52 protein-coding genes and 1 pseudogene (1 of these 53 running past the window's edge) are annotated in these 57,671 nt (G+C 44.8%); 30 read left to right on the top strand and 23 right to left on the bottom strand.

From position 1 onward, the window contains the following. Positions 1-199: 199 nt before the first annotated feature. Positions 200-1,846 carry a sensor domain-containing diguanylate cyclase gene (locus IY568_RS07310; protein ID WP_194867193.1) on the bottom strand — a complete coding sequence of 549 codons (1,647 nt, stop codon included), beginning with the start codon at positions 1,844-1,846 and terminating at the stop codon, positions 200-202. Between the two features lie 245 nt (positions 1,847-2,091). Between IY568_RS07310 and IY568_RS07305 the strand changes: the two genes are divergently transcribed. Next, positions 2,092-2,307, top strand: coding sequence for a hypothetical protein (locus IY568_RS07305; protein ID WP_125556956.1), 216 nt, complete (start codon positions 2,092-2,094; stop codon positions 2,305-2,307). Positions 2,308-2,385: 78 nt separating this feature from the next. Then, a complete protein-coding gene (locus tag IY568_RS07300; RefSeq protein WP_125556958.1) occupies positions 2,386-2,844 on the top strand; it encodes a nuclear transport factor 2 family protein in 459 nt (152 codons plus the stop codon). Between the two features lie 6 nt (positions 2,845-2,850). Here the strand turns inward: IY568_RS07300 and IY568_RS07295 are convergent, their stop codons facing one another. Then, entirely contained in the window at positions 2,851-3,432 is a 582-nt protein-coding gene (locus IY568_RS07295) for a MarR family winged helix-turn-helix transcriptional regulator (RefSeq protein ID WP_228553174.1), read from the bottom strand. 81 nt (positions 3,433-3,513) lie between these two features. Between IY568_RS07295 and IY568_RS07290 the strand changes: the two genes are divergently transcribed. The 4 genes from IY568_RS07290 to cydB all read left to right on the top strand — a co-directional run bounded on the left by IY568_RS07290 (position 3,514) and on the right by cydB (position 7,281). Further along, entirely contained in the window at positions 3,514-4,104 is a 591-nt protein-coding gene (locus tag IY568_RS07290; RefSeq protein ID WP_125556962.1) for a carboxymuconolactone decarboxylase family protein, read from the top strand. 170 nt (positions 4,105-4,274) lie between these two features. Further along, entirely contained in the window at positions 4,275-4,820 is a 546-nt protein-coding gene (locus tag IY568_RS07285; protein WP_046005214.1) for a GbsR/MarR family transcriptional regulator, read from the top strand. A gap of 126 nt (positions 4,821-4,946) precedes the next feature. Further along, complete coding sequence (locus tag IY568_RS07280; RefSeq protein ID WP_194867192.1) at positions 4,947-6,290, top strand: cytochrome ubiquinol oxidase subunit I; 1,344 nt, start codon at positions 4,947-4,949, stop codon at positions 6,288-6,290. After that, positions 6,283-7,281: a cytochrome d ubiquinol oxidase subunit II gene (gene cydB / locus IY568_RS07275; protein WP_125556966.1), complete on the top strand. Its 999-nt coding sequence runs from the start codon at positions 6,283-6,285 to the stop codon at positions 7,279-7,281. The genes IY568_RS07280 and cydB overlap by 8 nt, the downstream gene beginning before the upstream one ends. A 74-nt stretch (positions 7,282-7,355) precedes the next feature. On the opposite strand, the gene IY568_RS07270 is transcribed toward cydB, so the two are convergent. Both IY568_RS07270 and IY568_RS07265 read right to left on the bottom strand, forming a co-directional pair. After that, complete coding sequence (locus IY568_RS07270; protein ID WP_194867191.1) at positions 7,356-8,375, bottom strand: lytic murein transglycosylase; 1,020 nt, start codon at positions 8,373-8,375, stop codon at positions 7,356-7,358. Then, positions 8,368-8,649: a YcgL domain-containing protein gene (locus tag IY568_RS07265; RefSeq protein WP_125556970.1), complete on the bottom strand. Its 282-nt coding sequence runs from the start codon at positions 8,647-8,649 to the stop codon at positions 8,368-8,370. The genes IY568_RS07270 and IY568_RS07265 overlap by 8 nt, the downstream gene beginning before the upstream one ends. A gap of 143 nt (positions 8,650-8,792) precedes the next feature. Between IY568_RS07265 and minC the strand changes: the two genes are divergently transcribed. From minC to minE, 3 genes are read left to right on the top strand one after another with little or no spacing between them, the layout of a single operon-like run. Beyond that, positions 8,793-9,494: a septum site-determining protein MinC gene (minC, locus tag IY568_RS07260; RefSeq protein WP_010381220.1), complete on the top strand. Its 702-nt coding sequence runs from the start codon at positions 8,793-8,795 to the stop codon at positions 9,492-9,494. Between the two features lie 5 nt (positions 9,495-9,499). Beyond that, positions 9,500-10,309, top strand: coding sequence for a septum site-determining protein MinD (gene minD, locus IY568_RS07255; protein WP_125556972.1), 810 nt, complete (start codon positions 9,500-9,502; stop codon positions 10,307-10,309). A gap of 1 nt (position 10,310) precedes the next feature. After that, a complete protein-coding gene (minE, locus tag IY568_RS07250) occupies positions 10,311-10,574 on the top strand; it encodes a cell division topological specificity factor MinE (RefSeq protein WP_010381216.1) in 264 nt (87 codons plus the stop codon). Positions 10,575-10,621: 47 nt separating this feature from the next. Here the strand turns inward: minE and rnd are convergent, their stop codons facing one another. From rnd to IY568_RS07235, 3 genes are all read right to left on the bottom strand, one after another. Continuing rightward, the gene (rnd, locus tag IY568_RS07245) at positions 10,622-11,755 is read right to left on the bottom strand and encodes a ribonuclease D (RefSeq protein ID WP_194867190.1); all 1,134 of its coding nucleotides are present in this window, start codon (positions 11,753-11,755) and stop codon (positions 10,622-10,624) included. 40 nt (positions 11,756-11,795) lie between these two features. Next, positions 11,796-13,445: a long-chain-fatty-acid--CoA ligase FadD gene (gene fadD / locus IY568_RS07240; protein ID WP_125556976.1), complete on the bottom strand. Its 1,650-nt coding sequence runs from the start codon at positions 13,443-13,445 to the stop codon at positions 11,796-11,798. 122 nt (positions 13,446-13,567) lie between these two features. Then, a complete protein-coding gene (locus IY568_RS07235) occupies positions 13,568-14,452 on the bottom strand; it encodes an alpha/beta hydrolase (RefSeq protein WP_194867189.1) in 885 nt (294 codons plus the stop codon). A gap of 137 nt (positions 14,453-14,589) precedes the next feature. Between IY568_RS07235 and IY568_RS07230 the strand changes: the two genes are divergently transcribed. After that, positions 14,590-15,891: an alkaline phosphatase gene (locus IY568_RS07230; protein WP_194867188.1), complete on the top strand. Its 1,302-nt coding sequence runs from the start codon at positions 14,590-14,592 to the stop codon at positions 15,889-15,891. 42 nt (positions 15,892-15,933) lie between these two features. On the opposite strand, the gene IY568_RS07225 is transcribed toward IY568_RS07230, so the two are convergent. From IY568_RS07225 to IY568_RS07190, 8 genes are all read right to left on the bottom strand, one after another. Further along, on the bottom strand, positions 15,934-17,979 hold the full coding sequence (locus tag IY568_RS07225) for an EAL domain-containing protein (protein ID WP_228553172.1): 2,046 nt from the start codon (positions 17,977-17,979) through the stop codon (positions 15,934-15,936). A gap of 161 nt (positions 17,980-18,140) precedes the next feature. Beyond that, positions 18,141-18,428 (bottom strand): hypothetical protein, encoded by a 288-nt coding sequence (locus IY568_RS07220; protein ID WP_125556984.1) that lies wholly within the window; start codon positions 18,426-18,428, stop codon positions 18,141-18,143. A 47-nt stretch (positions 18,429-18,475) separates the two neighbouring features. Further along, positions 18,476-19,162, bottom strand: coding sequence for a tRNA (adenosine(37)-N6)-threonylcarbamoyltransferase complex dimerization subunit type 1 TsaB (gene tsaB, locus IY568_RS07215; RefSeq protein ID WP_125556986.1), 687 nt, complete (start codon positions 19,160-19,162; stop codon positions 18,476-18,478). Then, a complete protein-coding gene (locus IY568_RS07210) occupies positions 19,152-21,074 on the bottom strand; it encodes an ATP-dependent DNA helicase (protein WP_125556988.1) in 1,923 nt (640 codons plus the stop codon). Before IY568_RS07210 ends, tsaB begins: the two co-directional genes overlap by 11 nt. A gap of 461 nt (positions 21,075-21,535) precedes the next feature. Further along, positions 21,536-21,961: a hypothetical protein gene (locus IY568_RS07205; protein WP_194867186.1), complete on the bottom strand. Its 426-nt coding sequence runs from the start codon at positions 21,959-21,961 to the stop codon at positions 21,536-21,538. 865 nt (positions 21,962-22,826) lie between these two features. Beyond that, positions 22,827-27,107, bottom strand: a complete 4,281-nt coding sequence (locus tag IY568_RS07200; RefSeq protein WP_194867185.1) for an RHS repeat-associated core domain-containing protein — start codon at positions 27,105-27,107, stop codon at positions 22,827-22,829. Beyond that, complete coding sequence (locus IY568_RS07195; RefSeq protein WP_194867184.1) at positions 27,097-28,080, bottom strand: Fic family protein; 984 nt, start codon at positions 28,078-28,080, stop codon at positions 27,097-27,099. The genes IY568_RS07200 and IY568_RS07195 overlap by 11 nt, the downstream gene beginning before the upstream one ends. Positions 28,081-28,299: 219 nt before the next feature. Then, positions 28,300-28,506 (bottom strand): DUF1289 domain-containing protein, encoded by a 207-nt coding sequence (locus IY568_RS07190; protein ID WP_138539513.1) that lies wholly within the window; start codon positions 28,504-28,506, stop codon positions 28,300-28,302. A gap of 265 nt (positions 28,507-28,771) precedes the next feature. Here IY568_RS07190 and IY568_RS07185 point away from each other — a divergent pair. Next, positions 28,772-29,388, top strand: a pseudogene (locus IY568_RS07185) (2OG-Fe(II) oxygenase). 49 nt (positions 29,389-29,437) lie between these two features. On the opposite strand, the gene IY568_RS07180 reads toward IY568_RS07185, so the two are convergent. Next, on the bottom strand, positions 29,438-29,665 hold the full coding sequence (locus tag IY568_RS07180) for a hypothetical protein (RefSeq protein ID WP_194867183.1): 228 nt from the start codon (positions 29,663-29,665) through the stop codon (positions 29,438-29,440). 348 nt (positions 29,666-30,013) lie between these two features. Between IY568_RS07180 and hisG the strand changes: the two genes are divergently transcribed. From hisG to IY568_RS07130, 10 genes are all read left to right on the top strand, one after another. Then, the gene (hisG, locus tag IY568_RS07175) at positions 30,014-30,913 is read left to right on the top strand and encodes an ATP phosphoribosyltransferase (RefSeq protein ID WP_125557002.1); all 900 of its coding nucleotides are present in this window, start codon (positions 30,014-30,016) and stop codon (positions 30,911-30,913) included. 6 nt (positions 30,914-30,919) lie between these two features. After that, positions 30,920-32,212 carry a histidinol dehydrogenase gene (gene hisD, locus IY568_RS07170; RefSeq protein ID WP_194867182.1) on the top strand — a complete coding sequence of 431 codons (1,293 nt, stop codon included), beginning with the start codon at positions 30,920-30,922 and terminating at the stop codon, positions 32,210-32,212. Further along, a complete protein-coding gene (hisC, locus tag IY568_RS07165; protein ID WP_194867181.1) occupies positions 32,209-33,267 on the top strand; it encodes a histidinol-phosphate transaminase in 1,059 nt (352 codons plus the stop codon). Before hisD ends, hisC begins: the two co-directional genes overlap by 4 nt. Positions 33,268-33,269: 2 nt before the next feature. Next, entirely contained in the window at positions 33,270-34,331 is a 1,062-nt protein-coding gene (hisB, locus tag IY568_RS07160; protein WP_125557008.1) for a bifunctional histidinol-phosphatase/imidazoleglycerol-phosphate dehydratase HisB, read from the top strand. Then, complete coding sequence (gene hisH, locus IY568_RS07155) at positions 34,328-34,918, top strand: imidazole glycerol phosphate synthase subunit HisH (RefSeq protein ID WP_125557010.1); 591 nt, start codon at positions 34,328-34,330, stop codon at positions 34,916-34,918. Before hisB ends, hisH begins: the two co-directional genes overlap by 4 nt. Before the next feature lie 10 nt (positions 34,919-34,928). Next, positions 34,929-35,663, top strand: a complete 735-nt coding sequence (gene hisA, locus IY568_RS07150; RefSeq protein WP_125557012.1) for a 1-(5-phosphoribosyl)-5-[(5-phosphoribosylamino)methylideneamino]imidazole-4-carboxamide isomerase — start codon at positions 34,929-34,931, stop codon at positions 35,661-35,663. Continuing rightward, positions 35,645-36,418 (top strand): imidazole glycerol phosphate synthase subunit HisF, encoded by a 774-nt coding sequence (gene hisF / locus IY568_RS07145; protein ID WP_138539492.1) that lies wholly within the window; start codon positions 35,645-35,647, stop codon positions 36,416-36,418. Before hisA ends, hisF begins: the two co-directional genes overlap by 19 nt. After that, positions 36,415-37,026, top strand: a complete 612-nt coding sequence (hisIE, locus tag IY568_RS07140) for a bifunctional phosphoribosyl-AMP cyclohydrolase/phosphoribosyl-ATP diphosphatase HisIE (RefSeq protein WP_125557016.1) — start codon at positions 36,415-36,417, stop codon at positions 37,024-37,026. The genes hisF and hisIE overlap by 4 nt, the downstream gene beginning before the upstream one ends. Positions 37,027-37,128: 102 nt before the next feature. After that, positions 37,129-37,617 (top strand): hypothetical protein, encoded by a 489-nt coding sequence (locus tag IY568_RS07135; protein ID WP_194867180.1) that lies wholly within the window; start codon positions 37,129-37,131, stop codon positions 37,615-37,617. 212 nt (positions 37,618-37,829) lie between these two features. Continuing rightward, positions 37,830-38,381, top strand: a complete 552-nt coding sequence (locus IY568_RS07130) for a YkvA family protein (RefSeq protein ID WP_010381172.1) — start codon at positions 37,830-37,832, stop codon at positions 38,379-38,381. A gap of 62 nt (positions 38,382-38,443) precedes the next feature. Here the strand turns inward: IY568_RS07130 and IY568_RS07125 are convergent, their stop codons facing one another. Beyond that, on the bottom strand, positions 38,444-40,219 hold the full coding sequence (locus IY568_RS07125; protein ID WP_194867179.1) for a M61 family metallopeptidase: 1,776 nt from the start codon (positions 40,217-40,219) through the stop codon (positions 38,444-38,446). 182 nt (positions 40,220-40,401) lie between these two features. Between IY568_RS07125 and IY568_RS07120 the strand changes: the two genes are divergently transcribed. The 6 genes from IY568_RS07120 (at position 40,402) to IY568_RS07095 (ending at position 47,474) form a co-directional block, all read left to right on the top strand. Further along, positions 40,402-41,934 carry a GGDEF domain-containing protein gene (locus IY568_RS07120; protein WP_125557023.1) on the top strand — a complete coding sequence of 511 codons (1,533 nt, stop codon included), beginning with the start codon at positions 40,402-40,404 and terminating at the stop codon, positions 41,932-41,934. A gap of 14 nt (positions 41,935-41,948) precedes the next feature. After that, positions 41,949-43,292: a nucleotide 5'-monophosphate nucleosidase PpnN gene (ppnN, locus tag IY568_RS07115; RefSeq protein WP_194867178.1), complete on the top strand. Its 1,344-nt coding sequence runs from the start codon at positions 41,949-41,951 to the stop codon at positions 43,290-43,292. Positions 43,293-43,361: 69 nt separating this feature from the next. Beyond that, a complete protein-coding gene (gene xni, locus IY568_RS07110; RefSeq protein ID WP_194867177.1) occupies positions 43,362-44,141 on the top strand; it encodes a flap endonuclease Xni in 780 nt (259 codons plus the stop codon). Positions 44,142-44,198: 57 nt separating this feature from the next. After that, complete coding sequence (locus IY568_RS07105) at positions 44,199-44,585, top strand: DUF3192 domain-containing protein (RefSeq protein ID WP_021032825.1); 387 nt, start codon at positions 44,199-44,201, stop codon at positions 44,583-44,585. After that, positions 44,582-46,267 (top strand): hypothetical protein, encoded by a 1,686-nt coding sequence (locus IY568_RS07100; protein ID WP_194867176.1) that lies wholly within the window; start codon positions 44,582-44,584, stop codon positions 46,265-46,267. Before IY568_RS07105 ends, IY568_RS07100 begins: the two co-directional genes overlap by 4 nt. Before the next feature lie 199 nt (positions 46,268-46,466). Then, positions 46,467-47,474, top strand: a complete 1,008-nt coding sequence (locus IY568_RS07095; protein WP_125557031.1) for an isocitrate dehydrogenase — start codon at positions 46,467-46,469, stop codon at positions 47,472-47,474. Between the two features lie 31 nt (positions 47,475-47,505). On the opposite strand, the gene IY568_RS07090 is transcribed toward IY568_RS07095, so the two are convergent. Further along, the gene (locus IY568_RS07090) at positions 47,506-50,454 is read right to left on the bottom strand and encodes an immune inhibitor A domain-containing protein (protein ID WP_194867175.1); all 2,949 of its coding nucleotides are present in this window, start codon (positions 50,452-50,454) and stop codon (positions 47,506-47,508) included. A 402-nt stretch (positions 50,455-50,856) separates the two neighbouring features. Here IY568_RS07090 and IY568_RS07085 point away from each other — a divergent pair, with 402 nt between their 5' ends. After that, positions 50,857-52,578: an acetolactate synthase 3 large subunit gene (locus IY568_RS07085; RefSeq protein ID WP_138537892.1), complete on the top strand. Its 1,722-nt coding sequence runs from the start codon at positions 50,857-50,859 to the stop codon at positions 52,576-52,578. Continuing rightward, a complete protein-coding gene (gene ilvN / locus IY568_RS07080) occupies positions 52,578-53,075 on the top strand; it encodes an acetolactate synthase small subunit (protein ID WP_125557037.1) in 498 nt (165 codons plus the stop codon). The genes IY568_RS07085 and ilvN overlap by 1 nt, the downstream gene beginning before the upstream one ends. Before the next feature lie 45 nt (positions 53,076-53,120). Here the strand turns inward: ilvN and IY568_RS07075 are convergent, their stop codons facing one another. From IY568_RS07075 to IY568_RS07055, 5 genes are all read right to left on the bottom strand, one after another. Further along, entirely contained in the window at positions 53,121-53,396 is a 276-nt protein-coding gene (locus tag IY568_RS07075; RefSeq protein ID WP_010381157.1) for an HU family DNA-binding protein, read from the bottom strand. 231 nt (positions 53,397-53,627) lie between these two features. After that, entirely contained in the window at positions 53,628-55,007 is a 1,380-nt protein-coding gene (phrB, locus tag IY568_RS07070) for a deoxyribodipyrimidine photo-lyase (protein ID WP_125557039.1), read from the bottom strand. Next, entirely contained in the window at positions 55,007-55,978 is a 972-nt protein-coding gene (locus IY568_RS07065; RefSeq protein ID WP_125557041.1) for a YbgA family protein, read from the bottom strand. The genes phrB and IY568_RS07065 overlap by 1 nt, the downstream gene beginning before the upstream one ends. Before the next feature lie 34 nt (positions 55,979-56,012). Next, positions 56,013-56,330 carry an MGMT family protein gene (locus tag IY568_RS07060; RefSeq protein WP_125557043.1) on the bottom strand — a complete coding sequence of 106 codons (318 nt, stop codon included), beginning with the start codon at positions 56,328-56,330 and terminating at the stop codon, positions 56,013-56,015. Continuing rightward, positions 56,314-57,210 (bottom strand): LysR family transcriptional regulator, encoded by an 897-nt coding sequence (locus IY568_RS07055; protein ID WP_125557045.1) that lies wholly within the window; start codon positions 57,208-57,210, stop codon positions 56,314-56,316. The genes IY568_RS07060 and IY568_RS07055 overlap by 17 nt, the downstream gene beginning before the upstream one ends. Before the next feature lie 90 nt (positions 57,211-57,300). Here IY568_RS07055 and IY568_RS07050 point away from each other — a divergent pair, with 90 nt between their 5' ends. Then, on the top strand, positions 57,301-57,671 hold the start of the coding sequence (locus IY568_RS07050; protein WP_416365159.1) for an efflux RND transporter periplasmic adaptor subunit. 715 nt of this gene lie beyond the right edge of the window; only the first 371 of its 1,086 coding nucleotides appear in the window; its start codon is at positions 57,301-57,303; its stop codon lies beyond the right edge, outside the window.

The raw sequence follows: 57,671 nt of genomic DNA, 5'->3' as shown, positions 1-57,671 counted from the left end.
AAAGCAAGACTTGTTCTCGATACAGATCAATAAATCGAACTTATTTCTTAGCATCGTCAATCCCTGTGCTCTACAAAGTCAAATAAGGATAAGTAGTAAACCTAGTCTGACCAGCTGTATGATATTATTCATACCACAACGCGGGATCAGGTTCAAACACTCCTTAGTAAAACCGAATAATGTTTACAAAAATTAAGCGCTAAACAGCGTGACGCGCCACATCATGATTCGCGGCATGTGTAGAGAGCTTAGCCTGACAAGTTTGATTTCGGCCTTTGTTTTTCGCCTGATAAAGTGCCTTGTCTGCCATTTTAAGTGTTTCATCTATGCTTTTACTGTGCGCTGGCCAGCAGGCAATGCCAATCGACACCGTCACAGGCCTGGACAAAGGCATGGCGTGTTCGCTTATCGCAATACGTAACCGCTCTGCTATGCTAAATGCGCGGTTTGCATCCACAAATGGCATAAAAATCAGAAACTCTTCCCCCCCACTACGACACACAAAATCATGACTGTGCGCGTTCTTTTTCATCACACTCGCCAAAGCACACAACACCTCGTCTCCAACAGCATGACCAAACTCATCATTGATAGACTTAAAATGATCCACATCCAGTGCCATAACTGAGAACTGATAATGCATGTTTTTGACATTATCCAACCATAATTGCATTGCCAGCCGGTTATTGAGTTTAGTGAGCGGGTCCATTTTTCTGTCTTCTTCCAATTCCCTGATCTCCTGACCCAGTAGCTCAGAGCTGTTCAGGATCGCTGACTTTAGGTTTTCTGCCTCAAAATACCAGGCCGGCGTTTCATCGATACAACGTAGATTTCCGGGACTCAGTGAACTAACATTTTGAGCTAGCTGCGCCAAAGGCCTGGCAATAAGAAACCCGGCGCACAAAGTCGCTACAAATATAGCCAGTGCAAACGGCAACGTGGAATACAATACGTTAGTATGTGTCAAATCTAACTCAGCGATGATACTAGTTAGGGCACGTTGGCTAATTATGCCCCACCCCGTGGTGGATACTGGTGCAAACCCCGCGAGCATGTCCACACCTTGACTATTGAGTACCTCAACAGCTCCAGATTGACCACTCAATACAGCGTTAATCGCGTCATTACCCGGAATATGTTCGCCCACTCGAGTATTATCTTTGTGATAGATCAGCCGTTTACTTTTATCTACAACATAAACATAGGAATGCTCAGAAGCATGATGAGTACCCAATAATTGATTTAAAATGGTATCGCCTTGCAGATAGATCCCACCGGCAATAAAACCGAGATAAGTACCGTCTGGTGTAAAAATCGGAAATGTCGGACTCACCAACAAGTTACCGGCAGGCGAGACAAATGGATCAAGAATGTGGGGTTGCTGTAGCTCTATCGGCAAGGATAATGATGGATCTAATGTTAGGCCTTTGAGCGCGAGGCTGGATGGCTGAGCCGAGATGATCTTGCGCTGCGCATTAATGACAACCAGAGAATCAAAACTGTTCGTTTGGGTAAGCAAGCGCGCCAATTCGACATCGATAGCATGACTATCGTCAAAATGATTAGCAATGTGACCGGCACTGACACGTAACTGGCTATTAAGCGATTGCAAAAATAGCTCAGTAACAGTGGCAAGCTTTTTTGCGTATGCCTGATTCGCAGCAAGCGTGTCTTTAATAAATGCTCGTTCGTGTACACGATAGCTAGCCATTAATGCACTATACACAGCTAACACGATACCGGCACTGACCAGTATTAATATGAGCTGCTTAAGATCCAACTTCCAGCGACGGATGATTTTCACTATTCCCTCCAACATCAGCACGAACATGGCTACTGATGTCATTGTAAAATACTGTGGGAGAAAGAACTTATTCTGGGTCAAACTCTCTGTGCCTAAACCGCTTACACATGCTTTAAATCGCAACGGACACACGGGGGACATAAGCATAGTTCACTCAAAGGATGAGAAATGCACAACCAATAAGCACTTTTTAACTACACAGAAAAATAAATTACGTAAATTACTATCATGTTTAAACGCTGTGCCTTATAATATGTTCGATATTTGACCAACTCAGTTTTACCGTAATGAAAAAGAAAACCCGAATGAACCCACTCGTCACACACTTTACTTTCGCAAGTATTGCGTTAGCTATGCTGTGGATGTTTGTTCAGGATAAAGACACCCTGCTTACCGGCAGTGCCTTGGTGCTTGCCTACATAGCTTGCGCACTTGGGTATCGCATGATTGCAGCACGCGAAGCATTAAAAAATACAGGCAAAACTGCTCACAAAAAGCCTTAACCCTCTTTTCCCCAACGCTTGGCGTCTGAATAAAACTGTGTAATCATCCAGAAACAATTTTATAACAGGACCTTGCACATGTATCGTCGCTCACTACTACTACTTTTTTTACTGGGTGGATGTACCTCTTACGAGCAACCCACCCACGTAAAAACCTGCCAGGATCTCGTTTATAGCTACCCGGAAGTACGCGATAAAGGAAACGAGGATCAATATGCTGCACTATTCACAGATAATGCACGCTTTAACGTCGAGAAACTCAATATTTCACTCCATAACAAGACCGAGATTGTCGACCGTTTCAATAAAGCGCGCAGTAACACACAAACCGTTCATATGATGACTTCCTCTCGTCAGTTCCGCCAAAACGACGTTCTTGCCGGCGAATCTCACTTTATTTTACTGCTGAAAAATAATGCGCAGCCGACGACGACAAAGATCATCAGCGGCCGTTACTTAGATATCTTTGATTACGACACAAACCAATGTCGCTTTAGCAGTCGAAGAGTCGAAATCGATCGTATGGATGCCTTATAGTAAAAACTAGCTCTGCCTGCTGCGTTTATACCAGCGCTGCATTTCCTTATGATCACGTGTCACTGCTTGTCCCTGAGCTTCCATTTCGGTGACTTCATTGGCAAGTATTTCTTCCGCGGTTAATTCTAACTTCATCAATAAGGCACTTAATTGTGCCTTTTCATCATCGGACATATGCTCGGTAAGCATTGCTTCTCTTTTTTGCACATGAACGGTGACTTCTCGATAGATTTTTTCACCCGCCTCTGTCAATACTACAGGTTTACTCTTGCCAGTTAATTCCATTGCATGCACCAATTCAAGTTTTAGCAAGGCATTAACAGCACGCGTTACTGAGTAGGGGTCCAGTCGGGACTGATAGCTCACTTCCGCAGCTGTAATGGGTCCATAGGACCCAACGTTCAACAATACTCGCAATTCGCGGGTATTGAGCTCAGTCAAAGAGCGGATCACCGGGTCCCTATCGAGTGATAACAGGTTACTGACTACCGCGACCTGAAATGGCACATGCTCAGCCAAATCAAGTGCTTCCTTATGTGGATTTGTTACTGCCAACGCGCGCTTTCTGTTAGCAATGGCATTTTTCATATCATTGTCACTGGACAATTTGTACCTCTACACATATAGTTGTTGCATATGCAACACAATGAACATTTACAGGAAACCAGTATGCCTTTAGTTAAGCCTTTGTCTCAAGAGCATGATCAGGAAGTGGCAGAATTAGCCAAGTTTTTCAACGAAACGCTTGGCTTTTGTCCTAACAGCGTGTTAACCATGCAAATCCGCCCGGCAATTGCGCGTGCATTCATTAATCTGAATAAAGCAGTCATGGAAAACCATGGTCGGGTTACTTCGGAGTTAAAAAGATTGGTTGGCTATATCACCAGTGCCAATACTGGATGCCGCTACTGCGAAGCCCATACTATCTTAGCGGCGCAACGCTACGGCGGCAGCGATGAAAGACTGGCTCAGATTTGGCAGTTCAGGGAGAGTGACGCGTTTAATGACGCTGAAAAGGCCGCTTTTGAGTTTGCACTAGCAGCCTCCAGTGTACCAAATGCCGTCGATGACGAAATAGAAGCCGCAATGCAGGCACATTGGGATGATGGTGAAATCGTCGAAATATTGGGTGTTATCGCTTTATTTGGTTACCTCAATCGTTGGAATGACTCTATGGCGACTACACTGGAAGCAGGCGCCATTGATGCAGGGGAAACACTGCTTAATGAGCGCTGGGAAACAGGCAAACACACCAAATAACCATCCAGTCTCGGATTAAAACGAACATCCTTCAACCGATGGGAAAGCAGTGCTTGTCTGCTTCCCATTTTTGCCTGCCTGAACCGCAATTAAATTAGTTGAATATTTGGGTTGATCCAAATCAAAACGCACTATATATTAAAGTTTCAATAATTACTGAAACTTTAAAAATGCAGCTATCACCTAAAATCGAAAACTTCGTTCTCCACTGCGGAGAGATGGGAAGCCGCTGGGGCTTCAACCGTACCATAGGCCAGATGGTTGGCTTATTGGTTATCAACGAAAAGCCCCTGACTGCTAATGAAATTGCAGAAGCGCTTAAGATTTCCCGTGGTAATGTCAGTATGGGTATCAAGGAGCTGCAATCATGGCAACTGGTTAAAGTCCATCATATCCCTGGAGACAGAAAAGAGTATTACTCCCCTAATGGCAGCATTTGGGACCTGGCTAACCGGGTGTTTGAAGAACGCCGCAAACGCGAAATTGACCCGACCCTGACCCTGTTACGTGACCAGATTCTGGACAGCGCAAATTCACCAGAAGAAAAATACGCGCAAGAGCAAATGCAGTCTATCCATGATCTACTAGAGACAGTGACAAAATGGTCGGCGGAATTACAAAGGCTTACGCCTGAACAACTGCAATCCTTAATGAAATTGGGTTCATCTGTTAGCAAAGTAATTGATTTGAAGGATAAGCTGCTCAGAAAATCCTGACTGAGTGGCTTTGAAAAGGATTTCTTTACAATGCGCGGCTCGTGCCCGCGCATCACAGTCGTGTCAGCCAGATTGCTTTACCCAACCCAGGCAAAGCTTGTGCTGATATAATATGCGAGGTGCGTCATGCTTGATACCCTACTGTTGTCGCGTATTCAATTTGCGGCAAATATTAGCTTTCATATTCTATTTCCAACCATAACCATTGCTTTGGCCTGGTTCCTGGTTTTCTTTAAATTCCGTTTCGACCAAACTGGCGAGCAGGTATGGCTGAGAGCATATCGATTTTGGGTTAAAATTTTTGCACTCACTTTCGCGCTGGGTGTGGTGAGCGGCATTACTATGTCTTTTCAGTTTGGCACTAATTGGCCCGGATTTATGGAACGCATAGGTAACATAGCCGGTCCGTTGCTCGGCTATGAAGTGCTCACAGCCTTTTTTATGGAAGCAACTTTTCTCGGCATTATGCTATTTGGTATGAAACGTGTTAGCCCGCGTCTGCATACCTTTTCTACTCTCATTGTAGCGGTAGGCACTACCCTGTCGGCATTCTGGATACTCTCTTTAAACAGCTGGTTACAAACCCCCACCGGTTACACACTAGTCGATGGCGTGTTCTATCCTGACAACTGGTTTGAGATAATCTTCAACCCCTCATTTGGTTATCGCTTTGCTCATATGCTCCTGGCCAGCGGACTCACAGCATCCTTTCTGGTAGCAGGAATTAGCGCCTATCGGCTATTAAAAAACGACCACAAGCATGCCCCCAAATTGACATTGAAGGTAGCGCTAAGTGTTGCTGCACTGCTGGCACCGCTACAGATGTTTGTCGGAGACCTGCACGGCCTGAACACATTTGAGCATCAGCCGCAAAAAGTAGCCGCAATGGAGGGGGTCTGGGAGACTGAGCAAGGTGCCCCCCTGTTGCTATTCGCAATTCCTGATGAAAGTACCCGAACGAATCATTTTGAGGTCGCTATTCCTAACTTGGCCAGTTTGATCCTGACTCATAAGCTGGACGGTGAGATCAAAGGTCTGAACGAGTTTAAAGGTGAGCACCCTCCGGTTAAACCTGTCTTTTTTGGGTTCCGAATAATGGTGGGGATGGGTTTACTCATGATCCTGGCGGCGGCAGTGACACGCTACACATTGTGGCGGCATTCAACGCTGCCAGATTGGCAACTTAAAATACTAGTAGCCATGACCTTCTCTGGCTGGATTGCTACTTTGGCAGGCTGGTATGTCACAGAAATTGGACGCCAACCTTTTATGGTCAATGGGCTAATAAAAATTGAAGAACTAGTCACCAGTGTCCCGGGAGAGCATGTGCTGCTTACATTAGTAGGCTATCTTACTGTCTATGCTGTACTACTCACAGCGTATATTAAAACACTATTTTATACCGCGCGTAATGCCATAGAAGTTGAAGAGTATCAGACAACACCGATTCAGGGAGGTCAATATGTTTAGTGCTGAATACCTGGCTTTGCTTTACAGTTCACTCATGGCACTTGCGATCATAGTGTATGCTGTGCTCGACGGCTATGACTTAGGGGTTGGTATATTGTTGCCGGGCCAAAATAAACCCGCTGCCGATACTATGATTGCTTCTATTGGCCCTTTTTGGGACGCCAACGAAACCTGGCTGGTACTGGCTGTCGGTCTTGCGCTCATTGCCTTCCCCACCGCACATTCAATCATACTGCAGGCACTGTATCTGCCTATCGCTTTTATGTTGCTGGGTTTAATTCTAAGGGGCGTTGCATTCGATTTTCGTGCCAAGGCCAAAACACGCTACCGTGAAACCTGGGATCGCTGCTTCAAACTGGGCAGCCTGATCACCGCTTTTTCACAGGGGTATATGCTGGGCCTGTATGTGATGTCGTTTGAACACAGTCTGGCGAGCCACCTGTTTGCGGCACTCAGCGGGGTTGGTGTCATAGCAGCTTATACCTTAATAGGCGCTGGCTGGTTGATCATGAAATGCGAAGGTGAGATACAAAACTCGGCTATCCGTTGGTGCCGGGTGAGCAATCTCATTGCTTTGTTGGGCGTATTAGCGGTCTCGGTGGTAAACCCACTTATAAACACGTACGTTCAGACGCGCTGGTTTGGCACCGAGATAAGCCTGTTATTGTTGCCACTGCCCCTTATCTGCATGGTACTTTTTGTGCTTCAAGACAGAGTGCTAGTAAAGCTCAAACAGACCCCAGATCAAGGTTGCTGGTTGCCCTTTGCCATCACAGTGGTGATATTTTTACTGTGCTTTTTTGGTCTTATCTATAGCTTTTTCCCTTTTGTCGTCCCTGGCACATTAACCATATATGAGGCACTTGCTGACCCGTCTGCACTCACCTTTATGCTATACGGCGTCGTACTGGTGGTACCAGCAATCATCGGTTACACACTATTCTCTTATCGGGTTTTCTGGGGAAAAACACAGGACCTGAGCTACTACTGATTTTCACTTGCATTAGCCCAACCAAAAAGGCAGCCCGCACGCTGCCTTTTTTATTTGCTTCGTTTAGTTGAAAACTAAATTTTCGGATAGCCAATGCGGTCAGACAAATACCCGACACTGGTGGCAAAATAATAGCTGCGATTCCAGTTCATCAGCGCTTTGTAGTTATTGTAAGCCAGATACATACGGCCGTTCATGTCATCAGGCATCACCAAAGCCGCACTAATATTCACTTTTGGCAAATCTGTGCCATCAGCACGTCTGACGCCCAGGCTTTGCCACTCTTGTAGTGAGCGTTCAGAATCTCGCCAAAACTCAAGCCACTGCTTGTGATTTTTTGAACCGCGCTTCAGGACATACTGGCTGGGGAAATCCTCCGGCAACTTTACCTGACGGCCCCAGGTCAGACTGTCATTCCAACCAACACTCTTCAGATAATTAGCAATAGATGCCAGGGCATCTTCTTTGCTGGTCCAGATATCTTTCTTGCCGTCTTTGTTGTAATCAACAGCATAAGAATTGAAGGAGGTCGGCATAAACTGGGATTGACCCATTGCACCAGCCCAGGAGCCTTTGAAATTGTCGACATTCACATGGCCATCTTTAAGAATGTCCAGTGCAGCCCATAGTTGTCGTTTATAGAGGGCTTCCCGGCGACCATCAAATGCCAATGTCACCAGTGAGCTAATCACCGGATAGCCGCCCTGAACCCGGCCAAAGCTACTTTCAAGTCCCCACAGTGCAACGATAAAGCGTCCCTGCACGCCAAAGTCTTTGCTGATCTGATCGAGCAGCTCTTTATTCTCTTTATACAGCTTACGTGCACGCTGAACCTTCCAGTCCGGTACACGTTTTGGCAGATAAGTTTCCAGCGTCTCAACAATTTCAGGCTGGTTCTTATCTTGTTTGATGACTTTCTTTTTGAATTTGACTGTGCTGAACGCCTTTTCTATAAGAGCGGGTTTATAACCGCGCTCAAGCGCTTCAGCCTTTAAAACTTCTACATAACTGTCGAAACGCGCCTGATCATCCGCTTTAACAGTTTGCGATGCCAGACATAAAGATACTAATAATGCGGATAGTGTTTTAGTCACTTTTTACTCCGTTTTGTCTTTTTAATTCGTCCAGAAGATTCTCTTGTGGAGGCGGCAGCTGCAAATAAAACCCATCATCGATTAATTTCTGCTTAACGTTACTTAAATCAGCAGTACCGAGTTTCTTGCGTTTTGCTAAATCCACAATGATTACAAATATTGGCGTACCAAAAGTAGCCATTAAAGGGTCAGGGACTTTGCTAAAATCGTCTCGTTTTTCAATAAAAAGATAGGTATCGGCTTTTTTACTACTTTTATATACTGCGGCTAGCATTATAACCCTATAAAATCTTGCTAATCTGAGAGCAGCACTATACCATGACCTATATAATATTTGGAAAGTTTTGCGACTCTCAAACGTACAGAGTACGGGGTCAGAACAATATTAATCAGAGATCGCACTGGTATTGAGCGCTTATGTCTACACAGTCTTTTGAATTGAAGGGAAACCTGTTTACTCTCTCAGTTTTACACCTCTTCGATGCCGACCTTGGTAATGTAAAACAACAACTGAGTGATAAAATTTCCCAGGCTCCAAAATTTTTTAAAGGAGCACCTATCGTAATCAATCTTGCTGACGTCCAGGAACAGAGCATTGTACTCAGCGATTTAAAACGTATTCTTGCAGCGTTAGCATTAAACCCGGTTGGTATTTGTAATGGTACAGAACAACACAATGCCGAAGCCAAAGAAATTGGCTTGTCTGTACTAAACTATACTAAAGATGTTAAGCCTGTTACCCAAGATAGCCAAGACACACAAATTGTTGAAAAAGAAGTTTATCTTGGAGCCCAGGTCATTAACGGCACTGTGCGCTCCGGGCAACAAATTTACGCGAAGGACCGGGACCTTATTGTACTAGGCGCAGTCAGCCATGGTGCAGAGGTCATTGCCGATGGCAATATTCACATCTATGGCACGCTCAGAGGCCGTGCTATCGCTGGTGCGCAAGGAAATCATGAGGCGAGTATCTACTGTCAGAAACTTGAAGCAGAGCTTGTTTCGGTGGGCGGCAGTTATTGGATCAGTGACTCTCTTCAGGGTGAGCACTGGGGCAAGGCCTGCCAGATTTCACAAAATAACGAATCATTAGAATTAACAGCATTGGTCAAAGGATAATTCAGATGGCAAAGATTATTGTCGTAACTTCAGGTAAAGGTGGTGTAGGTAAAACCACGTCAAGTGCAGCGATCGGCACCGGTCTTGCTCTTAAAGGATACAAAACAGCCATTATCGACTTTGATATTGGCCTGCGTAACTTAGATCTCATCATGGGCTGCGAACGCCGTGTCGTTTATGATTTTGTCAACGTCATTAATGGTGAAGCAAACCTTAATCAGGCACTGATTAAAGATAAACGCGTTGAAAAACTCTATATTTTACCAGCCTCACAAACGCGCGATAAAGATGCGCTGACAAAAGAAGGCGTTGAACGTGTTTTGAAAGAAATGTCAGAAGACTTTGATTTCATTATCTGCGACTCACCCGCTGGCATCGAAGCTGGTGCAATGATGGCACTCTACTTTGCCGACGAAGCAATCGTAACAACCAACCCGGAAGTTTCTTCCGTTCGTGACTCTGACCGTATTCTGGGAATTTTGCAAAGCAAATCAAAGCGCGCAGAAGATGGTCTGGATCCCGTGAAGGAACATCTGCTGCTTACGCGTTATAATCCCGAGCGTGTAGAAAGCGGCGACATGCTGTCCGTCGAAGATGTTCAGGAAATCCTGGCAATAGACTTACTCGGCGTGATCCCAGAATCCAAAGCTGTGTTAAATGCGTCTAACTCGGGACAACCTGTGATCCTTGATACAGAATCTGATGCAGGCCAGGCATATAGCGATGCGATTAATCGCTTGTTAGGTGAAATCATCGACTTCAGATTTTTGAATGTTGAAAAGAAAGGACTGCTAAAGCGGATTTTTGGAGGTTAATGTGTCTTTACTTGATTATTTTCGATCCGAGAAAAAGTCCAGCGCTTCGCTGGCTAAAGAGCGGCTACAAATAATCGTTGCCCATGAACGCTCCAAGCGTGGCACCCCCGATTATCTGCCTCAGTTAAAGCAGGACATACTCGAGGTGATCCGTAAGTATGTCAAAGTTGACTCCGATGCAGTCAATGTGCAGTTTGAGCAAAACGAAGACGATTTGGCCGTATTAGAACTTAATGTAACGCTTCCGGATGACGAACAGAAGTAACAGCCAAAAAAACGCCGCACGATGTGCGGCGCTTTTGTATCTTAAAGCTATTCAACCTGCCATTTAGAAAGTGCGTCTTTTAACTGACTATGACGCCAGCCCAAAAACAAATCTGGCTTCATAAATTTATTTCTCTGCGCATCATCTAGTTTCCAGTTCCACCCTATTACCTGATTAATTTGCTTTTTAGATGCAAACACATCCAGCGGGATCCCCTGCTGTTTAGCCACTTCCGCTATCGATTGTTTAATTTCCTTTGCCGCCCCTTTGTAACCAGGGTAATCAATCAATCTCTGAACCCGTTTTGGCAACTCGGCCTCCGCTACTGCTTTACCAGCTTCAATGCACGCTAGAATTTCTTTGCCAGAACGATTTACTTCCATTTGTTCCACTCCTGGAACATTGCGTAGGCTATTCAATGAACCTGGTCGACGTTTTGCTATTTCAACCATGTTTTGTTCTTTCAATACAAAATTAAGTGCCAGATTTTTCTTCTCAGCCTTGTTTTGTCTCCAACTCGCCAGCTCACGTAATACAGCCAAATCACGAGGTTTGAGTTGCCAGACATTTTTCACACTCAGGTAAAGATAATCATCCGGTGTTCTGAAAGCGCGCTTTTGAGCGATCAATTGGGACTCGGATATCACGATATCTGACAGACCTTTCTCTGCAACCTTTTGACAAAGGCTCTCATAGCAGGGTAACAGATAAAATACATCCGCTGCAGCATACTCTAGCTGGCTTGCCTGTAAAGGACGTTTGAGCCAGTCGGTTCTGGACATACTCTTATCCAGTTCAACATCCAACATCGCTTTCACCATATTGGCAAATCCCACACAATTACCCTCTCCGAGCAACTGCAATGCAAACTGTGTATCAAATAAAGGCGCAGGTACAAACCCAGCAAATTTCTGGAACACCTCGATGTCTTCAGAGGGAGAGTGAAGTACTTTTACGATCTGCTCATCACGAAGTAAATGCCATAACCCTGAAAAGTCGAGCTCACTTAATGGATCTATCAGAGCAAGATGCTCCCCGTTATAAACTTGTATCAAAGCGATTTCAGGATACAAAGTTCTGCGACGCATAAACTCTGTGTCTATCGCAAGCACTTTGCTATTTGATAGCTTTGCTGTAAAAGCATCAAGCTCAGTTTGGTGTTGGATAAATTGATACTGCACATTTACTCCCTATAAAAAACCGGCTTTCGCCGGTTTCTTTTTACTTTAATGCCCTACGCAATATTTTGCCAACATTGGTCTTAGGCAATTCATCTCTGAATTCGACCAATTTGGGGACTTTATAATTGGTTAGCTTGTCGCGACAATGACTTATTATATCTTTTTCTGTCAAAGATGGATCCTTTCTCACAACAAAAACTTTTACCTGTTCACCGCTCACTTCATGCGGTACACCAACCGCAGCGACTTCCAGCACGCCTTCGTGCATCGCAACGACTTCTTCTATCTCGTTAGGGAACACATTAAAGCCAGAGACCAAAATCATATCTTTTTTACGATCTACGATATAGAAGAACCCTTCTTCATCGTAAATAGCAATATCACCAGTTGCAAACCAACCATCCTGCAAACATTCAGCTGTTGCATCAGGACGATTATAGTAGCCAGCCATAACCTGAGGCCCTTTAACACAAAGCTCTCCAGGCTCTCCCAACGGCATCTCTTCACCCTGATCATTAATAATTTTCAGGTCTGTACTTGGCGCCGGCAAACCGATTGAGCCGTTATAGCCATCGATATCCCATGGGCAAATTGTAACCAAAGGCGCACATTCTGTCAGGCCATAGCCTTCCATAAGTTTACTTTTTGTGACTTTCTGCCAACGCTCTGCAACTGGTCGCTGCACGGCCATTCCACCACCAAGAGACACTTTCAGTGTTGAGAAGTCCAACTCTGAAAATCCGGGTGTGTTTAGTAAACCGTTGAACAATGTATTTACGCCGGTAATAACCGTAAAGGGATATTTTGATAGCTCTTTAACAAAGCCAGGCATATCCCTTGGGTTAGTGATAAGCAGGTTGTGACCACCATACTTCATAAAGGTAAGGCAGTTCGCTGTAAGTGCAAAAATATGATACAGCGGTAACGCAGTAACAACTACTTCACGGCCTTTATCAAGTACTTTATCAAGGCAGCCAGAAACCTGCTCCAAATTCGCAACCATGTTGCCATGAGTCAGCATTGCGCCTTTGGAAACCCCTGTTGTACCACCCGTGTACTGGAGAAATGCCAGATCTGTCAGTGTCACCTCAGGTACTTTATATTGCCCGGGGTCTGCACTTATGGCGTGTGCAAAAGGCTGTGCATCAGGCAAGTCATAATCTGGCACCATTTTTTTAAGCTTTTTAACCACGAAGTTGACTAAATGCTTCTTGACGCCACCAAGCATATCACCAATTTGTGTCACAACTATGTGTTTAACACCCGTCGTTGGAAGTGCCTTTTCGAGTGTATGTGCAAAGTTTGCCAATATGAAGATTGCTTTCGCTTCTGAATCATTAAGCTGATGCTCGAGCTCCCTCACTGTGTACAAGGGGTTTACATTAACGACCGTACAACCAGCTCTCAATACGCCTAAAATGGTTATGGGTGTTTGTAGCAGGTTTGGCATCATAACCGCCACTTTGTCCCCTTTACCTAATTTAAGGGTGTTTTGAATATAACTGGCGACTGCCTTGGTAGCTTCATCAACTTGTTGGTAAGTCATTGTTTTACCCATGTTACTGTATGCTGGTAACTGGGCAAACTCTCTAAAACTTTTGTCGAATAATTCAAGCAGCGAGTTGTAGTGTTCTGGGTCGATTGTTTCCGGCATCCCTTCGGGGTAGCGCTTTAACCAGATTTTTTCCACTCTTAGCTCCTGTGTTCTCGTTATTTTTTATATTGGTCTTACCTTAATATAATTAAGGTACACAAACAATTGAGTAAATACTCTAAAGCTGAGATAGTCCCACATTTGACACAAATATACAATCAGGAAACGTCGGGATGTTTTATATGTGTTAAAACCTGTTCTAACACTTGCTCCGGATTTTCCATGTGACAATGGTGTCCACCTGCTACCTCGATACATGTAAACGCTTCAAAGCATTCAGAAAACTGCCCTAAGCTATGCTTCATTTGTGCGTATCCAGACATACCCATAATTGCCAAAGTTGACGTTTTAACACCTTTCAACAGCGACTGTGCCTGAGCACGTGAGAAACGCGTCGTTGAAGGCAACTTCAATTTAGGGTCCGTCGTTAAGCGTGCGCCCTCCTCAAGCTCTTCTATATTTCGCTCCATTAATATAGCAGCTATTTCTTCATTGAAATCGCTAACTTTAAGCCGCGCTTTGATGATAGCTTGTTTATCAGCAAACAGACGCAATGTTGTTTCATTAAATTGTTCAACTACCTGCCTTGCAGCAAAGGCGTCAAGCAATTGTTGCTTAGCATTCTTATCGCTTTGATATAATAGACCAATACCATCTATCAGTGTCAGTGTATTTACTTTTTCAGCATATAGACTGGTGAACAGTCCGCCCACCAAAGCTCCCATTGAATGCCCGACGATGTGACAATGCTCTATGTGCTTGGCACGAAGAAAAGCTAAAATATCATAAACATATTCTACAAAATAATAATGCGCATCGGCACTTCTCCAGTCCGAATAACCATGACCCGGAAAGTCCAATGCAATAAACTTAAACGCCTCTAGCGCACTGTTTGGCAAGTTATCCAATAGGGGTAAAAAGCTGTTGCTGTTATCCTGCCAGCCATGCAGCATCAGGATAACTTGCGCTCCCTCTCCCATTTCCTGGTACGCGAACCCGTCCACTCGCCCTTGTTTTATCTTGTTTTTATTAGTAATCAACATAAATTCATATTCTTATTGAACGTATTACATTAATATTCTACGCATTATAGCTCGCGTGCAAAGTACTAATCACTGTTCTGACAATGGTTGACTCATTGCCAAGACGAGCAAAAACACGGGAACATTAAGGATCATCTATGACACGCAACATTAGCGCTCTGGCGTTTGCTCTGGGCTGTACCTTGTCAAACTCAGTATTTGCTGCACCAAAAAATATCATTTATATGATTGGTGATGGCATGGGGCCAGCCTTCACTACAGCCTATCGTTATATGCAGGACGATAAAGCGACCAAAGTCGTCGAACCAACTGTATTTGACTCTATCCTGGTGGGTATGGCGCATACCTATCCAGACGACGATACCGTAGTGACGGATAGCGCAGCCGGCGCTACAGCACTCAGTACAGCAGAAAAAAGCTACAATGGGGCAATTGCGGTAGATACACATAAACAATCGCTAAAAACAATGCTGGAAATTGCAAAAGAGCGAGGGATGACAACAGCACTTGTGGCCACATCCCAGATAAACCACGCCACCCCAGCGAGTTTCGCAGCGCACAATGAGTCAAGACGCAACTATGACGAAATTGCTGACGATTACATCGACAATAAAATCGCAGGTAAGTTACCTGTCGATTTATTGCTAGGTGGTGGTACCAAGTACTTTGTTCGTGAAGACAGAAACCTGATCACTGAATTTAAAGAATCCGGATATCAGTATGCAGACGCGTTCAGCGAGCTGGATTCGCTCAGCCGCCTTCCTGCACTGGGTTTATTCGCAGAGGTTGCGTTTCCTCATGCAATAGACAGTGAGGAGCCTAAGCGACTGACTACAATGACTAATAAAGCCCTGGATTTGTTGCACAATCACAACGAAAAAGGCTTTTTTGTAATGATCGAGGGCAGTCAAATCGACTGGTGCGGACACGCCAACGATATTGCTTGTGCAATGAAAGAGATGGACGATTTCGCTGGCGCAATCACTGCCGCTAAAGCCTATATCGACAAAAACCCAGACACGGTATTAGTTGTCACTGCTGATCACTCTACCGGCGGCCTTACTCTGGGAAGCAATGGCGTGTATCAATGGAAGACTGATGTTGTCGCAAAAACGAAGGCCTCCGTCAAAGAACTCACCAACGTAATCTCTGAAGCCAAGCCAAAGCAAATGGCCGAGACCTGGACGCAGCTGACCGGTTTGCCCTTTGACGAAGCAACTAAAGAGAAACTTATCACTGCAAAAAAAGACTCAAAAGAGGCCTTATATAAAGCAGCGAATAACATCATTAATGATGCCAGCTACACAGGCTGGACAACCAAAGGGCACACCGCAATCGATGTGCAGGTATTCGCCTACGGTGAAGGACGTGATGCATTCATTGGCTCCCTCAACAACACGCAAATTGCTGAAAAATTAATCTCTTATATAGAGAAATAACAAGTATACTGCAAAGCGGATCGGCACAGCCGTTCCGCTTGCTCAGGGTGCGGGATTACTAACAGTTTCTTGTCTGTTACTGATAGCCTGGTTCTTTAGCAGCCCCATGGCATCATCTATTGGCATGGCTTTGTAATATAAAAACCCTTGCACGCAGTCTACCTGTGACTGTTTGACCAGGTTTTCCTCTTCTTTTGTCTCTACCCCTTCAGCGACTAACCGGAAACCGAGTTTAGCGATCATCTCAGAGAGGTTCGTATATAGAGACACAGACTTACAATTATAGCTCTCAGGCAGCAAACTTCGATCTAGCTTAATGGTGTCTATATTAAGTTTTGATAACACTGATAGACAAGAATACCCTGTACCAAAATCATCCATAGCACAGGCAATCCGATGCTCACGAAGTAAATTAACCACATCAACCGTGCGATTAAAGTCCTCGATGTAACTGGATTCAAGCAATTCCACCTCAACCTGACCCGGGTAATCCGCAAACGCTTTCACGATCCGTTTGTACCCGCCCGTTAACAAATTTTGCGGCGAAATGTTAAAACTGACTTTGGGCCTGAATCCAGCTCTGGCAAACTGTTCTAGGTCTACTTCTAGCTGGTCTATGACGAAGTTATCTATGATATGTAATAACGAATGCTGCTCCAGGGTTGCCAAGAACCAAGGACCCTGAACCTGTCCATCCGTCTCTTTCAACCTCAATAAAGCCTCAAAACCAACAACTTCTTTTGTGTAGGGGTTGATCTTTGGCTGATAAAATAACATTAGTTCACCGCGATTTAGCGCATCTGTGACTTCTTTCAGACTGTGTACGTTGATCTGCTCTTCGCGTTGAGAGCGAGTGTACGAACTTTCTGCTCCCGCCTCTATCAATCTGCCAGTCGTGAACCGCTTCAGCAGTACATCCAGCGCCTTACCAGACAAATTATGATCACGGTTAAATTTCAAGAATGGATAGTACAACGCAGCATTAAGCGCGATCAGCAGGACCTGGAGCACGACACCACTGATACTTTGCGTCAATAACCAGCCACTGATAAACACGGGCGTAAACCAGGGAATATCCATTGCCGGTGCGAGTGCAATAACGCCAGTTGAAATACACACGTAGGAGATCAGCGCGTTCAACAAGGGGCTAAGCAAAAATGGGATAAGCAGATACGGATTAAAGACAATAGGCAATGCGTAGAGCATCACCTCACTGATGTTAAATAACGCGAGCGGTGATGCTATCATTGCAATACTCCGCTCGTGACGCGCATTTTTGAGCAGCATAGCCGCGATGATCAGGCCCCAGATACACCCCGTTCCGCCTATAATGACGAAGCAGGTGTAGAAGTCGTAACTTGAAAGCTGAGGTAACACCAGATAATCGGTCAACTCCCCCGACACTAATAAGTGATATGTGTTATCTCCATGAACGCCAATAAACCACAGTAGATGAGAAAAAATAAGCTGTGCCGAAATTTTCTCGAACACACTCCAGGTCGGATTAAGGAGCTTTAAGGTACTATGAAGCTGGCCGGTAAAATGGTCGAATAGCGGGATAACTAACAAAATAATCGCGGTAACGAGAATATAGGGAATAATCAAATTCAGATGTTTACGCAAAAACAAACTAATCGAGCTGATCCCCACCAATCTGAGCCAGCGGATCCGCTCAATGTAAGCCAGAAGGTAACAACACAGGACCGGCATAAGCAGAGAATATAGCATGCCATTACGGTGCACTATATTCAGCGCCCCCTGACTGATCTCAATGTAACCTGTCGTCGCTGTGAAACAAGCCAGCACTAAGACAGGCCCGGCAATGGTGTGTATTTTAAGGTTCTTAGAAAGATAGTAACTGAAAGAAATGAGCGTAAGTAACGGAAAAATCCCCCATACCAGCGTATTAAAGTCACCAAGCGCCTGATACTTTAATTTACTCAGGTCGTCGCCAAGCCATTGGTTTAGAAGAGTAATTACTGATGCAACAATAAAAAATGGGATGAGCGCGATATAACCTTCTCGTAACGACAAAACAACCGTATTTGAAGAAAGCTTGAGTGCAAACTGGTTAAATCTGTTCAGCAAACGCGTGACCATAAATTGTTATTTTCTTTTAACATTACTCCAAAAGCAGATTAAAACAAATGAATTGACTAAATTTTTGCTGAAAAATATTCAAGCCGAAAGACGTGGCTCAGGGAGGCGCTTTTAAGACAAAGAATAATTATAACCGATTAGGTAAAATGTCAGGCGTAAATGCTGACTCCAAGTAGTGACTGAACTTCGCTTCGCCGTTCTTGGTTTTGAATCGCACTATAGGATTGTATAGCAACACTGGTTTTAAAGTTTGGCTGATCATAGATGACATCTCTTTTATCATCAGTATACTGCTGGGCCAGTGCGACACCCGCATCGGAGTATTTGAGTTTAGCAGCTTGCTGAACTGGCGCTTGGGTGTCACTCGCAGCAGGTTTAACAACTGACTGTCTCAGTTGATAAGTATCCTGATTTTGAACAAGCTGGTTGATTTTCATCAGTCTATATCACCAAAAACCCAATGCACCAGTATAAGATTAGCCCGTTACTCGCGTCCGGGCAACTTCTTCCAGGTCACAGTATCCCTAACATACTGGGGCTGAGCGTCTGCAGCATTAACAACCTTACCGGCTTCAAACTGCGCAATGCCGGTATCTAACATATATTCAGCATGCGGCAGCGTAATATCGTTATGTACTTCGAGCCCGAGCTTTTTAGCGACATCCGAATAGGTCTGCCAGCCAGTGCCGACTGCAAGTACGCCTTCAAATTCGCCGTCAATAAGCTCAGGCTTGATCACTCTTTCTTCACCCAAGGCAATCGCCTGATTATTATCCGAACGGGTATAATGACAAAGATAAACCTCACCCATACGCGCGTCAATCGCAACCAAAACCTGCTTTGCTTGGGTTTGCGCAAATGCCTGTTGTGCCATTGCCTGAAGCGTCGAAACACCTGCCAGTTGCAAGTTTCCGGAATACGCCAACCCCTGGGCAACAGCGACTCCGATACGTACCCCAGTAAAACTGCCTGGTCCACGGCCAAATACCAGACCATCCAGATCTTTAAGCTGACAACCTGCTTCAGTAAACAGTTGCTCGACTAAAGGCAATATTTTCTGACTATGTTGCTGAGGGCACTCTTCAAAGTGGCGATACAGGTTGCCGTTGTACGACAACGCCAGGCTCAGAGCTTCCGTTGAAGCATCCAGGGCAAGCAAATTATATTTCATGCTGGTCAATATTCTCTAAAAATGACAACGCCTTATCCAAATCGCGAGTACGTGACATGGGAGGCAAACTTTTAATAAAGGTTTCACCGTATTTTCGCGTAACCAGACGATTATCGCAAATAATTAGTACACCTTTGTCTGTCTTATCACGGATCAGGCGCCCAACCCCCTGCTTTAACGCAATAACAGCCAGTGGCAGCTGAATTTCATCAAATGGTTCCTTATCCTGCAATTGGGCGTCTTTCATCCGAGCCTGCAATAACGGATCATCCGGCGAAGTAAATGGCAGCTTGTCTATAAGCACACAACTCAGCGTATCACCACGTACATCAACCCCTTCCCAAAAAGACGCGGTGCCCATTAAAACCGCATTACCATGGCGGACAAATTGCTCCAGAATAATCCGCTTTGATGCTTGCCCTTGCATAAACACCGGGTATTCTGTCGCAGTACTCAGTCCTTCATAAACCAAGTGCATCACTCGATAACTGGTAAAAAGCAAAAACGTACGACCCTGGGCTGCATTGATCACTTGCTTAGCGATTTTAACCAACGCATGCGGCATCATTTCATCTTTGGTTTCAGGCAGATAACGGGGCAGACAAAGCATGGCCTGCGATTCATAGTCAAACGGGCTGTCGACAATGGCCTGATGATCTGGTGCCAGGCCCAAACTGGCGTTAAAGTGCGCGAGGCTATTGTCCACCGATAAAGTTGCAGAGGTAAACACAAAGCTCGCTTCGCTTTTAGCCATCATGTCTTTAAATCGATTAGAAACATCCAACGGCGTGATATGAATTGTCAGGAAACGACGGGTGGTTTCGAACCAATAACTAAAGCCCGACTGAGTAACATCAAAGGCCCGGTCGAGTTGTCCTTTAAACGACAAAACCCGCTCCAGCGGATGTTCTATCTTATCAGAGCGGTCGAGGCACAACTTAAGCACCTGATATAAAAAGTCCAGATTACTGATCACCCTGTGCAGCGCATCGCAGATCACTTTGTCCTGCAACTTTTCTCGCCAGTCTCCCCTTGCACCATCCCCCCCAAACACAAGTCGCAGATCGGCTACACTGGTCTCCAACTTATTCAGCGTTTTGCCCAGTTGCAACATATCCGGAATGTCACTTCGGTAAATCAACCTTAAATCATTAATGAGCGCCTGTAGCTGTTTAGTACTGATTGACTCACCAAAGTAATCAGATGCGATTTCACCAAGCTGATGCGCCTCATCAAAAATGTAGGTATCTGCGGTTGGCATTAACTCTGCAAACCCCGATTCTTTCACCGACATGTCAGCAAAAAACAAATGGTGATTAATCACAACCAGATCGGCCTCCGTCGCTTTTAATCGGGCTTTACGTATATAACAGTCGGCAAAATCCGGACAATCCTTACCTAAGCAGTTGTCCGCAGTCGAGTTAACATAAGGCAGTACTTTGGCGTCTTCTTCAATACCCACACAGTCTGCGAGGTCGCCGCTTTGTGTTTCAGTAGCAAACTTAGCAACCATGGCCAGCTGGTGCATCACATCGGGGTCGTCACTTGGCACATGGGCCACATGTTCATTCAGTCGATAAGTACACAGATAATTCGCTCTACCCTTTAACAAAGCAACCTTACGGCCTTTGCCAAGCGCTTTAAGTAGCTCCGGCAAATCTCTATGATACAGCTGCTCCTGCAGAGCTTTTGAGCCGGTTGAGATGATCACCTTTTTATCGTTCAGAAGTGCAGGAACCAGATAAGCAAATGTCTTACCTGTCCCGGTACCCGCTTCCACCACACACTGTCCACCCTCTTTGACCACCTGATCTATGGCTTCGGCCATATCGATTTGAGGTTGTCTTGGCTGATAACCGCTAAAATGGTGAGCCAGGGGACCGTTTTCTGAAAAGTACTGAGTGATAGACAAAATTAAAGCACTGCATAATGACTGGGCGAGGCAATTTTAGGGTGGATAAGGGGCAAGCGCAAGTAGGCATGGTTGTGTATCGTGGTCCGTCAGATCCTTTAAGTTCTGTATTCTCTGGTGCACCTGGAGTGATGTTATACCACATTACACGTACTCCGAGAAAAGAGGTACCTGGCTCTATAGCCCTAGAATAGTTGAGTTCTGTCAATATACGGCGCCAATTCACTTTTATGACCTAGGTGGCTTTTCGCCTGTGAGATAGCCAAGTTTTACAATAGGTTGGAGCAAGACCTAATTCCTTGAAAGGAGAATTTCACTAGGCAAGCTTAGTATCTCAGGTTATAAACCCTATGGTTTTAACATAAAAAAAGCCAGCTACTGCTGGCTTTAAGTAATAAGTATTCCGAAATTTTAACTGAGATATAGTTCCAGGTAAAAGAACATATTAAGCGCTATAAGTTTCATTTAGAATTTGCCCAACCTATTACAACTTCTTTTAGCGGGACATTCGATTCAATAATGATAATGTCATAACTTTTTCCTAATTCAGCGTTTTTAGGATACTTAAATGATAAATCCATTGAATTGTTACTTGTCGAATACCCAACACTCCTTAGCGTTATCTTATCTCCAGCACTACTTTCAATTAGGTGAACAACAACACTGTCTTTAGGAAATTTTTCAGACAAAACATCCAATTTTTCTATTACATTCCCGCCTAAAAATTCATCAACCATTGCTGTAACATCAATATTAATCCTCGCATTGTAATTTAAAGCGTCAATAGACTCTGTTAAGTTGAATTTATGCTGGCCATTAATAGTGATAGGCTCAGGTGTTAACAACAAAAACTTAGACAAGAAAAGTATCTTCAAAAGCTCAATCATTATTTAATAACTCTCCCTTTAAACTTCTTTTTATCACTGGCTATTCTCTAAAAAAAGCGGCGCTGTAATGCTTCAAAGCCTGTTAAAATAATTTTTCCAACAGTATCTATACCAGATAACTGAGAGGTTTCCTTTGCCTGTACCCTGAACTACTGTACACTTTTCTTCGACCATATCAAATTAAAGGTCATAGCTGATGACCATTAAAGTGGCGATCCAATTGAGCATTTTCTATAACGTACAAATTGGCAGACAACGTCAAAGCACTGGATAATGGCTCACTGGGAGGTTTTATATAGAAAAAATAATATGTAAGTTAGCATGTTATAGAAAAGCTTGATTTATCATACAACAACATAGAAAACAAAAAAGTTCAAACAGGCATCTAACTACTCTGACGACGATACCTATCAAGAAAAATTCAGAAACCTAACTAGTCTACCAGATCAGCTGGAATTTCATATTCAACGAATAAAAAAGTAAAATTAACTAAAACAATGATTAATGAAAGAAAATCATTAACTTAAAGAAAACTCAGTGAATTTAATAAAAACCAAAAAACCTCACTCAAAACACACAAACCAACCGGCATTGTAAATCATAAAAGTGAAGCAGAATAAAAAATAAAACCGCTTCACTTTAAAAGATTATAACTTATAAAGAAATAAGCATAATAATCAATATCAACACCCAAGCCGCTATAGAAACCGCCTTATATTTTTTACCAATTGAAAATATCAAAAAGTAAAAAACACAGAAAAATAGCAGCAGTACAATCACATAACTGATTTTGCTAGCTTCAGTTACACTTGGGTACTGAACAAAAAAGAATAAGACAAAAGTAAAAAAGTATAATACTTTCAATCTAATCTCCTTGATGCTTGGTATTTTTCCACGGGTCTAATGTTAGTACAGGATCATTTGGATTGTCTGATATTGCTGTTACCCACCAATGAGCTAAGTTTGGAAGTGTATAACCTGGCTGGAATGAATATAAGTCACTCCCTGTAAGTTTAAACTTCCATTTATCATCATATTTCCCACCTCTAAGCTTCTTTATCATAGCATTAGCCTGTTCATAGCAACCTTTATAATCATTGCCAAGCTTGCCACCGCTTATATCACTTAAGCTTCGGTTAAAGTTGTTCCAACTTCCAGGACTGGTCCGTTGCCCTGATTGAGTCATACTCTGCACTTTATTGTCGAACGCTTGATATATTCTAGACACATCTTCGGGGCTCAAACCAAGAGAATCTACTTTATGGAGAGGATTACCTCCAACATAAGCATAAGTGTTCATTCCCCCCGCCAAACCAATAGGATCTGACTGAAGATATCTACCTAAGTTTGCATCGTAGTCCCTGAAAATATTATACCACGAGTCTTTTTCAGCATCGTAATATTGACCAGGGAAACCAATATTGAAGCCTCCGACGCTATCCAGGATCACACTGCGGTTGAATGCATAGAGTTCAGCCTGCCAGACTATCTGTTTGGATGCATCAGTTAGTACTTCAGGACGGCCCAAGTGATCGTTGTGTACGTAATAGACTTGGTCATTGTTGATATAGGCAACAACCTGTCCGTTGAAATAAATGTATTGCTTTTGTGTCCCCTCTGCCATTAACTGCCCGTTCCGGCTGTAAATAAAGTGGGTCTCGGTGTTACCTAGCTTCTTAGACACTCGTAGGCCTAAGGCATTGTATTTGTATTGCACACCTCCGGACACACCAACAAGGCGATTGAAGTTATTATAGGTATAGCTACGTTTGCCATCATTAGTAATATTACCGTTGCTATCATAACTGAGCGAGAATGTCCCCCCCGATCCAGTAACTTTACTCAAGCGGTTGTTGTGAGATGCGTAGGTAAGAGTGTCGCTCCCTTTCCCTGCTCGATTAATAAACGGAATAACTGTTGAAATGGGTCCGTGCAATACCAGCCAACCAGAGTATTTTTCTCCACTAGATGATTCAGACTTTCGGTTGCCAACTGCATCGTAAGTATAGGTACTGCCGATGCCGCTAGTACCCTGCTGCTCTGAAATTAATCGACTTACACGGTCGTAACCTAGGTTACGCGAAGCATCAGCATTCTTCTTATTGGTAATACTGCTAATCAATCCAGATTTGCCATAGACGTATGTCAAATCTTGAATCCCAGACGTTTTAATAGAGGAGATTCTGTTGCCACCGTCTCGGGCTAGGGTTCTCTTTAGGCCATTGCCAAAGTAAAACCCAGTGTTTGCACCAGTAGCGTTGTAAGAGATATTTGAAATCAGCGTGCGATTCGTACCGTTCGTATTGACTAGTACACGATTTACTGTGTTGTCTTTGTTATACTCATAAACAACCTTGTTCCCACCTGGATAGGTAATTTGTGAAAGCCTGCCATACTGGTCATAATCTTTGCTTGTTCTGTAGCCTACGCCGTTTATCGTATTAGTTTGGCTCGTCAGGTTACCTGCACCATTGTAACCAAATGAGGTAGAACCTGATGGGTCGGTGGTTTTGGATAGTAAACCGTTGCGGTACTCAAAGTGATGCGATGTCCCGTTGGAGCTTAAGCGAATTAGATTCCCATGGTCGTCATAGTAATAATATATTTTGTTACCTTTAGCATCCGTTTTTTGCTTCAACATACCGCTATCATAGTAATAGAGGTGTGTTGAGCCGGCATCGGGACTTTGTATTTTCTTTACAGTACCATCAGAGTTGTGGCTATAAGTAGTTGTGTTATAGCGCGCATCCCTGACAGATCGGAGTTTTTCATCGCTATAATTATATTCAGTGACACCACCATCAGCGGCTGACTCAGCAATAACCCGATTTAACCCATCGTAAGTATAGCTGGTAATATTACCCTGAGCATCTTCTATGGATAGTATGTTACCCACATTATCATAAGTATACTCTCTTAATAATTTACCATTTAGCGACTCAGTGATTTTTCTTCCGAGCTCATCATAAGTTGCTGACGTAAGGCTATGCTTTTGGCTGGTATTAGATGATTTATAAAACTGTTGAGACAGAACGTTGCCCATTTTATCAAACGTAAAACTGACTACATCACCATTATTTTTCTGGATCTTTGTTAGTCTGAATGCCTGATCGTAGGTGTAATCGATAACTAGCCCAGTTGAGTGTTTTTCCTGTGTGACCTGTTGCATCACATTGTATTTATACTCAATCTTAGCTTGGGACTGACCATCCGTAGTAACTTTAGTCTTGACTTCGCCTCGCGGATAATAAGTAAATGTCTCAACCAAGCCAGTTGGGTAGGCTATCTTGCCAACTCTGCCAAGTGTATCGTAGGACGAATAAGTCGTTCTTAACCCTTTTTCTATTGTTTGGGTTAAGTTGCCTTTTGTATCATAATAGTACCAAGTGGGGGAATCTCCCAGCTTACTGGCCACTACCTTAATTGAACTAACCTGTTTATTACTATGATAAGTATAAGTCGTATCCATATACTGGATAATGCTATTGTTGAGATCTCTCTTCTCTCTTCTTGATACTTCTCCTTTATTATTATATTTGTAAATTATTTTATAACTGGGTCCTGACTCTGATGCAATCTTCCCGTTTGACAACCATGTATACTCATATACCTCCTGCTCAGACGTGCCTTTCGCGACAACTTTTTTGATAACATCACCAACATCGTTGTAATCGAAATCAGTAATATAACCATTCTCGTTAGTTATCGTATCAATAAAGCCATTGCTACCATAGGTTTTGGTTAACGACATACCTGGACAATAGGTTGATGGTAAGCTTTTTTTCTCTTTTTCTTTTCCCTTATCGAAACTATAATCAACCCTATGCCCAAGCGGGTTCGTAATAGCAACACCATTTTCCTTATATTCAAATGTATGCTTGTCTATTCCGCCATAATGAGAACTAGAAGTTGCTTTATACTTTGTATCTACTTTTTCATAGTCAAACCAAGAATAACGCTTTGAGTTATAGTAAACACCGGTTAAAGCAGCGAAATTATATCTCCCAGTTACAGTCGATGAATTAGCATAGGTGTAGCTTACTGAGTTTCCATCCGGGAATGTTACTGATTTTAGAGAATAACCTTTGTTTCCATCATTTTGATTATCATAGTATCTATAGATATATTCCTGACCAAGTTGATCAACCAGCTTTGTGACCCTTTTACCGTCTAAGAAAAGAGTAATGTAGTTACCACTGGTGCTCTCAATCTTTATTTTTCCTGGCGTTCTCTTCAAATAATAGCCAGCACCGCTTTCGTCTTCGAACTTGATCAACTCACCATTTGAATTATAAACTTCTTTATTCCCATAAATTGAAGTGAATTCAAAATCACCATTTGACTTTTTGACGAATTTAGAACCTTCAAGGAATTTTTTATAACTTCCTCCCGGTTTGTAATTAACCCCATCTTCACTCGAAAAATATACGGATTTACCATTGTCAAGCCTTTTGAAAAAGCTATATGTATTTATCAGGTAGGCGGGCTCTCGAAAGCTAGATAGTTTTAAGTTTAGAAATGTACGCCAGTAACGTCCAAATGCACTTGCTTCAGCAGCAGATTCCCAATAGCTTGTTGCACCTATACTATTGTCATACGTTCTTGAAATGGAGATTGGATTAGTGCCACCACCGATGAAATCGATAAACTCTTCGACTTTAGCTCCATCCTGATATCTGACAGGGTTTCCTGCCGTACCACACTCGTTTTCTTCTCTGGTCGAATTACCTGCATTACCAGATGAGTCACCCGAATAATCATCATAATAACTACTTGGTTCAAAATCTAAAAAGCGTTCAAGCTCAAAAGGTTCACGTGGTTCAGGCTGTCGAGCCCTTCCACAGTAATTTGTATCCGATGGCTTACACTCAGGCCACGAACCTCCACCGCCATTATTTCCACCACCACCATTTCCGCCTCCGCCGAAGCCTCCACCAAATCCGCCTCCGACTCCACCGCCGTTTCCATCGGTGCAATCCGTACAGTCATCAGTTTCATATGCCGCAGCAGAATTTAAACCCCAACCCCATTCTTGCGTTTGAACATCTTCCGACGTCTCTTCATCTATATAGGTGTGCGTTGTCAGGGTTAAGTTAGTCGTGAACAACGCCAAATAAAGCGCTGACTTTTTGACACTAATCTTCATTAATTCTCCTTGGAAGATTGTTTTTTAGTAATTTATCAATTTTTTCAAAAGTAGAGAGTATTTGCGGGCATTCGAAGACGACTGTGCCTTCAGGGTATCGCATAGCCCTTGGTACTAATACATTATTGTCACATAGCGACTTTATAACGCTTTGAAGATAGTCCACTCTCATGTTCAGTTTTTTAGCAAGGCTTGGTAAGAAAACCACAGGGTGGAACCAAAGAAATCGAATGACTAAAAGGTGTGATTGCGCCTGCGGCATCAGGATAAACGGAATGGTCAGGTTTCTATTTGTAGTTTCGATTAAATCCAGACATTGTGAGCCTGTGGCCTCAGCCCAAGCCTGTGCCCGTGTCCAATAATCACAGTCAACATATTCCTTCGTGGTTAGATCATATTGATGTAACGCGTTAAAGTAGTCGTTTTTATCAGCAGAAAGGCGATATAAAAAGCTCAGTAGAAGGATAGGCTCCTTATGCAACTGAGCAACAGCCAGGGCTCTCGCCGTGCGACCATTAGCATCGTAGAAAGGGTGAATATTAACCAGTCTTGAATAGTTAACTATTGTAGTGGATAAACTAGATTCTTGACACTTAACATCGTTCACATATTCGTTTATTAAATTATGTAAACGGTCTGGTGATGGGGGGATGTATAAGCGTTCACCATTTGGCGCTGAAACCTTGCACTCAACCTTTCTTATTGATTCATCAGGTTGACCGTTTAATAAAACAGCATTGACTCGGCACAGAGAGCTTAAGCTAACTCCCTGGTTAATAAAAAGACTAACTGCCTGATTAAAAGCTCGATTTAAATGAGCTTGCTGAAGTACTGCCTGATTACGAAAACCTGCTTGTGATTCAAAAAGCGCAATCTGCGCTCTCGTCACGCCTCTTGTCTGCCTTAAGCTAGAACCACCGGCTAAATAACGTACAAACAAGCGAGTTAAAATATCACCTTTTATTAAGTCCATCTTATAAAAAATAAAAATTCTTAAAATATAACTCCATGTTATATCATATTTGTTCCTGTTTTATGAATAAATTTACCAAACTAATGAAAAGATATAAATTATTGCAAGATAAGCTTCACCAAACCGCTGGAAAAGAACAAGAAACCTTAACAAATATTATAGAGAAAACACATTTGCAACAAATAATTCAAGCCTTTAAACTCAGTATAATATACGATACTAATTCGCGCGTTTTCTTGTTTCACAGGCCCGTAAAACGGCTCTTTTCTGCTCATTATCGCAAGACTGCCACGTCATAATCTCATTCAAAGTGCGATAACAGCCAACACAAACATCATTATCGTCAAGACAGCAATGACGAATACATGGTGATGGAACGATCTCCGTCTCACTTTCTGTCAACTCAGGCCTTTTAGTCACGCTCATAAAAATTCCCCACTATTTTCGACATATTATACCCCTTTATACTCAGGCAGAGATCTTTTACTTGCCAGCAAGCAAAAGATCGTTAAGATGCGCGCAACAAAGCAGGCAGCAAGCAAAGAGCCCAGAGCCATTGAAGTTAAGACACTGTCTTCTATTTCGCTTTATGACACTCTATTGAAATTTGCTACGACCATTATAGGAAACCAGGTTGTCCGCTTAAGCCGATCTTCGTGCCAAACACGACGACTCTCCAACAGATGAAACACTGTTTTCACTCGTAGCCAATGATCTGATAAGCCAGGGTTATAGTATTCGCCCAGGTGCGATACCTTGCGATCTGGTGGACGATTTACTGGCCTATCAGCACAGCATAAGTACCCAGAAATATGAACAAGCAGGCATAGGCCGGGCGATTACTTTTTACACAATGACTTTGTGCGGACGGACGAAATTTGCTGGATAAACGGTGAGTCTGAGCCCGGCCAGCGGTGGCTGGACTGGACCAGTCAGCTACAACAGTTCCTGAACCGTCGTCTATTCATGGGACTGTTTTCGTTTGAAAGTCATTTTGCCCATTGCGCTAGCGACAGTTATTACAAACGCCATTACGACGCATTTAAAGGTGAAACGAACCGAGTGCTGTTACTGGTTACTTATCTTAACCCCGGCTGGGGCCCTGAAGATGGGGGAGAAATGGTACTCTATCGGGACGAAAATGACCTTGAGGGGATCAAGGTGGTTCCATTGCATGGCACCCTGGTGCTGTTTCAAAGTCAAGAGTTTCCTCATGAAGTGCTCCCGGCAAACCGAGACACATATTCTGTCGCGGGATGGTTTAGGGTAAATACCTCCCTTGCAGGAAAAATTGACCCTCCAAGATAAAAACATGCTCTAAGCACGGCGGAAACACCTTAACCGGGCCTTAAATAGTTCAGGCCCAGGTATCCAAATGTTGCTCTTCGTCGTCGATCTCATTCTGATCTTCGTCTTTATTGCGTGCATCTTCTTCTTTATGCTTCTGCCGTTCCATCTCAATTAAGTGCTTTTTACGTTTAATTTTTTCAGCCCGGTTATCGAGCACACCTGCAACTTTAAACGGGCCATCATGGCTAACCTGCAATCTGACAATCGGTGCCAGAAATGGTTTAAATGCATCCATAACCCACCTCTTAATGTTGTATTTCATGCCTTTATTATCGACAGTTATAATTTATTCTTTAATTTATGCAAAAAAGTACTTGCGCGCAATTCGTCACCTGTGTTTATCTATAAATACATTTTGAGCGCTCAACGCGCATCACGTTTTATACAAACAGTAAGAGAATTTGACATGCCATTTACACTGACAGCTATCCATCATCACCATCATACACCGGGATAACCTGTCAGGTATTTCGCTGGTGGGTTATTCCTTCAAGGAACCTCCGGCGAACAAGCAATCAACATAATTTATTTTCGCCCTGAGGTTCCCTCGGGGCTTTTAGTTTTTAAACTTAGGAAATAAATTATGAACACCAACAACCGTTTACGAATTGCCATTCAAAAATCTGGCCGACTTTCCAAAGACTGCCAGTCACTGCTTAAACAACTCGGGATTAAACTGAACCTGCGTGAGCAACGTTTGATCGCCCACTCAACCAATATGCCAATCGATGTACTCAGGGTTCGTGATGACGATATTCCGGGTTTGGTCATGGACGGAGTCTGTGATTTAGGTATTGTCGGTGAAAACGTGCTGGTAGAAACTCAGGCTGAGCGCCAGCGCAACCAGCAACCCAGCGAAGTGACTAAATTGGCAAAACTCGACTTTGGCTATTGTCGCCTGGCATTGGCATGGCCTCAGGAACTGGGCATGCAAGACAAAGATTGGTTCAATGGCAAACGCATCGCTACCACCTATCCCGAAATTCTTAAGCAGTACCTGGAAAAAGAGCAGATTGAAGCCAGCGTGGTGATGCTAACAGGATCTGTTGAGGTTGCACCACGTGCAGGCCTGGCAGATGCCATTTGCGACCTGGTCTCTACCGGTGCCACACTGGAAGCTAACGGCCTGATGCAGGGAGACACCATTTTGGAGTCAAATGCCTGCCTGATCCAAAACGCTAATCTTAATGACGATGACAAACTGTCGCTCATCAACAAACTCATGCCTCGCCTGCGTGGTGTAAAGCAGGCTAAAGAAAGCAAATACATCATGCTACACGCACCAAAAGCGCGCCTGGATGAAATTTGTGCTTTGCTCCCTGGTACAGGTCAGCCAACTCTGTTAGCACTCGCCGGTAGCGAGGACTATGTTGCCCTGCACATGGTCAGCAGTGAAACGCTGTTTTGGGAAACCATGGAAGAGCTTAAATCTCTGGGTGCTAACTCCATTCTTGTTATGCCAATCGAAAAAATGATGGAGTAACAACGCATGTTGATCTGGAATGAGGCTAACCGGGCGCAGCAACAGGCAGCACTCGCCCGTCCGGCAGTAACAATCAGTGACGAACTTCAGCAAGTGGTAACCGAAATCATTGCAGATGTCGAACTAAATGGGGATGAAGCACTGCTTGAATACGCCCGCAAGTTCGATAAACGCACACAGCCCAGGTTGCTGGTATCAGCTGAAGCAATACAATCCAGTGAAGATGCAATTTCGCCGGAACTAAAGCAAGCAATCGATCAGGCATACAGCAATATTCGTGCATTTCACGCATTGCAAGTGCCAACAGAGAAGCGTCTCGAGACACAGCCTGGCGTTATTTGTGAGCTGAAGTATCAGCCTATCGACGCAGTTGGTTTATACGTGCCGGGAGGCAGCGCGCCACTCCCCTCTTCTGTACTGATGCAAGGTGTGTGTGCGCAACTGGCAGGTGCACAAACTATTGTGCTGTGTACCCCGGTCAACGGTGATCAACAAATTGACCCGGCAATTTTATATACGGCTAAAAAATGCGGGATCAGCACAATCGTCGAAAGCGGTGGTGCCGGAGCTATTGCGGCGATGGCACTGGGTACATTGAGTGTACCAAAGGTAGATAAAGTGTTTGGCCCGGGAAATGCGTTTGTCACTATGGCCAAACAATTGCTATCACAGTCTTTACCCGGGTTCGCGATTGATATGCCAGCAGGTCCGTCAGAGGTGTTGGTTATCGCCGATGAACGCGCGAACCCAGCCTATGTTGCAGCTGATCTGTTATCACAAGCTGAGCACGGGCCCGACTCACAGGTGATCCTGCTCAGCAACAGTGAAAAACTCATCATTGAAGTACAGGGCGAGCTGAACCGACAGCTATCTCAGCTCAGCCGTGCAGATATCGCAAAACAAGCATTGGACAACAGTACCCTGATTTTAGTCGCTGATATGGAACAAGCATTTGCGGTGAGTGCTGAGTATGGTCCTGAACACCTTATCTTGCAGCTCGGCGAACCAGAACCTTATTTACCGTTAGTCAAAAATGCAGGCTCGGTATTTGTCGGAGATTATACACCTGAGTCTGCGGGTGATTATGCGTCGGGCACGAACCATGTATTACCGACTTATGGCTACAGTCGTTGCTACTCAAGCCTTAACCTGCTCGACTTTTATCGTACTTATTCGCAACAGACAATCAGTAAAGGGGGTTTACAGAAACTGAGCAAAGCCATCTTACCCCTGGCACAGGCCGAAGGTCTGGATGCCCACGCCAATGCTGTAAAAATCAGGCTGGAGAATAACGCATGAGTCAAATTGAATTACCAGAGAACATTGCTGCGCTGAATGCATATAGTTCAGCAAAAAGCGAAAAGCTCACCGGCACAACCTGGCTGAATGCCAACGAAAGTCCGTATTCACGACGCGTGAGCCTCAACTTTAATGCGCTTAATCGTTATCCGGACCCACAGCCAGAGGCCGTGATCAACGCTTATGCAAGCTATTGTGGGCTGAGCCCGGAACAAGTGTTAATGACACGCGGCGCTGATGAAGGTATCGAGCTATTAGTACGCACTTATTGCACACCGGGCCAGGACTCTATAGCCTTATTCTTGCCCACTTATGGTATGTATAAGGTAACGGCGGATACACACAATGTCGGCATTACTGCACTTGAACAAACCCTTCTGCAACAAGGTAACGCCGCAGAGATTGCAGGCGCTGTAGGCAACGCAAAACTGGTTTTCATCTGTAATCCCAATAACCCGACGGGCGCAACAATAGGCACAGATAAAATCGCTGCAATTGCGGCGGCTTTGAAAAATAGAGCACTAGTTGTGGTAGATGAAGCATATATTGAGTTTTGCGAACAGTTAACTACCGTAAGTCTGTTATCTGATTTCGATAACCTGGTGGTACTACGTACCTTGTCAAAAGCATTTGCCCTTGCCGGGCTCAGAACCGGCTTTATGCTTGCCTCACAGGAGGTCCTTGCACCTGTTCGCAAGGTTATCGCACCTTATCCGGTGTCGGCAGTTGTCGCACAAATCGCACAAGAAGCACTAACCCCAGATGCAATTACCCAGATGCGTCGCCAGGTGAGCATTCTAAATAAAGCCAAAGAAAAGCTCACTGAACTACTTGGGGGCTCTGGCAAAATTGCCAAAGTGATGATTGGTGAAGGCAATTTCATCACCGTCCAGGTTCGTCAAAAAAGCGATATTGACCAGGCAATGCAATCGGGTTTGATCATGCGCCCTTTTACCCTCTTCGAGGAAAATAATTGGCTACGTATTTCAATTGGTAGCGAGCAGGAATTAGAGCAAGTCAGACGCTGGCTGACACAACCACAGGCAGAACAATAACAATGAGTACTCCATATTTATTCATCGACCGAGACGGCACCCTAATTGAGGAGCCGGTTACTGATAAGCAGGTAGACAGCCTGGAAAAGCTGGCACTGCTGCCAAACGTCATCCCGGCCCTACTCTCACTTCAGGCTGCCGGTTATAAGCTGGTCATGGTCTCAAATCAGGATGGACTGGGTACAGAGAGTTTTCCAGAGGAAGATTTCGCCCTGCCGCACAATCAAATGATGGCGATTTTTACCAGTCAGGGGATCCGCTTCGACGAGGTTTTAATTTGTCCGCACTTTGACGAAGACAACTGTGAATGCCGAAAGCCTAAAACAGGGTTGTTAACCAATCTGATGCGCTCTGGCAAAGTTGATTTGGCCAACTCCTATGTGATTGGTGACAGACAAACTGACATTCAACTGGCCAACAACCTGTGTATAGAAGGCATTCTATACGACGATAACTGGCCAGAAATTGTCACCCGTCTGACGACACAGAACCGTCAGGCAGCGGTGCAGCGCAACACCAAAGAAACACAGATCAGCCTGGCGCTTAATCTTGATCAAAACAGTACCGGCTCTATCAGTACAGGCCTTGGCTTTTTTGACCACATGTTGGATCAGATCCGCACTCACGCAAATATAGGTCTGACTATATCAGCAAGTGGTGATCTGCACATCGATGAGCACCACCTAGTAGAAGACATCGGCATTGCGCTAGGACAAGCACTCAAACAAGCACTGGGCACTAAATCGCAAATTGCGCGCTACGGATTCGCGCTGCCAATGGATGAATGCAAAGCCGAGTGTCAGCTTGACTTGTCTGGTCGAGCTTCATTCGTGTTAAATGCTGACTTTAGCCGCGAAAAAGTCGGCGACCTGGATGTACAAATGGTCGAGCATTTCTTTAAATCACTCGCCGATAATGCCAACATCAGCCTGATCCTGTCAGTGAGCGAAGGAAATTGTCACCACCAGGTCGAGGGCCTGTTTAAGGTCTTTGCACGCGCGCTGCGCATGGCCATCGCAAAAGATACCAGCCAGCAAACCGCCAGTTCTAAGGGGTGCTTATGATTGCCATTATCAACACAGGGTGTGCCAATATTAACTCGGTCCGATTTGCCTTTGAGCGGCTCGGTGTCAACCCGGAAGTGATCCGCGATCCGGCACAACTAGAGCAGTTTGAGCGTGCAGTCTTACCCGGTGTCGGACACGCCTCTGTCGCAATGAAACGCCTGCGTGAGCAAGGCTGGGATCAGGCTATCGCTGACTACCAAAAGCCACTAATGGGGATTTGCCTTGGCATGCAGCTACTTTGCGAACAAACCGAAGAAGGCCAAGTTGAGTGCCTGGGCCGTATTCCAGGGGCAGTACGTCATCTTGAAACCGGACAATTAACCAGTCCTCATATGGGCTGGAATACATTGTCTTTGGTCAAGACACACCCATTAACGCAAGGGCTCACCCCGGACGATCAAGTCTACTTTGTGCATAGCTTTGCGCATAGTTGCAATGCCAATACCCTGGTTGCAAGTGAATATGGTACGCGCTTCTCTGCAGTCGTTGCCAAAGATAACTATGCAGGCATGCAGTTTCACCCGGAAAAAAGTGCCAAAGTGGGTGCTAAATTACTCAATAACTTCCTGAACTGGCAATTATAAGGATAAGACTATGATCATTCCTGCATTAGATGTATTACAAAACCAAATTGTACGCCTGTATCAGGGCAAGTATGACACCGCACAGTTTTACCCTTTCGAGTTGGCTGGGCGTTTAAAAGAATACCAGGACGCAGGCGCTGCTAAGCTTCACCTTGTGGACCTGGAAGGTGCCCGCGATCCACAAAAGAAACAATGGCAACAGATCCAACAGGCCACTGCTGCGTTATCCGCCCCTTACCAGGTAGGCGGCGGCATACGCCGGTATGATGATGTAAAGCAATGGCTTAAAGCCGGTGCGCAACAAGTTGTCATTGGCTCCATGGCGGTCGACAGTAAAGAAGAAGTTGCAGCCTGGATTGAAGAGTTTGGTGCAGAACGTTTTGTCATTGCACTCGATGTCAAACGTAGCGCTTCGGGATGGGCTGTTGCGACTCACGGCTGGCTTGAAGAATCTCAGTTGAGCCTGTTTGAACTCATTGATTTTTACCTGGCGCTGGGTGTATACGACTTTCTATGTACGGACATCAGTAAAGATGGCACAATGACAGGTCCGTCTTTTACGCTTTATCAAGAAATAGTCGCTCATAGTCCAAGTGTCAGAGTTCAGGCATCTGGTGGGGTCAGTAGTCTTGAAGATATTCGTCAACTCATTGAACTGGGCGTGAGTGGAATCATCTTAGGCAAATCTCTGCTTGATGGTGCATTTACTGTTGAGGAGGCAATCGCATGCTATCAAAGCGCATAATTCCGTGCCTCGATGTAAAAAATGGCCAGGTCGTCAAAGGCGTTAAATTCAAACAGCACGAAATAGTCGGTGAAATTCTGGAGCTTGCGACACTGTATAGCCAGGCCGGCGCCGATGAACTGGTATTTTATGAGATCAGTGCCAGCGTTGAAAAGCGCTTACTGGATGTGAACTGGGTTCGAGACATCGCACGCCACATCGACATTCCTTTTTGCGTTGCTGGTGGCATTAAATCTGTTGCAGATGCTGCTAAAGTACTAGAGCAAGGCGCGGATAAAGTCTCCATTAACAGCCCCGCAATCGCCAGGCCAGAGCTTATCAAGGAGCTACATGACGAGTTTGGCAAGCAGTGTGTAGTGGTTGGTGTAGACAGCTTTTATGATGCAAATTCAGGAGAATATCTGGTTTATCAATTGACGGGCGATCCCAACAGTGCCAGCCAGACTCGATATAAAACCAGTGAATGGGTGCAACGCGTGCAGGAGCTTGGTGCCGGAGAAATAGTCCTGAATTGCATGAACCAGGATGGTGTCAGAAAAGGCTATGACATTGAACAGCTGAGTAATATTCGCAAGCAATGTGATGTACCTCTGATTGCATCTGGTGGTGCAGGAACGATGCAGGATTTTGTTGATGTCTTTCAACAGGCTAATGTAGATGGGGCACTGGCAGCCAGCGTCTTTCACAAGCAGCTTATTGAAATTGAAGCGCTTAAACAATACTTAGCGGATAACAAGGTAGCTACCAGACTATGAAACTCACTCCAGATAACTTAAATTCTTTAGACTTTGACAAAATGTCGCTTATTCCAGCCATTGTTCAGGACGCACAAAGCGGTGTTATCCTGATGCAGGGCTTTATGGATCAGTCAGCGCTCAGTACAACATTTGAAAAAGGGCTGGTCACTTTTTATTCTCGCTCTAAACAACGCCTATGGACCAAAGGAGAAGAGTCCGGCAATGTGCTAAAACTGGTCTCAGCGTATACCGACTGCGACCGCGACAGCTTGCTGTTGCTTGCTGACCCTGCCGGTCCAACATGCCACCTGGGCACACAAAGCTGCTTTGACGAGGCTCGCCCCGCCATCGCTTTTCTTTCAGAGCTTGAGCGCATCATTTGCGAACGAAAGGATGCTGACCCTGTGCAAAGCTATACAGCTGCATTGTTCTCAAAAGATCTCAGCCGCAGCTGTCAAAAAGTCGGTGAAGAAGGAGTTGAAGTGGCATTGGCTGCCATGAAACAAGATCAGAATGAATTACGCAATGAATCTGCTGATCTGCTCTACCACCTGATAGTGTTATTACAACGCAGTGGCCTATCACTTGAGCAGGTTGTAGAAACACTGAACGAACGTCATAAATAAAGCTGAGTTTTGCTCGACCTGTTATGAGTTCATGGTATGCTCAAGCCAGCTGATGCACTTTTTGTTTCAGCTGGCTCGAAAATTAAAATGAAGGACATAGCCATGGTCAATCGCCATCTCATTCTCCCTGTCGCACTACTTTCACTCGCTGCATGCCAGCAACTTCCTGATGACGTTCAGCGACGCGTTGACACCATGAACGAGTGTGAGAAAGTACTTGCTTTAACACAAGGCACTCAGAACGATTTTGTTCAGTTAAAAGGCAGCAAAGTCAACTCCCCCTTAATGAGCGCATGGCAGCCAAAGGCGCATTTAATTACCGACAGCTGCCAAATAAACCAGTACAACAGCGGCAACGTAGCCTACGAATGCACTAAGTCATTCAGTATTGAGGCTGATGCTGCAACATTATTTGATGACGTAGCAAAACAGTTAAGCACTTGTCTGGGCACATCATGGCAAAGTACAGCGGCAATAAATAATACACTGCATTATACCAGTAACGCCTCTGAGGCAAAAATCACACTCAGTCGCGGTAAAGGCCTTGACCACGAAACCCCCTGGGTTGTCGCGTTAAAAATCTCCAGGTAACAATACATCAGGCAGGTGATTATCATCTGCCCAGATATTGTCTAATTTGACAACAAACACGCCTCATTCTTTAATAAAACTTTGCTCAGCTCTTAATTATTAGTACCTAAAGTGGCATAGTGTTGTTAGCAGTTCAGGTGAGTTGACAACTTAGTAATAAGCACCTAACTTCAGACATCACAATAAAAATCAAAACCCTCAGGGAGAACCCAGTGTCAATTGAAATCAACTTTGAATTATCCGATGCCGACTTGGCGCATTTTCGTAGCATGATGCATGCAACCATCGAAAAGAGCCAGGGTTTAAGCGACGAAGAAATCATCAGCAAGGCCAAAGACTTGGTCAACAACATGGAAAAATCAAAACTACCTGAGTTTGTGCGCACGCGTATGATGTCACTTGCTGCCCTAATTGACGCAGTACAAGACGAAGAATGGCAAATGCCCGAAGATGAAAAGCGCGAAATCATGTTGTCTCTGGCTTACTTCAGCGAACCTGAAGACATAGTCCCGGACAATGTGCCTGTCCTTGGATACATCGACGATGCCATCATGATCGAGCTGGTTTTACAGGAACTGTCTTTGGATTTGAGCGCTTATCGCCAATTCTGTGGTTTCCGTGCAACAGAAGAAGCTCGTCGAGGCGACGCCGCTAAAGTTGACCGCGAAAGCTGGTTAGCAGGTACTCGTTCTCAAATTCGCTCTTCAATGCGCCGTAATCGCTCAAACACTAAGAAGTCACGCTTCTTTTCTCGGATCATGTAACTATACCTAAACAAAAAAGGGAGCACATGCTCCCCTTTTTGTGTCTAGTCAAACTATATTAACTACTGTGCATTCGGGTGCGGTACCCCCATCCAGGCTAAGTATAGCTGCTGTTGGCGCCGTGTTGGCTGTAATACCGCTGCAACCTGCTTAGGTTTCGATTGTGCCGCATCGAACGTGATTTCTGTCGACATCAATTTGTGACGACGTATAAAATGAACAGTGACTTTCTCCCCGGGCGCAAACAACGCCAAGGTGTTTTCTAATGTATCTCGTACCTGGTGATTATTAAACGCCACCAGCTTGTCGCCACTGGTTAAGCCAGCCTGCCAGGCATTACCATTTCTAGCAACGTGCTGCAATTCGAGTAGTTGACCTTTAGATACTGCCTGACCATCAAAACCTGCCACTTCCTCACTGGAAACAGGGTGACGATAAGTCAGCCCCACTTTGTCGAACAGCGCGTCAACTTCCAATACAAATGGCGTGTCGACATTTTGTTTCCACCATACGCTATAATCCTGGCCACTGATCTCATTAAGAATATTGATGACATCCTGGCTGTCAAATGACTTGGGTAATTCATGACGCTTAGCCAGCAAGGTGTGAACATCACGGTAACTCACCTTCCCTTCACTGTCATCCAGCAGCTTGATATCCAGCATCATGGAAATTAAAGCACCTTCTGAATAAATATTAGTACTGAAGTTTTTGCCATGGTCGCCGCCCTGATTAATCCACTTATCAAAGCTAGTTTGAGCAACGCTCTGTATTTCTCTACCAGGCGTGTTCAGGTGACGATTAATGCGCTTCGTCAGCCCTTTATAATACTCTTCATGGGTGATGATCCCAGCGCTTAGCAGCAAGAAATCTTCGAGGTAACTGGTAGACCCTTCCGCCAGCCAGAGTAAATCACTGTAATTTGGGTTCACGTAGTCGTAAGGTACCAATCCGTCCGGACGGTAGTTTTTTACATTCCAAGTATGAATAAACTCATGTGCTGCAGTCGAAATAAAGCCGATGTAATCATCTCGTTTGGCAAATGCATCTCTGTGGCGTTGAATAATAGTAGAGTTCAGATGCTCGGTTGCGCCTCGCGCGCCACTGGTCGCATGCACCATAAAAACGTAACGTTCATACGGATAGTCCTGCCAGATCAAGGAACCCGTTTTCACTAACTTTTTCAGATCGCTGAGCATCAGGTCAACGTCATAATTGCCCTCCCCCCAGATAACCAGCTCATAGTCACGGCCATCTACTCGGAATTTGTGCAGCTGGTTAATGCCTGACTCTATTGGCGAATCCACCAGCACATCAAAGTTGGCAGCTTTAAAGCGTTGCTTGTTGCCCGCAAAGTCCATACCCGACACAGAGCGCCATTGGTCCGGTACCTTCATCTCAACAGTTACAGGTTCATGACGGAATGACTCGCTGAACATAAAAAAGCCGGACGCATCAACAAACGCATGACTGTCATCAATATGCCTCGCCCTGAGTCCGAGCTCATTTGCATATACCTGATAATTCACAGTTACTTGTGTCGGGCTGTCAAGATGTACTCGCCAGGTGCTTTTATCTACCTTATGCCATTCCAGTTCACGGCCTTGTGAATCAATCGCATCAAATGCACGGATCCCATTAGCCAAATTTAGAATTTGATACCGTCCTGTCCGCCAGTCCGCTAACTTAATATCCATATGAGCCTGAGCACTTTTGGGAAAAGTAACTTCGACTTCACCAAGGTGATGCTCTGGCTGGGTTATTTTCAGCGTGTATTCGACGTCTGCGAAGGCAGGTAAGGTACTCAACGCAATGAGCACGGAACAGATTTTTTTCATAATGATTCAATAAAATGACTATTAGGGTGTAAAACTAACAAATAAGTCTGATATCAGGCCATCAAAAACGATGAGTCAACAGCCAAAATAGGTGGATCTATAGCCTAAAATCTTCCACATTTATCAGTAATTTGATGTAAACTTGCTAATGAGTAGGTTAAAACAAAAGATATTAGGTTTCTGTGACTGATAAAACTGCGCGATTAGAGAAAAAACTATCACAAGCGATTGAAGCTAGAAAGGCGTTGGAAGAAGCGAGAAAGCAACAGGTAGATACCCTGTCAGAATTTGCATCCAAACTGACACTTGGTTGTAAAGGACAGGATGTGTCTCTCGATAACTTGCTGGCAAAGTATCGCAGTGCGTTGGCAAAGGGGATGGACTTTGAACATCTGGCCCCACTCATTGAAAATACCAGTGCACAACTAAAGCAGCTTGATAGCACCAACTCTGCCAATCATCGCAATTTGGTAACCCATATACAAACCGCAGGAAAGCAGTTGCAAAAACTGCGTGGTGTGCCAGAAGACACCCGCAGGAAACTGCGCGGCTTACTGGACAATGAGTTGGGTGATATTGACGCTATCCCAGAATTCGTGCCTTTGCTCGATAAGCTACTGCAGTTTTACCTTCAAGTCTTCGATGCTAAATATGACATTGATACCTCGACACAACACAATGACCCCGAGTTGGCAACGGAATTGTTGGGCCTGACCAATGAGTTGGTGTTTGAAGACGATGTAGCTGATGAAGTAAAAGCGATAAAACAACGTATTTCAACAGACTCGAGCATAGATTCTTTACTTGAAAACGCCATTGCGGTGATCCGGATTTTTGCTAAGTCAATCGCGCGGGAAAGACAATCAGCCCAGGGTTTTTTGGTCTCGTTAAACCAAACTCTGGAAGAGTTGCATAAATCAATTGTCGACACCACTAGCCATTCCAAGTCGATCAATAAAGAGCTCAATGCATTAAACGAACGCATCGAATCTAAGATAAAGCGCCTGACTGAAAACACCCAAAAGGCGTCCTCTATTTCTGAGCTTAAGGGTTTAGTCGATGACGAGCTTGCCCAAATAAGCAAAGACTTGGTGGAAAGAGAGAACATTGAACGACGCGATAAGCAAGCATTGCTGGAAAGCTTTGATGCCATTAACAGCCGCATTAATGTGCTTGAAAACAAAGTAAACACTTATAAAAAACGACTGAATGAACAGAGATTCAAGAGCCTGTTAGACGGACTGACTAAGCTCCCCAACCGCTCAGCTTTTGATGACCGCTATAGCCAGGAGTTCCATTTATTCGAGATCCAGGGCAACGACGTTACTTTGGTTGTTGTGGACGTCGATCACTTTAAATCAATTAACGATAAATACGGCCACAGTGCGGGAGATAAAACGCTTCAGGTTATCGCCAGAGCACTTAAAAAATCCATCAGAAAGACCGATTTCATTGCGCGTTACGGTGGTGAAGAGTTTGTTATCCTGATGCCGGGAATGCCAATAGAAGCGGCTTACGCACCGCTTGAAAAGATACGCACAACCGTTAAGTCGATCCCATTTCGCTTTAAAGACAAAGAAGTGAGGATCACTATCTCATTAGGAGCAACCCAGCTTAAAGAAGGTGATTCAAAACTGACCGCCTTTGATCGAGCCGATGAAGCTCTGTATGAGGCCAAAAACAGCGGCAGAGACAAACTTTGCTTGCGTGAATAACAAGGAGATTGCCTATGCATGTACAGTTAAACCCAACAGGTGTACTTAATTTACTCTCAAAACTGGAAGTTGACCTGCTTCAGCACTCATCGACCATAGAAAGATACCGATTATTTAGAAATTGTGTATTAGCAGTACTTAATGTAGGCAGTCATACCGACTCAAGCTATGAAATTTATAACAAGTATCAAGATTTTGATATCAAGCTACTCGCCCGAGAACGTGGGATAAAGATAGAACTAACAAACCCACCTAAATCAGCATTCGTCGACGGGAAAATTATTGCCGGGATACATGAACATATCTTTTCAGTTATCCGCGACATCCTGTTCATCTATCAGCGTCATGAAGAGCAACTCACAGATCCAAGAGCCATTACACACATGGTTTTTGACATTCTGCGAAATGCAGATGCACTCGAGGTTAATACAGACCCAAATATGATAGTGTGCTGGGGTGGCCACTCAATCAATGAAGAAGAATACAAATACACCAAAGAAGTAGGTTACCAACTTGGCTTACGAGGCTTAAATATATGCACCGGGTGTGGACCTGGTGCGATGAAAGGCCCTATGAAGGGCGCAACGATTGGGCATGCTAAACAGCGGATCACCAGTAACCGCTATCTCGGTTTGACTGAACCCAGTATTATTGCCGCAGAGCCGCCTAACCCGATAGTCAACGAACTAGTTATCCTGCCGGATATTGAAAAGCGTTTAGAAGCATTTATCCGAAGTGCCCACGCCATCATTATATTTCCTGGTGGTGCGGGAACAGCTGAAGAACTGCTGTATTTGCTCGGTATATTGCTACACCCTGACAACGCTAAACAACAGCTCCCTGTTATTTTAACCGGGCCAAGCTCTTCTAAAGCATACTTTGACGAATTATGTGATTTTATCGAAAAAATACTGGGTAAAGAGGCATTGAGTAAATTCGAAGTGCTGGTGGATCAACCCGAGTTGGTTGCACAGAAGCTAAGCCAAAGTATGGAAAAAGTCCGCGAATATCGCAAAACAGAGGGCGACGCATACTATTTTAACTGGACTTTGAAAATTGAAGACCAATTCCAGCAGCCGTTTGAACCAACGCACAAGAATATGGCAGAGTTAGACCTTCATCTGAACCAGCCAAAGCAGGATCTGGCTGCCAACTTACGCAGAGCGTTTTCTGGTATTGTGGCCGGTAATGTCAAAGAGCAAGGTATTACGGCCATTAAACAGCAAGGACCTTATATCTTGAGTGGCGATGCATCTTTGATGACAGACATGGACAAGCTATTACGTGCGTTTGTTGCCCAAGGCAGAATGAAATTACCTGGCAGCGCCTATGTGCCCTGCTATGAAATCAAAGCTTAACTAACAGGGTAAGGTACGGCCTTACCCTACCGCTCTCTTAACCTCGATGAAATACCACTAACAACACCCATGGCTAAATTACTTCTTATAGATGCGCTAAACCTGATCCGCCGAATTTATGCAGTGGACGTCGACCAACAAGGCGTGAGTGAACAGCAAATCATGCAATCGTGCAAAGCGCGCGTCCATAACGCCTGTAAAAAATTACTCAGACGTATTGAGCCAACCCATGCAATTGCCGTTTTTGATGGTGAACGCAGCTGGCGCTATCACTACTACGCAAATTACAAGCACAGCAGAAAACCCATGCCGGAGCAACTTAAACAAAACCTCGCTCTGATTGCTGAGGGGTTTCAGGAGTGTGGTATCACCGCTTTTTTTCCCGAACAGGATGAAGCAGATGACATCATTGCTACCTTAGCAAGCAAGGCCAGCCACAACAAGGTACCGTCTGTTATTGTATCTACCGATAAAGGCTTTCTTCCTCTCAGTTCAGAGAATATAGAAATTTATAACTATTTTTCAAAATCTTACACTGAGCACAATGAGATTTTAGAGAAGTTTTCGGTGCCTTACCATGCGTTAACCGAACTATGGGCGTTAATGGGTGATAAGACGAATGATATTCCAGGCGTAAAAGGGATCGGAAAGAAAACGGCCATAGAATTGATCTCAGAGTTTGGTCAGGTTGAGCATGCGCTCAACGCCCCGACGCTTGCACCTGCGACGCGACGCAAATTAGAAGAAGATTTAGATAACTTTATTTTAAGTAAAACGCTCGTTTCACTACAAACTGACATCAATCTCGGCTTTAATTTAAGTCAACTCCGGGTTATTGAGCGCAAATAGCTTGTTGTGTTGCAACGCTTCCGTTACGCTAGGTTTGGGAGTTTTTGGTGTATTTCAATGATTAAAAAGGTTTTACAATACGTTTTTCTTGGCCTCGCCGTATATGGGGTCATAGTGTACCTGGTCATTAATTTCTATAAAGATGACCCGCAAGCCATGATCTGGCAGGACCGGGAAGCCTTTAATAAGCGTTATATCAGCAAGCTAAAGCCCGACATGATTGTCGATCTCGATGAGGTGTTAGAAACACTCGGCAGCCCAGACCTGACCTATGTAAAGTCAGAAGGTGAACGAGTGGTGCAGATAGTATTTTACAGAACGCAGCTGGTAAAACCAGATGGGATCACCACGCAAGACGAATGTACTGGCTTGCTGTTTGAAAATGGCAAACTAACGCTCTGGGGAGCTGGCGCAATCGTAGCGTACGACAAGGCTTTTGAATGACGGTCAATGAGGACATCGCTAGGCAGCTTCACAAACTCCTGACTCAATCTGAGTCAGTGTTATCGCTATATTACGATAAAGACAGCTGGCCTCACATTGATGTGACCCTGACCCAGTTAGCTGAGCAATATACTCGCCTTTACCGCCAGGCACCAAACGCTCTGCACGCTCACCTGCATTTTATTGCAACACCCTATCGGCACTCAACCAACGTTTTGGTAAAACAATCTATATTGCTATGTATGCTTGGTTATGCGCACGGTTATACCGAGCAAATTATTCATGAACTTCTGTCGGCAAGCTTTGCCAGTGTGCTGTGTGCCAGCCGCGAATATGACAAAGCAGCGGCAGATCACCCTTTGTCACAAGTCGAATCCAAAAAACTCAGACTGCGCCATCAATTAGCAGTAAAAGTTCTTAGCACCGGTCAGCTCAAGTCACCTCAGGTCACTCGGATCCTTGCGAGACTCTCAGGCTATGAATTATCAATTAGTCGCAAAAGTACGACACCACTGTATGACAACGTGACCCTGTTGGTTGCCATTGCAACTCAGGCCGCTGTTGCATTAATGAAAAAAAATCATCGCGCTTCGCTACCAACAATCATCAAACAGCTGTACCTGAATAATACCGACTCTTTTGTGCAAACCAGCTTACAGCTTCTCGCCCGCCAGTTTGAAGCCTATCCTGCCGGCGCGATACAGCGCCACAATGACAATCAGGCTCTGTTACTTTGTGAAGAAGACAAACATGCAATCCTTGCTGTTATACAGTCGGGTAAGATCACCCGTTTAATCAAAACACAAAGACGATACAAGCAACGCTACCATGCATTTAAAGTATCGGATTCACAATTGCTATACCGGGTATGGTCCCGTATTTCACCGCAGCCGCTTGCCACTGCGTCAGATCAAATGACTGAGGCGTTACATGTTGTTGAGCAGTTGGGCGGTGAAAACTTCAGCAGCTTCAGGGCAATAGAAAAAACCATCGCGCCATTCCCAGAAATAGAGGCCGCTCTATCTCAAGCCGCCAGGCTTTACAACCGCGAAGCTCAGAAAGGTGCCAACCTACGTCATTGTCTCACTATGGTTGGCCTCGATGCCGCGGCGCTGTTATGCCAGAGAGTGCTGGTTGAGCAATTGATTGTGCAACTCAAGCATCCATTTGCGAAAGACATCTGGCATAAGTATCAGCTGTTCGCTCAGGTACTGGCCGCACTGGTTCAGCAGAACTATGGTCATCACTATGAGCACATTTTGTCTCCAGTCAGTGCAGCTATTGCATTTATGCTCAAGGAGCATAGTGTTGATATAAAGCGGTTTGTGTATACCAGTGAATGTAGCACCAACCCCCAACCTGTTTCTCTGGCGTATCTATATGGTTTTGCAGCGTATGATGAAGAAGCGTTCAAACACTACTTTCACACTCACTTTGCTAACAGTGAGGCTCACCGAGCCTTTGAGCAGTCAGAACTATACAAAAAGTCAAAACTAAAGGGGCTGTCTTTAACCTTTGCCGCTGTCAAGGTGCTTACGTTGAAAATCTGTGATGCCAAGTTTGAAACATCGGCCTGGCAACGTCAGTTACTAGATGAACAAGCCAAAGAACACAAGTGGCCTGATTTGAATGCCCTGGAAGCACACCTGCAATCACTTGGTTTATATAATTTAATTGAGTAATATTTACCCAATAAATATTATACATTCCGACTATTCATGATATTTATGCCATTTATTCATTCCTGACTGGAATATATATGAATAAATTGCTATAAAACGCGCTTAAATTTTCAAGCGAACCAACATCACCAGAACAGCTCGACTAAACTAGTTAGATCTATTCTGAGAAGTGATTTTACTTTTGATAAAGGAAACATAAATGGCTAAGCAAACTATCACGGTAATCCGTGGCGACGGCATCGGTCCAAGCATCATCGACTCGGCAATTGAAATTTTGAATGCAGCGGGCTGCGAATTCGACTACGAGTACGTTGACGCGGGACTTGCAGCACTGGAAAAAACTGGTGAGCTACTGCCTCCTGAGACGTTAGACGCCATTGAACGCAATAAAATTACGCTTAAGGGACCGCTTACTACGCCAGTGGGTGAAGGCTTTACTTCAATCAACGTAACTCTGCGTAAGCACTTTGGTCTTTATGCCAATGTTCGCCCGGTAAAATCATTTGAAGGCACTAAAGCACGTTATGATGACATCGACATCATCACAGTACGTGAGAACACTCAGGGCATGTACTCAGGACTTGGTCAGGTTGTTTCTGAAGATGGCAGCGAAGCCGAAGCAATGTCTAAAATCACCCGTGAAGGCGCTGAAAAGATCGTCACCTTTGCCTATGAGCTGGCACAACGTGAAGGCCGTAAAAAAGTTACTGCAGTTCACAAAGCAAACATCCTTAAATCAACTTCAGGCTTGTTCCTTAAAGTTGCGCGTGAAGTAGGTGAGCGCTTCCCTGACATCGAGTCAGCTGAAATGATCGTTGATGCGACCTGTATGAAACTGGTCATGACACCAGAAGAGTTTGATGTTGTAGTAACCACAAACCTGTTTGGTGACATCATTTCTGACCTGTGCGCAGGCCTGGTTGGCGGTCTGGGCATGGCTCCGGGTGCAAACATTGGTGAAAACGCAGCAATTTTCGAAGCAGTACATGGCAGTGCACCAGACATCGCGGGCAAAAACCTGGCTAACCCAACCTCTGTTATTCTGGCTTCTATTCAGATGCTTGAATACCTCGATATGGGCGAAACTGCTGATAAGATCCGCAATGCAGTTGCTGACGTTATCAAATCTGGCGATCGTACAACACGTGACCTGGGTGGTAATCACGGCACAACTGACTTTACACAAGCTGTTATCGACCGCCTTTAAGCGATCCGCGCATTTAATACCAACGCCCTGCTCATGCAGGGCGTTTTTTTATCTGAATCATTAACAGTAGCAACACACTTAGCCATAACAAACTGCCTGCCCCACCATCCTGGTCATTGCTGGTTGCAACAGAGAGCGTTACATCTGCTGTTACTTTTACCTCCTGACCGTCATCAAGATCCGTTATTGTCGCTGCCACCTGGTAGCTTCCTGCACTCTGATACGTGTGGCTGATAGCCCCACCACTCCCTTCGTGACCATCTCCAAACGTCCAGCTCACTGCATAATTGCCAGACCCACCGCTTACTGAAGCATTGTAGCTGGCTGTTAAGCCGTTTTGCGATACGTTAATCTCACCTGCCAGGGGGACGGTAACGCTTGTGTCTATTGATTTGCTTGCTTTGCTGCCATTAGCGTCTTGTAATGACACCACTATCCGATAGCGCCCTGATAAATTATATTGGTGCTGGATCTCGGCTCCATCTAAATTTGTACCATCACCAAGGTCCCAGCTGATTACTACCGGTGACACCCCGCCACGATACGCCACACTGGCAGTAATATTTCCATTGTCGTCTGTAATCTTGGTATCCAGGATCTCCAGCGGCGGCGCTATGGTCACTTGCTGATTAACGGATTGCACCTCACCAGCGGCGTTTGTTCGGGTAAAGACGACGGTATAGACACCCTCACTGCTATATTCATGCTCAGGTGTAAGAAACTCACTACTATTACCATCACCAAATTGCCATTCAAATGTATCTAACGTACTCAAAGCTAACCCAGAGACTGAAAACTTGGCCCTAAACCCCTCTGCACTGGCAATAACCTTTGGCTCTGAGGCCGCTGTTAATTGTAGTTGTGCTTGTTGATACTGCTCGCTCACTCCCAGTAGTTCGATTGTTACCCCATGTTCAGGCAGAACAACTCCTGAAACTGGTTGCTGAGGATGGCTATAGTCTTGGTTGTCATTGAACATATAAATAGCCTGCAACTGAGTGTCGCCAAGCCCCGCAGGTTGATCCTGTAATCTCAGCGTGGCATCTCTTAACTGAATACGGGTGGCTGCCGGGCTAATGCCATTTGCACCAGGTATGATCTGCTGGTCATTATCAACGACCAGGATTTTGCCTTCTCCGGGGCGAAAAGAAACGGAGTTATTTTCAATATTCTCATTGGCGTACCAAACGAGTACTCCTGGCGCATAGCTTGCGCCTTGCAGGCCAGCGTCAATCCCAAGGTGGGACCTAAGTTGTAGATAATAAGCCTGCCCCAACCCTTCGCGATACCGACCTATTCTGGTAAATCCATTTAAAGACATTTGTTCTGAGAACTCCGCATCTGCCAGTACAACAGTGTTTTCATCACCTACGACTGAGATATCATCCAACAACAGGCCAAAGCCATATTCAATACTGTCGGTCTGATAGAGAAACTCCAGAGTCACCGTCTGACCTGCGTATGCTGCAAGCGAATAACTTAGGTCAGCCACCTTGCTGCCATTCTTACCACCGGTTACTTGGCCACTGTGGCCATCAATATAATGGGTGACAGTTGGATATATTGGGTGCTGCATTTTGGTATAATTCCCCACAAGCGGGATTTGATTCGCTTTTACCTGAAAGAAGTCAAAGCCGCTCTCAATATCGAATCGAGCCTGCATTGTGAGGGTTAAGTCTGTTGACGCCGGCAAAGAGAACGTCATGCTGGCTGTGTTTAATTTGTCATTCCCCTGTCCGGAATAATACTGATATTGTCCCGATAAAGGTTCTCCAACATACTCTAATCTGGCTGGCAATATGACTTTAAGTTGATCGGTTTCCCCCGTATATTCGCCTATATGGCTAATATTGGCTTGATAGCCTTGGGTTAATTGCGCGAGTTGCAACTGAGTTTGATTAACCCAATTACCGCCAAACTTTTGCTGTAACCTATCCAGGTTACGAGGAGAGAATGAAACAGGTTGTGAGCCACGTAGTGAGCCTAACCAGTTACCACTGGACATAACCGACCAATTCGCCACCGGTTCACCAATTGCGCTACTGTTTAAGTCATATTCGTCGATTAACCCGAGTTCATGACCAAATTCATGTGCAACTACACCCATGCTCGCATCAATCGGGTTAATTGTATAATTGAGAATACGTACATCGCTGTTTGTGACCGCCACAGGTGTGTAACCGTCTTGTGCAACTACAAAGCGGTGGGACCAAATGGCGTCAGTGCCCAACACTCCTCCACCCGCTTCCTCTCCAATGCTAGAATGAAATACCATTATGTGGTCAACAACACCATCAGGTTCATTCAAATTGCCATCACCATCACGATCGCTCAGATCTGTCAAATCATAGTCACTGAGGTTAATACCATAGCGTTCCACAGCCAACTCAACTGCTTCTCTAATCAAGTCTGCTACCCTGATGTCACGCTGGGCACCCACTCTTTGTCCATAGTAACTTGCGTTCTGTGTTGCCGTGACCCAGCCAAAAACTTCTCCTGACAGTGCAAAGCTCTCTCCAGAGGCTTGCTGATAATACTGATAGGCACTGGTTAGAGTCTGGCCGCCAGGTCCATTAAAACCTTCCTTTGAGAAAATGAGTTGCCGGTAATGACTACTCGGATACTGAGCATAAAACATGTCAGAGTCACCCAGCTCCAGACGATTATCATCATTAGGCAGGTCAGGAAAATCTATCAGAATTGTCAGGATTTTTGCTCCTTGTAAAGGCTCAGAAGAAGCCGCCTGATAACCACGCAGGGCCACTGACTGTTTTGGTTGTTTGCCATTGAACGGGACACGAAAAACCGGGCTCTGAAATCCAATAAGATAGTCTGAGATCTTTTGTCTGGCTTCGTAATCAGAAAAACTTCTTCCTTCACGCTTTTCGAGCCAGAAGCGCAGTTGCTGCTGGTCCAGCTGTAATGCTGACACAGGCGCTGAAATAACAATAAAAAAAAGAACTAAAAGGCTGAATTTCATACTGATTTACCCGATGTGATCGTGCTCACGATAGTAGCAGGTTAGAGAAGATATTTCTAACTGCCCACCACCACACAAAAATGCATTAATTATTCACACTCATTACAAATAAACACAATGAAACACTACATTTCAATATTTAAAACACCAAAAAGGCATAATAATGCACTTTGTTTATTTTTGAGCCTTGACACTGCCGTGTTTAGGCTTTTAAATAAAGAACATCAGATTAAACTTTTACGCAGATATTAAACATGCAAACACTATTCTTCACAGTTGTGGTACTCGTACTGGTCTTAGTGATAAGTCCGGCGGGGCCGTTGTGAGCGAACGTTTGCACAGACCCCGCACCAGCGGGGTTTTTTTTTGCCTTTAATTTAAATTTTGCTGAGGAATGAGGTAATGAATGAGCAATTTAATGGCTCGGAGCTGGTAGTTAAGGCGCTGACTGAGCTCGATGTTGACTATATATTTGGCTACCCAGGCGGATCTGTGCTGGATTTGTATGATGCACTGTTTGCACAAGATGACATTGAGCATATCCTGGTTAGACACGAACAGGCAGCCACGCATATGGCAGATGGCTACGCCAGAAGTACAGGCAAGACTGGAGTCGTGCTGGCTACGTCTGGCCCAGGGGCGACAAACTGTGTAACAGGTATTGCTACGGCTTATATGGATAGTATTCCTATGGTTGTCTTATCAGGCCAGGTACCATCTAATTTAATTGGCGATGATGCTTTCCAGGAAACAGACATTGTTGGTTGCTCACGTCCAATTGTTAAACATAGTTTTAACTGCCGTGATGCCCAACAAATCCCGACTGTACTGGCAAAAGCTTTCTATCTGGCAAGCTCAGGCAGACCAGGTCCTGTCGTCGTTGAGTTGCCCAAGGATATTCTGAACCCACAACTTAAATACGCCTATGAAATGCCCGCTCGAATTGATATGCGTACCTACAACCCCAGTTCTAAAGGGCATTCTCGCCAGATCAAAAAAGCGGTAGATGCAATTCTGGGCGCCAAACGGCTGGTTGTGTATTCAGGTGGCGGCATCATTCTTTCAAATACATCTGAGCAATTAACTGAGCTGGTTGAAACCCTAAACGCGCCTATTACAAACACTCTAATGGGTCTGGGCGGGATCAGCGGCACGCATCCAAACTTTGTGGGGATGCTGGGCATGCATGGCTCTTTGGAAGCCAACAAAGCCATGGCCAATGCCGACGTAATCCTCGCTTTGGGAGCACGTTTTGATGATCGGGTAACCAATAACGTCAAAAAGTTTTGCCCAAATGCCACCATAGTCCATGTCGATGTTGACCCGACTTCAATCTCAAAAACCATTCAGGCGCACATTCCCGTCGTTGGAAGTTTAGAAACTGTACTTTCACAACTGCAAAGCGCGATAGAGAAAAGCGCCCTGCGTATTGATCGGGCAGCTCAGGAATCGTGGTGGCAACAAATCACAGCATGGCGTGAGCAGCGCTGTTTAGCATATGATACACAGAACACCGTGATTAAACCGCAAACGGTCATAGAGAAGCTTTACGAGGTTACCCAGGGTAATGCCTATATCAGTTCAGATGTAGGTCAGCATCAAATGTTTGCTGCTCAATATTATCCGTTTAAAAACCCAAGGCAATGGATCAATTCAGGTGGTCTCGGCACCATGGGCTTTGGCCTGCCCGCTGCGATGGGGGTAAAAGTAGCCTACCCTGAAGCTGACGTTGTATGCGTTACAGGAGATGGGTCAATTCAGATGAACATTCAGGAACTTTCCACCTGCCTCCAGTATGGCCTGAATGTCAAAATAGTCTCCTTGAACAACCGCTCTTTAGGCATGGTCAGGCAGTGGCAGGATATGATGTATGGTGGACGTCACTCCAGCTCTTATATGGAGTCTTTGCCAGATTTTGTGGCTTTGGCCGAAAGCTATGGCCACATAGGGATCCGAGTAGATCATCCTGATGAACTGGATGATGCACTGGCAAGAGCATTTTCCATCACTGACAGGTTGGTGTTCCTTGATATTCGCGTAGACGAAAATGAACACGTTTATCCTATGCAAATCAAACTAGGTGCCATCGATGATATGTGGCTGAAAAAGGGAGTAAAAGCATAATGCGCAGAATTTTATCTATATTACTGGAAAACGAACCTGGCGCTTTATCTCGCATAGTGGGGTTATTTTCTCAACGCGCATACAATATCGACAGTCTGACAGTGGGCACAACCGACGACACAACACTATCGCGGATCACCATTACGACTCAGGGCGACGACCGGGTTGTTGAACAGATAACCAAACAAGTAAACAAGCTGGTTGATGTACTTAAGATCATTGACTTGACAGACTCAAGTCATATTGAAAGAGAACTATTACTGGTCAAAGTATTTGCAGGTAACGAGCAAACCAGGGCCTCTGTAACACGCGTTACAGACGTATTTGGGGGTATGATACTAGATATGGGTAAACGCAGTTATACGGTTCAGCTGGCCAGTAGCAGCGATAAAATAGCTTCATTCCTGGATATGCTTAGGCATGAGAGCGATATTATTGAGGTAGTTCGTTCTGGTACTGTGGGAATAGGGAGAGGAGATAAAGCACTCAAGGGATAATAGAATGTAGAGTGCTAAAAAAAGGGGCTTAAGCCCCTTTTTCTATTAAGGATTAACCTGATCTTTAAGGCCTTTACCCGCTTTGAAAGAAGGGATATTTGCCGCTGGAATTTGGATTTCAGCGCCAGTTTGCGGGTTACGACCCGTACGCGCTGCACGCTCTTTTACAGAGAAAGTGCCAAAACCAACCAGTGCCACTGAGTTACCATCTTTAAGAGACTGAGTTACAGCACCAGTGAATGCTTCCAGCGCGCGTGTCGCTGCAGCTTTTGAGATCTCAGCGTCAGCCGCCATCTTTTCAACTAGTTGAGCTTTATTCATTGTATAATTCCTATGTTTTTATAATTTGCCGAAGCGGATTCTATGGTTATCCATTTTTTTTCTTTGTGCAAGCCTAAAATCCCGTTTTAACTAAAATATTTAAGCTAATTCGCCTTATCTGACGGGGATGTAATCATAACGGGCACAAAAACACCCACTTTTTGCTCACTTTTCATGCACTACGCCTCACGCCCCGTCAGACCTGAGCCGAGGAGCACAGTAAGCAATAGGTTAAACCTTAAACGCAGCAAGCGCTCTTTCCCGTGCTGCTTTATGGTCAACTATCGGTTTCATGTACCCACTTATACCAAAAGCCTGCATATAATCATGAGGGAAATGGATCGATTTTGCCGGTACTTCGCTCAGCTCCGGCACAAATTTACGAATGAAATCTCCTTGCGGATCGAACTTTTCACTTTGGCTGATAGGGTTAAAGATCCTAAAATAAGGCTGTGCATCACACCCAGTACTGGCAGCCCATTGCCAGCCACCATTGTTGCTTGCCAGATCACCATCAATCAGCTTGCTCATAAAGTAATGCTCGCCCTTACGCCAGTCTATAAGCAAATGCTTGGTTAAGAAGCTCGCTACAATCATACGTAAACGATTATGCATCCACCCGGTCTGGTTAAGCTGTCGCATTGCGGCGTCGACAATAGGGTAACCTGTATTGCCCTCGCACCACGCTTTAAAGTGGGCATCGTCCTGTCGCCAGTCAACGTGATTATACTTTTCGTTAAAGTTAACCCCTTTGCATAACTTTGGATAAGCGCAGATAAGATGTCGGTAAAACTCGCGCCAAATCAATTCATTGATCCAGCTAAACGCTGGTGCACTGGTCATCTGCAACAGTTCGGGAAAATGGAGCTGACTTTCTGCTAATAGCTGCTTCACTGACACAATTCCTAATGCCAGGTAAGGACTAAGCCCAGAGGTGCCTTTGACACCAGGAAAATCCCGATTAGCTTTGTAATCGACCATTTTTTCCTGAATAAACGACTGTACAACTTTTACCAGAGTTTCGTCATCAACTGGCCATTTATCTGAAACACCCTCCCCTGTAAGTAACTCTGGGGCTTCCCATTCAAATGGAGCTGCGTTTATTTCAGGCCAGCCGGGCAGGTAAAAGTGCTGTTGCTCGTACTGTTTAAGCCAGGCCTTTTTAAACGGCGTAAACACTTTGTACATCTCATTGCTGGCCGTCGTTACACTGCCCGGTGGGGCAATCAAATCACCATCAAATAAGTGCAATTGCACACCGGCTTGCTGACACGCGTTATCTCGGTCTTGTTCATTTACTTCATACTCACGGTTAGCGTAAACCTGCGCAACGCCGTTCACCTGACAAAACTGAGACACCACTGCGGGCACTTGAGTAAAATCACCTGCATCTAGCACGTGCAGGCGCACACCCAACTCAGCCAGTTTATGCCCTAGCCAAATAACCCGCCGCTTAAGTAAATCAACCTGTACAGGTGCTGCATTGTGCGCTTGCCATTGCTGCTCACACACCAAAAAGAGTGCATCGCGCGCACCATTTTCAACCGCAGCTATAAGCGCTTCGTTGCCAAAAACGCGCAAATCACGCCGAAACCAAAACAATGTAGACATTAAATCGCGAACCTCAGCTTAAGCTCGTTAGGATAAGGGTGAAAATAGACTTGCTGCATCAGGTAGTCATTTGGGTGCATGATCAAATGGTGACGCAACAAGGTAAGTGGGACCTGTAGCGGAACCTGACCAATGCGGTAGTCATCAATCGCCCGGCACAGCTCCTGTTTCTCAACCTTACCCAGTACTTTCTTAAAATACCCCTGTAAGTGCGATAATGTGTTAGCCTGGTCCTTACGTCTTGCCGGGCTCGACAATGCCTCCATCAGGCCACTGATGTATGTCTTTCTGAGCTCATCAAGCGGGACTCCTTTGCCCTCTGCAAGCAGTCTGCCAAGGTCACGATAGGCCTCGTAATTATGGCTCATCAGCAAGTACTTATGACGGGCATGGAAATTAGTCAATTCATGTAAGCCAGGATTGGTAACCACCAGTTCTTGCCAGCTCTTGTATACGTAGACCCGCATCACAAAATTTTCTCTCAGATGCATATCATTCAGACGGCCATTTTCCTCACAAGGTAATAAAGGGTTGCGCGCCATGATCTGCTCGGCAAATATACCTATGCCTTCAGAGGTATTGCCTGTCTCAGCTTCGTTGTAGATCTTAACCCGCTCCATACCACAACTCGGGCTTTTTGCGCAAAAGATATAACCCGACAGCTGATTACCATGATCCTCAGACACCTTTTTCCCATATTCAGCTAAATCGGGTGCATAGTCTTCATCGCTGTGCGCCGGACCAACTTTGATCACATCCTCTACTCTCACCTGACGGATCGTCTTTCTTGGGATAGGTAACCCGATAGCCACCTCTGGACAAAAACGCACATACTCAACGTACTGCGCCAACTCATCCATACAAAAGTTGCTGCGTTTGTGCCCTGAATCAAAACGGACTTTGTCTCCAGCAAGACACGCGCTGATCCCTATTTTTATGGGGCTGTTAAAGTTAAAAGCTTGCTCAATCATTGCTCTCTCCATAACTCAAAAATGACGGATAGATTTAGCACCATTGATACTGTCGTAAGGCAATTTTGCCACCCTGTACCTGCACTCCTTCCGAGCGTAATAGTTGACTCTGCTCGATAAACTTACTGCTTTCAGGCGGAAAAGAAATTTTTCCCTGACTGTTAATCACTCTGTGCCACGGCAAACTTGACCCTGCCGGTAAGTGCTTTAACAAGTATCCAACTGCCCGAGCATGCTTAGGTGCACCGGCCAGACCGGCAATTTGCCCGTACGTTGCGACATTTCCAACCGGAATTGCGCCTATCAGTGTAAATACCCTGATTCTGAATTCCTCTTTAGTTTCCTCTTGCAAACTGCGCTCCTAATGCCGTGAACTGTTGCCACAAATGTCTGGCAACCGGCCCATAATGACCCTGATGTCGACGAAAAGCGTGAATTGCTGCTGTGAATTCATGCTGTCGGTCTATTATCTCTATACGTTCCAGCTCGCCGCTTTCTAACTCCTGCCTGCAAGTATTGAGACTGGTAAGGGCGAATCCGACTCCCTGGGATAAGAATAGTTTAATGGTACTGACATCATCCAGTTTCATCACGTGTAATCCACGAGAATACGCCAGCCTTTCACTGTCAAAGTCGAAACCACTCTCAACCATTGCCAGACAAGGATATAGGCTCAATTCATCATAGTACATACGCTTGGGCAACAGCCCACGCTTAGCCACAACACCAAGCTTGGTTTCACCTATCGCGATGGATTCTAGTTCACCGGTTGCATGAAACAGATCAAACCAGGGCCCAATTCCTAAGTCGGCAGCGCCGGCGTTTACCTGCTCCAATGCGACAAAACGTCTACCGCTTGAGATCACTAGTTCAGTAGAAGGAAATTGCTTAAAGGTGCTACTTATCTGGGCGTTATACGTTTCCTGATGACACATAGGTTCATAACAAATGCGAAATTTTGCTTCATTGCCCTGTGAAAACTCATCCGCCAGGGTCTTTAAATGATTATGGTGTTCCAGCAACTTCTGAGCATGCTGATGAAAACGCTTCCCCTGCTCGGTAAGTCGGATCCGATAATCCTCACGCGTAACCAACGCAAACCCCAGTTCATCAGACAAGCGTTTTAACGCTTGCGTAACAGCGGGCTGTGACTTATATAAATGTTTTGCCGCTTCGCTCAAACTTTGTGCATTTGCAACGGCATCAAGTACCTGAATATCTGCCAACTTCATAAATAAAATTTATTTTATACCAAAGTTTTAATAATTTTTATTTTATGCCCAAATTCATTATCCTGCACTAAGTTTTAGTCTGAGGGAGTAATTTTGGTGAATAAACTCGCACTCTTTTTTCCAGCCTTGTTGTTATTATCCGCATGTCAGGATGCCACACAGCAAACCACTGCAACTCAGGTCATTCGCCCGGTTAAATTGCATACCGTGTCTGACCCTCAAGCCAGTCTGTTACGCAGCTTTCCTGCGGAAGTTGTGGCAAACCAGGGCTCTTATCTTGCTTTTCGGGTTAATGGGGAACTGATGGAGTTTCCTGTTTTGGCCGGTCAGGAAGTGCAAAAAGGGCAGCTTCTGGCAAAACTCGACCCGGAAGACTTTGATCTTCAATATCAACAGCGAAAAGCCCAGTTTGAACTCGCCGTTGCCCAGCTTAATCGGATCGAGTCTTTATATAAAAAATC

Source organism: Pseudoalteromonas sp. PPB1 (genome assembly GCF_015356275.1).
Classification (GTDB): Bacteria; Pseudomonadota; Gammaproteobacteria; order Enterobacterales; family Alteromonadaceae; genus Pseudoalteromonas; species Pseudoalteromonas rubra_D.
This window is presented reverse-complemented; position numbering and strand designations above follow the sequence as displayed.

Excerpts from the sequence above, each read along its gene's own strand:
- hisD (WP_194867182.1), top strand. The coding sequence starts at position 30,920 with ATGTTGATCTGGAATGAGGCTAACCGGGCGCAGCAACAGGCAGCACTC.
- IY568_RS07055 (WP_125557045.1), bottom strand. The coding sequence starts at position 57,210 with ATGAAGTTGGCAGATATTCAGGTACTTGATGCCGTTGCAAATGCACAA.
- phrB (WP_125557039.1), bottom strand. The coding sequence starts at position 55,007 with ATGTCTACATTGTTTTGGTTTCGGCGTGATTTGCGCGTTTTTGGCAAC.
- IY568_RS07305 (WP_125556956.1), top strand. The coding sequence starts at position 2,092 with ATGAAAAAGAAAACCCGAATGAACCCACTCGTCACACACTTTACTTTC.
- hisA (WP_125557012.1), top strand. The coding sequence starts at position 34,929 with ATGATCATTCCTGCATTAGATGTATTACAAAACCAAATTGTACGCCTG.
- IY568_RS07230 (WP_194867188.1), top strand. The coding sequence starts at position 14,590 with ATGACACGCAACATTAGCGCTCTGGCGTTTGCTCTGGGCTGTACCTTG.
- IY568_RS07095 (WP_125557031.1), top strand. The coding sequence starts at position 46,467 with ATGGCTAAGCAAACTATCACGGTAATCCGTGGCGACGGCATCGGTCCA.
- xni (WP_194867177.1), top strand. The coding sequence starts at position 43,362 with ATGGCTAAATTACTTCTTATAGATGCGCTAAACCTGATCCGCCGAATT.
- IY568_RS07200 (WP_194867185.1), bottom strand. The coding sequence starts at position 27,107 with ATGAAGATTAGTGTCAAAAAGTCAGCGCTTTATTTGGCGTTGTTCACG.
- IY568_RS07075 (WP_010381157.1), bottom strand. The coding sequence starts at position 53,396 with ATGAATAAAGCTCAACTAGTTGAAAAGATGGCGGCTGACGCTGAGATC.
- IY568_RS07190 (WP_138539513.1), bottom strand. The coding sequence starts at position 28,506 with ATGAGCGTGACTAAAAGGCCTGAGTTGACAGAAAGTGAGACGGAGATC.
- cydB (WP_125556966.1), top strand. The coding sequence starts at position 6,283 with ATGTTTAGTGCTGAATACCTGGCTTTGCTTTACAGTTCACTCATGGCA.
- minC (WP_010381220.1), top strand. The coding sequence starts at position 8,793 with ATGTCTACACAGTCTTTTGAATTGAAGGGAAACCTGTTTACTCTCTCA.
- IY568_RS07220 (WP_125556984.1), bottom strand. The coding sequence starts at position 18,428 with ATGAAAATCAACCAGCTTGTTCAAAATCAGGATACTTATCAACTGAGA.
- IY568_RS07100 (WP_194867176.1), top strand. The coding sequence starts at position 44,582 with ATGACGGTCAATGAGGACATCGCTAGGCAGCTTCACAAACTCCTGACT.
- IY568_RS07265 (WP_125556970.1), bottom strand. The coding sequence starts at position 8,649 with ATGCTAGCCGCAGTATATAAAAGTAGTAAAAAAGCCGATACCTATCTT.
- IY568_RS07065 (WP_125557041.1), bottom strand. The coding sequence starts at position 55,978 with ATGATTGAGCAAGCTTTTAACTTTAACAGCCCCATAAAAATAGGGATC.
- hisH (WP_125557010.1), top strand. The coding sequence starts at position 34,328 with ATGATTGCCATTATCAACACAGGGTGTGCCAATATTAACTCGGTCCGA.
- minD (WP_125556972.1), top strand. The coding sequence starts at position 9,500 with ATGGCAAAGATTATTGTCGTAACTTCAGGTAAAGGTGGTGTAGGTAAA.
- IY568_RS07310 (WP_194867193.1), bottom strand. The coding sequence starts at position 1,846 with ATGACATCAGTAGCCATGTTCGTGCTGATGTTGGAGGGAATAGTGAAA.
- IY568_RS07205 (WP_194867186.1), bottom strand. The coding sequence starts at position 21,961 with ATGATTGAGCTTTTGAAGATACTTTTCTTGTCTAAGTTTTTGTTGTTA.
- IY568_RS07195 (WP_194867184.1), bottom strand. The coding sequence starts at position 28,080 with ATGGACTTAATAAAAGGTGATATTTTAACTCGCTTGTTTGTACGTTAT.
- IY568_RS07300 (WP_125556958.1), top strand. The coding sequence starts at position 2,386 with ATGTATCGTCGCTCACTACTACTACTTTTTTTACTGGGTGGATGTACC.
- hisIE (WP_125557016.1), top strand. The coding sequence starts at position 36,415 with ATGAAACTCACTCCAGATAACTTAAATTCTTTAGACTTTGACAAAATG.
- IY568_RS07290 (WP_125556962.1), top strand. The coding sequence starts at position 3,514 with ATGCCTTTAGTTAAGCCTTTGTCTCAAGAGCATGATCAGGAAGTGGCA.
- IY568_RS07090 (WP_194867175.1), bottom strand. The coding sequence starts at position 50,454 with ATGAAATTCAGCCTTTTAGTTCTTTTTTTTATTGTTATTTCAGCGCCT.
- IY568_RS07235 (WP_194867189.1), bottom strand. The coding sequence starts at position 14,452 with ATGTTGATTACTAATAAAAACAAGATAAAACAAGGGCGAGTGGACGGG.
- IY568_RS07280 (WP_194867192.1), top strand. The coding sequence starts at position 4,947 with ATGCTTGATACCCTACTGTTGTCGCGTATTCAATTTGCGGCAAATATT.
- ppnN (WP_194867178.1), top strand. The coding sequence starts at position 41,949 with ATGCATGTACAGTTAAACCCAACAGGTGTACTTAATTTACTCTCAAAA.
- IY568_RS07085 (WP_138537892.1), top strand. The coding sequence starts at position 50,857 with ATGAATGAGCAATTTAATGGCTCGGAGCTGGTAGTTAAGGCGCTGACT.
- hisB (WP_125557008.1), top strand. The coding sequence starts at position 33,270 with ATGAGTACTCCATATTTATTCATCGACCGAGACGGCACCCTAATTGAG.
- hisG (WP_125557002.1), top strand. The coding sequence starts at position 30,014 with ATGAACACCAACAACCGTTTACGAATTGCCATTCAAAAATCTGGCCGA.
- IY568_RS07180 (WP_194867183.1), bottom strand. The coding sequence starts at position 29,665 with ATGGATGCATTTAAACCATTTCTGGCACCGATTGTCAGATTGCAGGTT.
- IY568_RS07285 (WP_046005214.1), top strand. The coding sequence starts at position 4,275 with ATGCAGCTATCACCTAAAATCGAAAACTTCGTTCTCCACTGCGGAGAG.
- IY568_RS07105 (WP_021032825.1), top strand. The coding sequence starts at position 44,199 with ATGATTAAAAAGGTTTTACAATACGTTTTTCTTGGCCTCGCCGTATAT.
- hisC (WP_194867181.1), top strand. The coding sequence starts at position 32,209 with ATGAGTCAAATTGAATTACCAGAGAACATTGCTGCGCTGAATGCATAT.
- IY568_RS07125 (WP_194867179.1), bottom strand. The coding sequence starts at position 40,219 with ATGAAAAAAATCTGTTCCGTGCTCATTGCGTTGAGTACCTTACCTGCC.
- ilvN (WP_125557037.1), top strand. The coding sequence starts at position 52,578 with ATGCGCAGAATTTTATCTATATTACTGGAAAACGAACCTGGCGCTTTA.
- hisF (WP_138539492.1), top strand. The coding sequence starts at position 35,645 with ATGCTATCAAAGCGCATAATTCCGTGCCTCGATGTAAAAAATGGCCAG.
- tsaB (WP_125556986.1), bottom strand. The coding sequence starts at position 19,162 with ATGAAATATAATTTGCTTGCCCTGGATGCTTCAACGGAAGCTCTGAGC.
- IY568_RS07295 (WP_228553174.1), bottom strand. The coding sequence starts at position 3,432 with ATGAAAAATGCCATTGCTAACAGAAAGCGCGCGTTGGCAGTAACAAAT.
- IY568_RS07135 (WP_194867180.1), top strand. The coding sequence starts at position 37,129 with ATGGTCAATCGCCATCTCATTCTCCCTGTCGCACTACTTTCACTCGCT.